General features: G+C 63.3%; 51 protein-coding genes (2 of these 51 running past the window's edge). 35 read left to right on the top strand and 16 right to left on the bottom strand.

Going from position 1 to position 56646, the window contains the following annotated elements; all coding sequences use genetic code 11:
- Positions 1–1065, bottom strand: the 5' portion of a protein-coding gene (locus tag IFT98_RS09620; protein ID WP_122714707.1) for an aspartate aminotransferase family protein. It extends 282 nt beyond the left edge of the window; only the first 1065 of its 1347 coding nucleotides appear in the window; its start codon is at positions 1063–1065; the stop codon falls past the left edge of the window.
- A 121-nt stretch (positions 1066–1186) separates the two neighbouring features.
- Here IFT98_RS09620 and IFT98_RS09615 point away from each other — a divergent pair, with 121 nt between their 5' ends.
- From IFT98_RS09615 to IFT98_RS09600, 4 genes are all read left to right on the top strand, one after another.
- The gene (locus IFT98_RS09615; RefSeq protein ID WP_192048239.1) at positions 1187–2104 is read left to right on the top strand and encodes a LysR family transcriptional regulator; all 918 of its coding nucleotides are present in this window, start codon (positions 1187–1189) and stop codon (positions 2102–2104) included.
- A 97-nt stretch (positions 2105–2201) separates the two neighbouring features.
- Positions 2202–2864 carry a TetR/AcrR family transcriptional regulator gene (locus tag IFT98_RS09610; RefSeq protein ID WP_192048237.1) on the top strand — a complete coding sequence of 221 codons (663 nt, stop codon included), beginning with the start codon at positions 2202–2204 and terminating at the stop codon, positions 2862–2864.
- A gap of 25 nt (positions 2865–2889) precedes the next feature.
- Positions 2890–3480: an IMPACT family protein gene (locus IFT98_RS09605; RefSeq protein ID WP_192048235.1), complete on the top strand. Its 591-nt coding sequence runs from the start codon at positions 2890–2892 to the stop codon at positions 3478–3480.
- A 57-nt stretch (positions 3481–3537) separates the two neighbouring features.
- Positions 3538–4221 (top strand): SDR family oxidoreductase, encoded by a 684-nt coding sequence (locus IFT98_RS09600; RefSeq protein ID WP_192048233.1) that lies wholly within the window; start codon positions 3538–3540, stop codon positions 4219–4221.
- Between the two features lie 90 nt (positions 4222–4311).
- Here the strand turns inward: IFT98_RS09600 and IFT98_RS09595 are convergent, their stop codons facing one another.
- Both IFT98_RS09595 and IFT98_RS09590 read right to left on the bottom strand, forming a co-directional pair.
- Positions 4312–5403, bottom strand: coding sequence for a calcium:proton antiporter (locus IFT98_RS09595; RefSeq protein ID WP_122714702.1), 1092 nt, complete (start codon positions 5401–5403; stop codon positions 4312–4314).
- A gap of 94 nt (positions 5404–5497) precedes the next feature.
- Positions 5498–6415 (bottom strand): LysR substrate-binding domain-containing protein, encoded by a 918-nt coding sequence (locus tag IFT98_RS09590; protein WP_122796449.1) that lies wholly within the window; start codon positions 6413–6415, stop codon positions 5498–5500.
- 102 nt (positions 6416–6517) lie between these two features.
- Here IFT98_RS09590 and IFT98_RS09585 point away from each other — a divergent pair, with 102 nt between their 5' ends.
- The 6 genes from IFT98_RS09585 (at position 6518) to IFT98_RS09560 (ending at position 12801) form a co-directional block, all read left to right on the top strand.
- A complete protein-coding gene (locus IFT98_RS09585; RefSeq protein ID WP_192048231.1) occupies positions 6518–7891 on the top strand; it encodes an L-serine ammonia-lyase in 1374 nt (457 codons plus the stop codon).
- Between the two features lie 174 nt (positions 7892–8065).
- Complete coding sequence (locus IFT98_RS09580; RefSeq protein WP_446730827.1) at positions 8066–8962, top strand: Fe(3+) dicitrate ABC transporter substrate-binding protein; 897 nt, start codon at positions 8066–8068, stop codon at positions 8960–8962.
- Positions 8963–9952, top strand: coding sequence for an iron-dicitrate ABC transporter permease FecC (fecC, locus tag IFT98_RS09575; RefSeq protein WP_192048228.1), 990 nt, complete (start codon positions 8963–8965; stop codon positions 9950–9952).
- Positions 9949–10917, top strand: a complete 969-nt coding sequence (locus tag IFT98_RS09570; protein WP_192048226.1) for an iron chelate uptake ABC transporter family permease subunit — start codon at positions 9949–9951, stop codon at positions 10915–10917. Before fecC ends, IFT98_RS09570 begins: the two co-directional genes overlap by 4 nt.
- A 4-nt stretch (positions 10918–10921) precedes the next feature.
- A complete protein-coding gene (gene fecE / locus IFT98_RS09565) occupies positions 10922–11713 on the top strand; it encodes a Fe(3+) dicitrate ABC transporter ATP-binding protein FecE (RefSeq protein ID WP_192048224.1) in 792 nt (263 codons plus the stop codon).
- 134 nt (positions 11714–11847) lie between these two features.
- Positions 11848–12801 (top strand): adenosine deaminase, encoded by a 954-nt coding sequence (locus IFT98_RS09560; RefSeq protein ID WP_192048222.1) that lies wholly within the window; start codon positions 11848–11850, stop codon positions 12799–12801.
- A 36-nt stretch (positions 12802–12837) separates the two neighbouring features.
- On the opposite strand, the gene IFT98_RS09555 is transcribed toward IFT98_RS09560, so the two are convergent.
- Positions 12838–13533, bottom strand: a complete 696-nt coding sequence (locus tag IFT98_RS09555) for an ArsR/SmtB family transcription factor (protein ID WP_192048220.1) — start codon at positions 13531–13533, stop codon at positions 12838–12840.
- A 414-nt stretch (positions 13534–13947) separates the two neighbouring features.
- Between IFT98_RS09555 and IFT98_RS09550 the strand changes: the two genes are divergently transcribed.
- Entirely contained in the window at positions 13948–14127 is a 180-nt protein-coding gene (locus tag IFT98_RS09550; protein WP_122796457.1) for a hypothetical protein, read from the top strand.
- On the opposite strand, the gene IFT98_RS09545 is transcribed toward IFT98_RS09550, so the two are convergent.
- Both IFT98_RS09545 and IFT98_RS09540 read right to left on the bottom strand, forming a co-directional pair.
- Positions 14124–15317: a multidrug effflux MFS transporter gene (locus tag IFT98_RS09545; RefSeq protein ID WP_192048218.1), complete on the bottom strand. Its 1194-nt coding sequence runs from the start codon at positions 15315–15317 to the stop codon at positions 14124–14126. The two genes, IFT98_RS09550 and IFT98_RS09545, sit on opposite strands and share 4 nt — an antisense overlap.
- Before the next feature lie 48 nt (positions 15318–15365).
- Complete coding sequence (locus IFT98_RS09540) at positions 15366–15563, bottom strand: heavy-metal-associated domain-containing protein (RefSeq protein WP_192048216.1); 198 nt, start codon at positions 15561–15563, stop codon at positions 15366–15368.
- A 155-nt stretch (positions 15564–15718) separates the two neighbouring features.
- On the opposite strand from IFT98_RS09540, the gene IFT98_RS09535 reads away from it, so the two are divergent.
- Together IFT98_RS09535 and cueR are read left to right on the top strand one after the other, a co-directional pair.
- Positions 15719–16105, top strand: a complete 387-nt coding sequence (locus IFT98_RS09535) for a hypothetical protein (protein WP_122714690.1) — start codon at positions 15719–15721, stop codon at positions 16103–16105.
- Between the two features lie 57 nt (positions 16106–16162).
- Positions 16163–16564 carry a Cu(I)-responsive transcriptional regulator gene (gene cueR, locus IFT98_RS09530; protein WP_192048214.1) on the top strand — a complete coding sequence of 134 codons (402 nt, stop codon included), beginning with the start codon at positions 16163–16165 and terminating at the stop codon, positions 16562–16564.
- Positions 16565–16600: 36 nt separating this feature from the next.
- Here the strand turns inward: cueR and IFT98_RS09525 are convergent, their stop codons facing one another.
- Entirely contained in the window at positions 16601–17494 is an 894-nt protein-coding gene (locus IFT98_RS09525; RefSeq protein ID WP_192048212.1) for a PA4780 family RIO1-like protein kinase, read from the bottom strand.
- A gap of 165 nt (positions 17495–17659) precedes the next feature.
- Positions 17660–18442 carry an AraC family transcriptional regulator gene (locus IFT98_RS09520; protein ID WP_192048210.1) on the bottom strand — a complete coding sequence of 261 codons (783 nt, stop codon included), beginning with the start codon at positions 18440–18442 and terminating at the stop codon, positions 17660–17662.
- Between the two features lie 87 nt (positions 18443–18529).
- Here IFT98_RS09520 and IFT98_RS09515 point away from each other — a divergent pair, with 87 nt between their 5' ends.
- Positions 18530–19561 carry a bile acid:sodium symporter family protein gene (locus tag IFT98_RS09515; protein WP_192048208.1) on the top strand — a complete coding sequence of 344 codons (1032 nt, stop codon included), beginning with the start codon at positions 18530–18532 and terminating at the stop codon, positions 19559–19561.
- On the opposite strand, the gene IFT98_RS09510 is transcribed toward IFT98_RS09515, so the two are convergent.
- Positions 19548–20837, bottom strand: a complete 1290-nt coding sequence (locus IFT98_RS09510) for an acetyl-CoA C-acetyltransferase (protein WP_192048206.1) — start codon at positions 20835–20837, stop codon at positions 19548–19550. The two genes, IFT98_RS09515 and IFT98_RS09510, sit on opposite strands and share 14 nt — an antisense overlap.
- A gap of 131 nt (positions 20838–20968) precedes the next feature.
- Between IFT98_RS09510 and IFT98_RS09505 the strand changes: the two genes are divergently transcribed.
- The 7 genes from IFT98_RS09505 to IFT98_RS09475 all read left to right on the top strand — a co-directional run bounded on the left by IFT98_RS09505 (position 20969) and on the right by IFT98_RS09475 (position 26096).
- Positions 20969–22309: a 3-oxoacyl-ACP reductase gene (locus IFT98_RS09505; protein ID WP_192048204.1), complete on the top strand. Its 1341-nt coding sequence runs from the start codon at positions 20969–20971 to the stop codon at positions 22307–22309.
- Between the two features lies 1 nt (position 22310).
- A complete protein-coding gene (locus IFT98_RS09500) occupies positions 22311–23177 on the top strand; it encodes a MaoC family dehydratase (protein WP_192048202.1) in 867 nt (288 codons plus the stop codon).
- A gap of 54 nt (positions 23178–23231) precedes the next feature.
- Positions 23232–23537, top strand: coding sequence for a MazG-like family protein (locus IFT98_RS09495; protein WP_192048200.1), 306 nt, complete (start codon positions 23232–23234; stop codon positions 23535–23537).
- Positions 23534–24283: a methyltransferase gene (locus tag IFT98_RS09490; RefSeq protein WP_192048198.1), complete on the top strand. Its 750-nt coding sequence runs from the start codon at positions 23534–23536 to the stop codon at positions 24281–24283. The genes IFT98_RS09495 and IFT98_RS09490 overlap by 4 nt, the downstream gene beginning before the upstream one ends.
- Positions 24284–24303: 20 nt before the next feature.
- Entirely contained in the window at positions 24304–24921 is a 618-nt protein-coding gene (locus IFT98_RS09485; protein WP_192048196.1) for a DUF4136 domain-containing protein, read from the top strand.
- A gap of 18 nt (positions 24922–24939) precedes the next feature.
- Positions 24940–25503, top strand: coding sequence for a DUF4136 domain-containing protein (locus IFT98_RS09480; protein WP_122714681.1), 564 nt, complete (start codon positions 24940–24942; stop codon positions 25501–25503).
- 122 nt (positions 25504–25625) lie between these two features.
- Positions 25626–26096 (top strand): prepilin peptidase, encoded by a 471-nt coding sequence (locus IFT98_RS09475; RefSeq protein WP_192048194.1) that lies wholly within the window; start codon positions 25626–25628, stop codon positions 26094–26096.
- Between the two features lie 25 nt (positions 26097–26121).
- Here IFT98_RS09475 and pbpC read toward each other — a convergent pair whose 3' ends face one another.
- A complete protein-coding gene (gene pbpC / locus IFT98_RS09470; protein WP_192048192.1) occupies positions 26122–28530 on the bottom strand; it encodes a peptidoglycan glycosyltransferase PbpC in 2409 nt (802 codons plus the stop codon).
- A gap of 53 nt (positions 28531–28583) precedes the next feature.
- Between pbpC and IFT98_RS09465 the strand changes: the two genes are divergently transcribed.
- Positions 28584–28877 carry a hypothetical protein gene (locus IFT98_RS09465; protein ID WP_122480298.1) on the top strand — a complete coding sequence of 98 codons (294 nt, stop codon included), beginning with the start codon at positions 28584–28586 and terminating at the stop codon, positions 28875–28877.
- A 48-nt stretch (positions 28878–28925) separates the two neighbouring features.
- On the opposite strand, the gene IFT98_RS09460 is transcribed toward IFT98_RS09465, so the two are convergent.
- Positions 28926–33827: an alpha-2-macroglobulin family protein gene (locus IFT98_RS09460; protein ID WP_192048190.1), complete on the bottom strand. Its 4902-nt coding sequence runs from the start codon at positions 33825–33827 to the stop codon at positions 28926–28928.
- Between the two features lie 398 nt (positions 33828–34225).
- Between IFT98_RS09460 and IFT98_RS09455 the strand changes: the two genes are divergently transcribed.
- Positions 34226–35563 (top strand): MATE family efflux transporter, encoded by a 1338-nt coding sequence (locus tag IFT98_RS09455; RefSeq protein ID WP_192048188.1) that lies wholly within the window; start codon positions 34226–34228, stop codon positions 35561–35563.
- A 370-nt stretch (positions 35564–35933) separates the two neighbouring features.
- Positions 35934–36356 carry a hypothetical protein gene (locus tag IFT98_RS09450; protein ID WP_192048186.1) on the top strand — a complete coding sequence of 141 codons (423 nt, stop codon included), beginning with the start codon at positions 35934–35936 and terminating at the stop codon, positions 36354–36356.
- Between the two features lie 230 nt (positions 36357–36586).
- Here IFT98_RS09450 and IFT98_RS09445 read toward each other — a convergent pair whose 3' ends face one another.
- The 5 genes from IFT98_RS09445 to IFT98_RS09425 all read right to left on the bottom strand — a co-directional run bounded on the left by IFT98_RS09445 (position 36587) and on the right by IFT98_RS09425 (position 41901).
- The gene (locus IFT98_RS09445) at positions 36587–37471 is read right to left on the bottom strand and encodes an alpha/beta hydrolase (RefSeq protein WP_446730820.1); all 885 of its coding nucleotides are present in this window, start codon (positions 37469–37471) and stop codon (positions 36587–36589) included.
- 3 nt (positions 37472–37474) lie between these two features.
- On the bottom strand, positions 37475–39388 hold the full coding sequence (gene speA, locus IFT98_RS09440) for an arginine decarboxylase (RefSeq protein ID WP_122480302.1): 1914 nt from the start codon (positions 39386–39388) through the stop codon (positions 37475–37477).
- A gap of 132 nt (positions 39389–39520) precedes the next feature.
- Entirely contained in the window at positions 39521–39892 is a 372-nt protein-coding gene (locus tag IFT98_RS09435) for a translation initiation factor Sui1 (protein WP_122796597.1), read from the bottom strand.
- Positions 39893–40283: 391 nt separating this feature from the next.
- Positions 40284–40826: an NUDIX hydrolase gene (locus IFT98_RS09430; protein WP_192048184.1), complete on the bottom strand. Its 543-nt coding sequence runs from the start codon at positions 40824–40826 to the stop codon at positions 40284–40286.
- A gap of 4 nt (positions 40827–40830) precedes the next feature.
- Complete coding sequence (locus tag IFT98_RS09425; RefSeq protein WP_192048182.1) at positions 40831–41901, bottom strand: DUF2333 family protein; 1071 nt, start codon at positions 41899–41901, stop codon at positions 40831–40833.
- A 285-nt stretch (positions 41902–42186) separates the two neighbouring features.
- On the opposite strand from IFT98_RS09425, the gene IFT98_RS09420 reads away from it, so the two are divergent.
- From IFT98_RS09420 to IFT98_RS09370, 11 genes are all read left to right on the top strand, one after another.
- Positions 42187–44133 carry a methyl-accepting chemotaxis protein gene (locus IFT98_RS09420; protein ID WP_192048180.1) on the top strand — a complete coding sequence of 649 codons (1947 nt, stop codon included), beginning with the start codon at positions 42187–42189 and terminating at the stop codon, positions 44131–44133.
- A 141-nt stretch (positions 44134–44274) separates the two neighbouring features.
- Positions 44275–46056, top strand: a complete 1782-nt coding sequence (locus IFT98_RS09415; RefSeq protein WP_192048179.1) for a protein-disulfide reductase DsbD — start codon at positions 44275–44277, stop codon at positions 46054–46056.
- A gap of 385 nt (positions 46057–46441) precedes the next feature.
- Positions 46442–46894 carry an acetyl-CoA carboxylase biotin carboxyl carrier protein gene (gene accB, locus IFT98_RS09410; protein ID WP_122480307.1) on the top strand — a complete coding sequence of 151 codons (453 nt, stop codon included), beginning with the start codon at positions 46442–46444 and terminating at the stop codon, positions 46892–46894.
- 17 nt (positions 46895–46911) lie between these two features.
- Positions 46912–48258, top strand: coding sequence for an acetyl-CoA carboxylase biotin carboxylase subunit (accC, locus tag IFT98_RS09405; protein WP_192048177.1), 1347 nt, complete (start codon positions 46912–46914; stop codon positions 48256–48258).
- Positions 48259–48406: 148 nt separating this feature from the next.
- Positions 48407–49285, top strand: coding sequence for a 50S ribosomal protein L11 methyltransferase (prmA, locus tag IFT98_RS09400; RefSeq protein WP_192048175.1), 879 nt, complete (start codon positions 48407–48409; stop codon positions 49283–49285).
- 41 nt (positions 49286–49326) lie between these two features.
- Positions 49327–50433: a DUF3426 domain-containing protein gene (locus IFT98_RS09395; RefSeq protein ID WP_192048173.1), complete on the top strand. Its 1107-nt coding sequence runs from the start codon at positions 49327–49329 to the stop codon at positions 50431–50433.
- A 167-nt stretch (positions 50434–50600) separates the two neighbouring features.
- A complete protein-coding gene (gene dusB / locus IFT98_RS09390; RefSeq protein ID WP_192048171.1) occupies positions 50601–51614 on the top strand; it encodes a tRNA dihydrouridine synthase DusB in 1014 nt (337 codons plus the stop codon).
- The gene (fis, locus tag IFT98_RS09385) at positions 51611–51931 is read left to right on the top strand and encodes a DNA-binding transcriptional regulator Fis (RefSeq protein ID WP_049861977.1); all 321 of its coding nucleotides are present in this window, start codon (positions 51611–51613) and stop codon (positions 51929–51931) included. Before dusB ends, fis begins: the two co-directional genes overlap by 4 nt.
- An 80-nt stretch (positions 51932–52011) precedes the next feature.
- Entirely contained in the window at positions 52012–53619 is a 1608-nt protein-coding gene (purH, locus tag IFT98_RS09380; RefSeq protein ID WP_122480312.1) for a bifunctional phosphoribosylaminoimidazolecarboxamide formyltransferase/IMP cyclohydrolase, read from the top strand.
- A 148-nt stretch (positions 53620–53767) separates the two neighbouring features.
- Positions 53768–55054, top strand: coding sequence for a phosphoribosylamine--glycine ligase (purD, locus tag IFT98_RS09375; RefSeq protein ID WP_192048169.1), 1287 nt, complete (start codon positions 53768–53770; stop codon positions 55052–55054).
- Between the two features lie 92 nt (positions 55055–55146).
- A protein-coding gene (locus IFT98_RS09370) for a hybrid sensor histidine kinase/response regulator (RefSeq protein WP_192048166.1) crosses the window boundary here: on the top strand, positions 55147–56646 show its 5' portion. 1266 nt of this gene lie beyond the right edge of the window; the window shows 1500 of its 2766 coding nt (coding positions 1–1500); it begins with the start codon at positions 55147–55149; the stop codon falls past the right edge of the window.

The following is a 56646-nucleotide window of genomic DNA, read 5'->3' as shown; positions in this document are numbered from 1 at the left end:
GGCGACGTTTTGTACCAGGTTTTCGCGCTGCAGCAGGTCCAGCGCGGCAAGGCCAGCGGCGCAGGCAACCGGGTGCGCCGAGTAGGTATAGCCGTGGGGGAATTCCACGGCGTACTCAGGCGTGGCCTGGTTCATGAAGGTCTGGTAGATCTCGGTGCTGGCGATGACGGCGCCCATCGGAATGGCGCCGTTGGTGATCTGCTTGGCGATGCACATCAGGTCCGGCGTCACACCGAAGGTGTCGGCGCCGAACATGGCGCCGGTGCGACCGAAGCCGGTGATGACCTCATCGAAGATCAGCAGGATATTGTGCTGGTCGCAGATTTCACGCAGACGCTTGAGGTAGCCCTTGGGCGGTGGCAGTACACCTGCCGAACCGGCCATGGGCTCGACGATCAGGGCGGCGATGTTGGAAGCATCGTGCAGCTCGATGACCTTGAGCATCTCGTCGGCCAAGGCAATGCCACCCTCCTCCGGCGAACCCTTGGAGTAGGTATTGCCCGGCAGCAGGGTGTGAGGGATGTGGTCCACGTCCATCAACTGGCCGAACATCTTGCGGTTGCCGTTGACGCCGCCCAGGCTGGTACCGGCAACGTTGACGCCGTGATAGCCACGGGCCCGGCCAATCATCTTGGTCTTGGTGGCCTGGCCTTTCAGGCGCCAATAGGCACGGACCATTTTCACGGCGGTGTCGCAGCACTCGGAGCCGGAGTTTGTATAGAAGACGTGGTTGAGGTTGCCGGGGGTCAGGTCGGTGATTTTTTCCGCCAGCTGAAAGGACAGCGGATGGCCGTACTGGAACGCGGGTGAGTAGTCGAGCACACCGAGCTGACGCGACACCGCTTCCTGGATTTCCTTGCGCGTGTGGCCCGCACCGCAGGTCCACAGGCCGGAGAGGCTGTCGTAGATCTGCCGGCCCTTGTCATCGGTCAGCCAACTACCCTGGGCCGCGACGATGATCCGCGGGTCACGCTGGAAGCTGCGGTTGGCGGTGTACGGCATCCAGTGAGCATCCAGCTTGAGCTGGCTGGTGATGCCGACAGGGGCATTCTCGGGCATGTTCATGTGCACAAACCTCATTGAGCGATTGAAGACGCGATGACAAGCGTGTTGCCTCTACGGTGTCACGACGATAAAGTCTGGAAAACCCAACTTTTGCGATCTTCAGTCAGGCAGCTACTAAACTATGAGCCGTCGCCCCGATCCGCTCGCGCAGGTCAGTGATTTCGATATTCGCCTGCTGCGCATCTTTCGCAGCGTGGTGGAGTGCGGCGGCTTTTCTGCAGCCGAGAATGTCCTTGGCATCGGGCGCTCGGCGATCAGCCAGCAGATGAGCGACCTCGAGCAGCGTTTGGGCCTGCGCCTGTGTCAGCGTGGCCGCGCAGGGTTTTCCCTGACCGAGGAAGGCCGCGAGGTCTATCAATCGGCGCTGCAGTTGCTGGCGGCGCTGGAAAGCTTCCGCACCGGTGTCAACGGCCTGCATCAGCACCTGCGTGGCGAGCTGAACATCGGTTTGACCGATAATCTGGTGACGCTGCCGCACATGCGCATTACCCATGCATTGGCACAACTCAAGGACCGCGGTCCCGATGTGCGCATCCAGATTCGCATGATCGCGCCCAGCCAGGTCGAGCAGGGCGTACTCGATGGCAGCTTGCATGTTGGCGTGGTGCCGCAGTCGAGTCCGCTGTCGGGGCTCGAGTACCAGCCGCTGTACAGTGAGCGTTCGTTGTTGTACTGCGCGGTCGGCCACCCGCTGTTCTACGCCAGTGACGAGGCGCTCGATGGCGACCGGCTCAACGCACAGGAAGCCATCGCGCCGACATTTCGTCTGCCGGCCGATATCCAGGCCCGTTACCAGGTGCTCAAGTGCACCGCGAGCGCCTCGGATCGCGAGGGCATGGCGTTTCTGATTCTGACGGGACGCTACATCGGCTATCTTCCCGACCACTACGCTACCTTCTGGGTACAGCAGGGGCGTCTGCGCGCGCTGAAACCAAGCGAGCGGTTCTATGACCTGACGCTGTCCTGGGTCACGCGCAAGGGCAGAAGGCGCCATCTGGTGCTGGAAAGCTTTCTGGAAAGCCTGGCGCAGACACGCTGAAGGATCGTCGTGGTTTATCCATCAAGGCTTGTCGGATCAGGGCGGGTACGCTATCAACGCATCTGCAGTATTCAAACGATCGGTTCGGAAGTCGCCCATGAGTCTTGAAGTCCCCGCGCACAGCGCCTCGGCCAGTGGCAAACCTGCCAGCCGCATCCGCCAGAAGAATGAAGAAGCGATTCTCAAGGCGGCCGAAGACGAGTTCGCCCGGCACGGTTTCAAGGGCACCAGCATGAACACCATTGCCCTGAATGCGGGCCTGCCCAAGGCCAACCTGCATTATTACTTCACCAACAAGCTGGGCCTGTACATTGCGGTATTGAGCAACATCATCGAGTTGTGGGACAGCACCTTCAATACGCTGCGCGCCGAGGATGATCCGGCGCAGGCGCTGACCTGCTACATCCGCGCCAAGATGGAGTTCTCCCGCCGCCAGCCACTGGCGTCACGGATCTTCGCCATGGAGATCATCAGCGGCGGCGAGTGCCTGAGCGAATACTTCAGCCAGGACTATCGCAGTTGGTTCGCGGGGCGTGCCGGGGTGTTCCAGGCCTGGATCGACGCCGGCAAGATGGATCCCGTCGACCCCGTGCACCTGATCTTCCTGCTGTGGGGCAGTACCCAGCATTACGCCGACTTTGCCACGCAGATCTGTCGGGTCACCGGACAGGCGCGTCTGACGCGGCAAGACTTCGAACACGCCAGTGACAACCTGATCCGCATCATTCTGAAAGGATGCGGATTGACCCCCGCGGTGTAATCACTGCCACAGCCAAGAGATAGCGATGCCTTCCACCCTGCTGGGACCCTGCGAGTACCGCGAGGAGATTCGCAAGAGTCGTTTCATTACCCTCGCCGCGCCGATTGCCAGCGTGCAGGACGCCCAGGCGTTCATCGAACAGACCAGTGACCTGGCCGCGACCCACAACTGCTGGGCGTGGAAGCTGGGCGATCAGTACCGCAGCAACGACGACGGCGAGCCGGGCGGTACCGCCGGCAGACCGATCCTGGCGGCGATAGAAGCCCAGGATTGCGATCAAGTGGTGGTGCTGGTGATTCGCTGGTACGGCGGCATTCAGTTGGGTACAGGAGGGTTGGCCCGAGCCTATGGCGGAGGGGCGAACAAATGCCTGCAGCAAGCGCCCAAGCGCCTGGTGATCGCGCGGGTGGCGGTGAGCTGTTCCTGCACATTCAGTGAGCTGGCCCTGGTCAAGCTTCGGGTGGCCGAGGCTCAGGGGTTGGTCACTGCAGAAGATTTCACCAGTAACGGCGTCGACCTGCGGCTGGCGGTGGCCAGTGAGGCCATCCCACTCCTGGCGCAGCAGCTTGCCGACCTTTCCCGGGGGCGGATCATCCTGGAAGCCGACGCGTTATGAGCGCGTCGCTTGCTCACTGCGAGTGCTAGTCTGTTTCCTTTGTCCAGGAGAGTGGCAATGACAACTGCAAAGAAAGCGCTGGTGATTGGTGCATCCCGTGGCCTGGGCCTCGGCCTGGTGGAACGCTTGAGCGAGGATGGCTGGGAGGTGACGGCCACGGTTCGCGATCTGGGCAAGGTGCCGCCGGCGCTGACGGCCACCGGCGCGAAGGTGGAGGCGCTGGAGATGACTCGCCTGGAGTCCATGGATGCCCTGAGCCTGCGGCTGCAGCAGCAAACGTTCGATCTGCTCTTCATCAATGCCGGGGTGTCCGGGCCGGCGGGCTACAACACTGACCAGGCCAGTGATGCAGACATCGGTGAACTGTTCGTCATCAATGCCGTGGCGCCGATCCGTCTGGCCCAGCGACTGGCGGGCAATGTCGCCGACGGCGGTGCGATCGCCTTCATGAGTTCGGTGCTGGGCAGCGTGGCGATGCCTGAAGGCTCGCCCATGGCGTTGTACAAGGCGAGCAAGGCGGCCTTGAACTCGATGACCAATACCTTCGTGACGGAGTTGGCGCGGCCGCAGTTGACGGTACTGTCGATGCATCCGGGCTGGGTGAAGACCGACATGGGCGGTGACGGTGCCAGTCTGGACGTTGCCACCAGTACCCGGGGATTGGTGGATGTCATCACCGGGCAACTGGGCAAGGGCGGGCTGCAGTTTCTCGATTACAAGGGCGAGAAGATCGACTGGTGAGGTCCGCGGGAAGCGGTGGTGTCAGCGGGGGCCTCTTCGCGGGCACTGCCCGCTCCTACAGGATGCGGGCGTTGCCAGGTAGACGGTGGTTTATAGGCCCAGGATCGATAGCATGATGAAGGTCGCGAACAACACGAAGTGGGTCATGCCCTCGATGGCATTGGTTTCGCCGTCGTTGAGGTTGATCGCGCAGACCAGCAGGGTGATGAAGATCATCACTGTCTGCACCGGCGTCATCGCCATCTGGAACGGCTGGCCGCTGTACAGGGCCAGGCCTTCCATGACCGGCACGGTAAGAATCACCGTTGACAGCGAGGCACCCAAGGCAATGTTGACCACCGATTGCATGCGGTTGGCCAATGCTGCACGCAGTGCAGTCAGGATTTCCGGCGCAGCGGAAATGGCTGCCACCAGAATAGCCGTCATTACCGGTGGTGCGCCGGTGCCCTCGAGACCCAGGTCGATGGTCTTGGACATGACTTCGGCCAGAGCGCCGATGACGACGATACCGAACACCAGGGTACCCACCGACCAACCCAGGTGAACCGGCTTCTCGGGTTCGGTGGTCACGCCCTTGCGCTTCTTCTTTTCCGGATAGTTGTAGCTGAAGAAGTAACTGTGCGGCCCGACCTGCATGCGCAGGAACAAGGCGTAGAGCACCAGCATGGCGCCGATGGTGAAGCCTGAGTAGACCTTCCAGTTGCCCTCGGGGATGAACTCCGGCACCACCATGGACACACCCATGGCGGTGAGGATCATGACGCTGTAGCTGCGCGCCGAATCGTCGTTGTAGGACTGTTCGCCATGCTTGAGCCCGCCCATCAGTGCCGCGAGCCCGAGAATGCCGTTGATGTCGAGCATGACCGCCGAATAGATGGTGTCGCGCACCAGAGTCGGTGATGGCTCGTTGCTCATCATGATGCCCAGTACCACTACTTCGACCAGCACCGCCGACAGGGTGAGGATCATGGTGCCGTAGGGGTCACCGAATTTTTCGGCGAGCAACTCGGCGTGCCCGGCAACTCGCACCGAGGCGAAGATAATCGCCACGACCAGGGCGATACCCGCGCCCAGTGCCACGCCTTGACCATGGCTGAGCAGGTAGTGCTCGGCCGGGAAGGCAATGCAGGCGGCGATCACCGCCAGAAGTAGAAATTTTTCCTGCTTGAGTAACGCGATCATGGCCTGCCTTTACTGATTGCTGCGACCTGTGCCGCTGAAAGTAACTGGATGTAACAAGAATCAGCGGATCAGAGTACGAGACAGGGGCAAAGGTTCAGGGGCAGACCTGTGCCTGGGCCACCAGCCAGTCATGGACAGCGCGTCGGGTGGGGGTGTTGAGTGCGCCTTCGCGGTAGGCCAGCACGTATTTCTTGCGAGCCTGGATGGGCCATCCGAACGGCACGATCAGCGAGCCTTGCTCCAGCTCGTCGGTGATCAGCGCGCGACGGGCGATGGCGACACCCATGCCCATGCGCGCCGCATCGATGGTCAGGTGATTGCGATTGAAGGTGTGGCCGCGGCGCACATCGATGCCTTCGGCGCCGATGGCCGAGAGGTAGAACTCCCACTCCGCATATTCATAGCTGCCGCGCCAGGCGGTGATGTCGTGCAGCAATGGGAAGTGCACCAGCTGGCCAGGGCTGTCCAATGGCGGACGACCTTCCAGCAGCATTGGCGAGCACACCGGGAACAGTTCCTCTTCGAGCAATGGTGTAGTGACCAGGCCCGGGTAGCTGCCATCGTTGAGGTCGATGGCCAGGTCGAAATCGTCGTCACGCAGTGAGCCGCTGCTGTCTTCGGCGATCACCCGCAGCTGGAGCTCGGGGAAAGCCCGCTCGAGGCTGGGCAAGCGTGGCATCAGCCACTTGCTCAAAAAGGAAGGGATGCTGCGCAGTTTGAATACGCCGCCAATGGTGCCGGAATGCAACAGCCGCAGTTCTTCGTCGATGCGGCTGTGCACTTCGTTGGCGACCACCGCGAGGCGCTGCCCCTGCGCAGTCAATTGCAGGCCGCGGCCCACCCGATGAAACAGCGCAAAGCCCAGGCGATCTTCCAACTGCTTCATCTGCTGACTGATGGCGCCGGGGGTGACATGCAATTCATCGGCGCAGCGGGTGAAGGACAGATGCCGTGCGGCGCAGGCAAACACCTGCAGCCAGGCGTGCATTTGGGCATTGAGGATCTTGCTCATCGGTGAGCCCCGCTAAACAATGACTTAGTAAGTATCGTTTGTCTGAAATGTCTGTCAGGCCAAAGATAAGGCACGAGTGTATAGAGAGAGAATGAGGCAGACATGGCTATCAGCGTATTCGACATGTTCAAGATCGGCATCGGCCCCTCCAGTTCGCATACGGTGGGCCCGATGCGCGCCGCTGCCTTGTTTGCCAAAAATCTCACCGAACAGGGCATTGCACCGCTGGTGGAGCGGATCGAAGCCCGCTTGTATGGCTCGCTGTCCGCAACCGGCATAGGCCATGGCAGTGACCGCGCGACACTGATGGGCTTGATGGGCGAATGGCCCGACCGGGTCGACCCGGATACCGTCGGGCCTCGGGTCGACGAAGTGATCCAGCGGCAATGCCTGCACTTGGGCGATCACATGATCCATTTCGACTGGCAGCGCGACATGCTTCTGCTCGATGAGAGCCTGCCCTACCACCCCAATGGCATGACCTTGGTGGCGCACTTGCAGAATGGCGAGGTGCATGAGCAGACCTACTATTCGGTCGGTGGCGGTTTCGTGGTCGATGCCGAGCAGGCTGCCAGCGGTGTGCTGGACAACGACACCACGGCCCTGCCCTACGACTTTTCCTCGGCGGCGCAGTTGCTGAGCCTGTGCAAGCGCACCGGCCTGAGCATTGCGGCACTGATGATGGAAAACGAAAAGGCCTGGCGCTCCGAAGCGCAGATTCGTGAGCAATTGGCGGTGATCTGGCAGGCGATGCAGGCCTGCGTGGACAAGGGTCTGACCGGGCAAGGCATTCTGCCGGGCGGGCTGAACGTGCGCCGCCGCGCCTATCGTCTGCACCAGAACCTGCAGGAGATCGGCAAGCCCAACGTCATCGGTTCCACCCTCAGCGCCATGGAGTGGGTGAACGTCTTTGCCCTCGCGGTCAACGAGGAAAATGCCGCTGGCGGGCGCATGGTGACCGCTCCCACCAACGGCGCGGCCGGGATCATTCCGGCGGTGTTGCACTACTACATGAAGTTTTGCCCGGAAGCCTCGGCCGACGACGTGGTCCGGTTCTTCCTGGCAGCGGCGGCGGTAGGCATCCTGTGCAAGAAGAACGCATCGATTTCCGGCGCCGAGGTGGGTTGCCAGGGTGAGGTCGGTTCGGCTTGCGCCATGGCGGCTGCCGGCTTGGCCGAGGTTCTGGGTGCCACGCCCGAGCAGGTCGAGAACGCAGCGGAAATCGGCCTGGAGCACAACCTGGGACTGACCTGCGATCCGGTCGGTGGCCTGGTGCAGGTGCCGTGCATCGAGCGCAACGCAATTGCCGCGGTCAAGGCGATCAATGCCGCGCAAATGGCACTGCGCGGTGATGGCGAGCACTTCATCTCGCTGGATCACGCCATTCGGACCATGCGTGACACCGGTGCCGACATGCACGACAAATACAAGGAAACCTCGCGCGGCGGATTGGCGGTCAACCTGGTGGAATGTTGAGCTGTACCCATCGTTTCGAAGGTAATTTCAGAAGCGCGAAACACTCGTAAAAGAGAATGTTTTTTGATCAGGACAGCCTGATATGGAATAGTACCCGCCGTTTTTGCGCGCCCGCCCAGCGCGCAGGTTCCACAGCGAAGGTATTTGTCCATGCGCAGTTCCCGCCTCACCTCGATGATCGTCGCCAGTGTCCTGGCCTTGTGCACACGACTGGTCGTCGCAGCGCCCATCGATATAAATGATGGCCAACACACCGTCCATCTGCCTCAGGCACCACAACGTGTGGTGGTGCTGGAGTTCTCCTTTCTCGATAGCCTGGCGGCGGTGGGCGTCACCCCGGTAGGCGCCGCCGACGATGGCGATGCCAATCGCGTATTGCCCAGGGTACGTCAGGCCATTGGCCAATGGAGTTCGGTGGGCCTGCGTGCCCAGCCCAGCATCGAACAGATCGCACGCCTCAAGCCTGACCTGATCATTGCCGATCTCAATCGCCACCAGGCGCTGTACAGCGACCTGGCGAGCCTGGCGCCGACCTTGCTGCTGCCTTCGCGCGGGGAAGACTATGAAGGCAGTTTGAAGTCCGCCGAGTTGATTGGTCGGGCGTTGGGCAAGAGCGAGGCGATGCAGGCGCGGATCGCGCAGAACCGTCGCAGCCTCGCCGACATCGCCGGGCAGGTGCCCGCCGGGACCAAAGTGCTGTTCGGTGTGGCTCGGGAAGACAGCTTCTCCGTACATGGACCCCGCTCCTATGCGGGCAGCGTACTGGCGGCCATCGGTTTGCAGGTCCCGCCGGTACGCAGCAACGCGGCACCGACCGAGTTCGTCAGCCTGGAACAACTGCTGGCACTGGACCCTGCCTGGCTGATGGTGGGGCACTACCGGCATCCGAGCCTGGTCGACAGCTGGAGCCAGCAGCCCCTGTGGCAAGTACTGGGCGCAGTGCGCAATCATCAGGTTGCAGAGGTCGACGGTGATACGTGGGCACGCAACCGCGGGGTGATGGCGTCCGAGCAGATTGCCGAAGACGCACTGGCCATTCTCAAGGGCGGCAAAGCCGCCATGACGCCCTGAATGAGGCGTTGGTGGGCGATGGGGCTTGGCACGGTAGCCGTCGCCGGGCTGTTCTGGATGTCGCTGTACGCCTGGTCGCCGTTCACGATCAGTCAGGCGGATGCGTTCAACGGGCTGTTCAGCCAGGGCCGTGAGGGCGGCAACATGGCCTATATCGTCGCTCAGCTGCGGGTGCCGCGGGCGCTCTGCGCGGCGTTGGTCGGTGCCTGTCTGGGACTGGCCGGTGCATTGATGCAGGGCATTACCCGCAACCGCTTGGCGTCGCCGTCCCTGTTCGGGGTCACGGCAGGCGCCGCGCTGGGCCTGGCGTTGTTCTCCACGGGCCTGGTGGCCCTGCCGTTCGCAGGCGGCGCGTTGCTGATGACGTGTGTGGGGGGTGCCCTGGCCTGGGTGATCGTTTTCAGCCTGGGTGGTGCCTGGTCCCCGGCGGCGGCGCAAGGCCGACTGGTGCTGGCCGGGGTCACCGTGGCGGCACTGTGTGCGGCGTTGACGCGGCTGACCGTGATACTGGTCGAGGCGCAGGCGCAGAGCGTGCTCAACTGGCTGGCCGGATCGCTGGCCAACGTCGGTGCCGCGCAACTGCAACTGCTGTGGCCCTGCACCCTGATCGGTGCTCTGTGGGCACTCTTCTGCGCACCACGCCTGAATCTGGTGAATCTGGGCGAGGATGCGGCTCGCTCGCTGGGGGTCGGTATCGCCGGCCTGCGCCTGCAGGTGTTTTTCGCCAGCCTGCTGCTGGTGGGTGCCAGCGTCTGCGCGGTCGGCCCCATCGGCTTCGTGGGCCTGATCGCACCGAACATTGCCAGGCAATACCTGGGCAACGATTACCGCTGGCTGATTCCGGCAAGCGCTTTGCTGGGTGCGGCGATCGTGCTGGCGGCCGACCTTGTGAGCCGCGCCGTAGCCTTCCCGGCGGAAACGCCGGCTGGGGTGGTGACCGCGCTGATCGGTGCACCGTTCTTCCTCTACCTAGCCAGGCGTACGCAATGACCCGGCCCTACCCTCGCCTGCTGATCCTGCTGGCGCTGTTGCTCGCTGCCTTGTGGCTGAGCCTGAGCGCAGGCACCTCCTGGCTGGCGCCAAGTGCAGTGTTCGAGCGTTTGCTGGCGCATGACCCGCTGGACTTCGAAGTGTGGAATCATCGCTTGCCGCGCGGATTGATCGCGATCCTGACCGGCAGCGCCCTGGGCCTGGCCGGTGCCCTGGTGCAGGGGGTGATCCGCAACCCGCTGGCGTCTCCGGAGATTCTGGGGGTGACCCAGGGCGCGGGGCTGGCCCTGACCATCGCCATCATCGCGGTGCCGCAATTGCCCTTCACCTGGCTGCCGCTGGTGGCCGGTGTGGGCGGCGCTGGCGGCGCGCTGCTGTTGGCGCTGTACAACAGCGGTGTGAGTTTTTCCGGCGTGCGCTTTGCATTGTCCGGGGTGGCGATCGCCGTGACCCTGTCGAGCATCACCGAGTTTCTGATCCTTTCGCACCCGCTGGACATCAACACCGCGCTGCTGGCCTTGACGGGCAGCCTGTGGAGTCGCAGTTGGCATCATCTCGCGTTGGCCCTGCCGTTCCTGGTACTGATGCCATTGGCGCTGGGCCTGGCGAAACCGCTGAACCTGATCGGCCTTGGCGACGAAGCGGCGCACAGCCTGGGTACCGCGCTCAAGCGCATACGCTGGCTGGCGATGGGCGCGGCGGTGCTGTTGAGCAGCCTGGGCGTGGGCATCATCGGCCCGGTGGGCTTTCTCGGGTTGGTCGCGCCGCACATGGCACGCCGGCTGGTAGGCGGGCATCATCAGCACCTGCTGCCGGCCTCGATGTTGATCGGCGCCCTCTTGCTGGTGCTGGCCGACACGCTGGGCCGCACACTGATCGCGCCCAGCGAGATTCCGGCTGGCGTTCTGACCGCGGTCATCGGCGCACCCTACTTTCTCTGGCTGCTGGCACGCTTCAAGGGCTGACATCATGAGCATCATCAAGGCCGACGGCGTGGATATCGGCTACGGCGCCACGCCTATCGTACGCAATCTCTCGTTCACCCCACCTGCCGGGCAAGTCACCGCGCTGATCGGGCCCAATGGCTGTGGCAAGTCGACGCTGCTCAAGGCGCTGGCACGCATCATTACGCCGCAATGCGGCACGGTGAGCCTCGACGGCCAGGCGTACGCGCAACTGTCGTCGCGCACGTTGGCGCAGCATGTAGCGTTCCTGCCGCAGGTGCTGCCCATTCCGGAGGGGGTCAGCGTTGCCCAGCTGGTGGCTTACGGGCGCAGCCCGCACAACAGCTTCTGGGGACGCCTGAGTGGCACGGACCGCAATGCCGTGGACCAGGCCCTGCAGCGCATGGGCCTGGAATCGCTGGCCGACACCGCGCTGGCGGACCTCTCTGGCGGCCAGCGGCAAAGGGCCTGGCTGGCCATGGTGCTGGCGCAGAACACGCCAGTGGTGTTGCTCGACGAGCCCACGACCTATCTGGATATCAGCCATCAGGTCGAGCTGCTCGACCTGATGCGCCAGCTTGCCGCCGAAGGCAAGACCGTGGTCACCGTGTTGCACGATATCAACCAGGCCTGCCGCTACGCCGATCATTTGGCGGTGATGCATCAAGGACGGCTGGTAGCCGATGGCCCGCCCGGGCAGGTCGTCGATGCGCAATTGATGCAGTGGGTATTCGAGGTGCAGGTGCAGATCGTCCGCGAGCCGGTGGCAGGCACGCCGATGTGCGTGGTGGAAAAGAGCACGCGCGCTTCGACCTGAATGGCGTGGCAGCCGGCCGAGACTGGCACCCGGATGTCGGCGCGAACCTGCCGGTCAAGCCCCTGCGGCTGCGAGGCAGGGGCAATACCTGTAGAATCGGACACGATTGCACCTGATGAGAGAACGAAAACACCATGTACGACTGGCTCAATGCCTTGCCCAAGGCCGAACTGCACATGCACCTGGAAGGCTCGCTGGAACCCGAGCTGCTGTTCGCCCTGGCCGAGCGCAACAAGATCGCGTTGCCCTGGAATGATGTAGAGGCGCTGCGTGGAGCCTATGCGTTCAACAATCTGCAGGAGTTTCTCGACCTCTACTACCGCGGTGCCGACGTGTTGCGCACCGAGCAGGATTTCTACGACCTGACCTGGGCCTATCTGTTGCGCTGCCAGGCCCAGAACGTGGTGCACACCGAACCGTTCTTCGATCCGCAGACCCACACCGACCGTGGCATTGCCTTTGAAACCGTGCTGGGCGGCATCACCGCCGCACTCAATGACGGCCGCACTCGGCTGGGCGTCGACAGTGGGCTGATCCTCAGCTTTCTGCGCCACCTGAGCGAAGACGAGGCGCAGAAGACCCTGGATCAGGCCTTGCCTTTCCGCGATGCATTCGTTGCCGTGGGGCTGGACAGCTCCGAGATGGGCCATCCGCCGAGCAAGTTCAAGCGCGTGTTCGACCGCGCCCGCGACGAGGGCTTCCTGACGGTCGCCCATGCCGGTGAGGAAGGTCCGCCCGAGTACATCTGGGAAGCTCTGGACTTGCTCAAGATCGAACGCATCGACCACGGCGTGCGTGCCATCGAGGATGAGCGCCTGATGCAGCGCATCATCGACGAGCAGATTCCACTGACCGTGTGCCCGCTCTCCAACACCAAGCTGTGTGTGTTCGATCACATGAGCCAGCACAACATTCTCGACATGCTCGAACGTGGGGTGAAGGTCACGGTCAATTCCGATGACCCGGCCTATTTCGGCGGCTACGTCACCGAGAACTACCACGCGCTGCACACCCATCTGGGCATGACCGAGGATCAGGCTCGACGCCTGGCGCAGAACAGCCTGGATGCTCGCCTGATCAAGCAGTGAGGCCGGCGGCGGCGAAGCGCCGCCTCGCGCGCCCCATCACGTACCCAGGCGACCGATCTCGCTCATGCCCAATCGGGTTACCTGCAGCGCGCGGCTGTCTTCGTTGAGCTTGAGCCAGCCCGACTGCAGGAACAAGGTCAGCAGCCCTGCACCGAGTGCGCCACCCACGTGCGGGCGCTGGGTGCTCCAGTCGCAACAGCTGTGCAGCGGCTGGCGGCCGCGATTGACCAGCGCCTGGGTGTAGATGCCTTGGCTGGCCAGACGGCTGCTGCCCAACGCCGTCACTTCGAGCCGCTGTTCATAGTGTTCGAGCCAGCCGTTCTGGACCATGCGCTGGAACAGGTCGGCCGCCAGCACGCCGCCCAGATGATCACCGCACAGGCGTACCTGATGCAGGGCCTTGGGCGAGCGCGGCTTGGGCACGCTGATGCGCGCCGCCACTCCCGCATTGGCCTGCACCAACGAGACGCTGGCCAATGCCTCCACCGCTGCCCCCACTTCCGGCTTGGCCAGGCGGAAGAAACGCTTGCGCCCACGCGCTTCGAGCGTCAGCAGACCACCTGCCGACAACCGCGCCAGATGCGCGCCGGCCGACGAGGGCGAGACACCTGCCAGCGATGCCAGCTCGTCGGCGCCTCGCGTGGTGCCGTCGATGAGCGCCCAGAGCATGGCGCTGCGCTTGGGGTCGGCCAGCAATGTGGCGATCCGGCTGATGCAAGGTGTTGGTTGCATGTGTTCACTCCCTGTGGAAACGTTCGTCAATCTGGCAATGGTTGCCGGGGTGATTATATGCACCCTGCCGTTGTACGGAATTGGACGAAATCGTCGGGGATGAACATCGAATGCGAGGGGTGTGCAATACCCTGTACTTGTATGAGACGCCCTTACCGATGGCAATTTCCGGGACGCTTGCTCAAGCGCCCGCAACGCGTCGCTCTCTTGCCAACAGGTCTGTTGGATACATGATTCATTACAGGTTTGACCTCACAGCCGGGACGGACTTTTCCCGCAATGTCCGTCCTCGCAGACCTACATGATTGTTTGCTTCGCGGTGCCACGCCGTCAGTCCGACGGGCATCCGATGACGCTCGCACGGCCGAAATGAGGACTACACTGGGTCCTCATCTCGAGCCCGAGGACATCGCAATGAAAGTTCTTCTTTCTGAGTTGAAGCAACCACGTGGCAGCTGCTGGCAAGTGCGCATGGACCAGCATGCGGTGTCATTCCGCAGCGAAGCCGAGGCGCGGGCCTTCATCGCCACGCTGGAAGCCCGCTTGCAGGCGCCCCACGGCTTGCCGCAGGCGCGGGTGAGCAACGCTGGCTAAGTGCCTATGGGCAGGTCGCGACGCTGCTGGCAGCGGCGTGTCAGTACCGCCGCGCAGACGGCGAGGATGCCGCAGCCGGCGATCACCCAGGCCATCGGCATTGCCGTGCCGTCGTGCAGTAACCCGACCAACGATGCGGCAGCGGCGGCGAGGCTGAATTGCAGGCACCCCAGCAGCGCCGATGCGCTGCCGGCACGCGAGCCCTGCCCGCTCATTGCACACGCGGAAGCGTTGGGGATGATCCCGCCCAGGCTCGCCAGACAGACGAACAACGGAATCAGCAATGGCCACAATACCGCTGGTTGCAGCGCACTGAGCGCAAGCAGCACAGCGCCCGCTGCCATGTATACCCATACGGTGCGCGACAGCAGCAACGCCGGACCGCGACGCGACAACAGGCGCGCGTTGACCTGCGCCATCAGAATGAACCCTGCGGCATTGCTGCCGAACAGCCAGCCATAGTGTTCGGCGGGTACGCCGTAGAGTTTGATGAACACGAACGGTGACCCGGCGATATAGGCGAACATGCCGGCCATGGCGATTCCGCCGGTCAGCGCATGCCCCATGAACACAGGGTCCAGCAACAAGCCGGCGTACAGCCTGGGTGCGCCTGCAAGGGGGCGTCTGGGCCTGTCGGCGGGCATGCTTTCCGGCAGGCCCAGGGCGACGGCCAAGGTGCAGGCGGCGCTGAACAGGGTGAGCAGGATGAAGATCCACTGCCAGCCCCAACTGTTGACCAGTACGCCGCCGAGCATGGGTGCGAGGATCGGCGCCAGGCCCATGACCAGCATCAGCTGCGAGAACACCTTGGCCGAGCCGACCGCATCGCATTTGTCACTGACGATGGCGCGAGCCAGCACCATGCCGGCGCAACCGCCCAGGGCCTGGACGAAGCGGGCAACGATGAGCCATTCCAGCGTGGGTGCGAACGCACAGGCCAGCGAAGCCACGGTGAACAGCGAAACACCCACGAGCAGGGGCACCCGGCGACCGAAGCGATCGGCCACCGGGCCGTAGATCAGTTGGCCGATCGACAGACCGAGGAAGTAGGCAGCCAGGGTAGTCTGGATGTGCTTTTCGTCGGTGCCGAAGGCGAGCGCCATGGCCGGGAAGCCCGGCAGGTAGAAGTCGATCGCCAGGGGGCCGAACGCGCTGAGCGCCCCCAGGATCAGAATGGTCTTGAAGTTCATCGGGTATTCACTACGTCCTGACAGTACAGACGACGCAGTTTAACCGGGTTATGCGGCGGTCGCGCTGTAGCCTTCTTCGCTGATCAGCTGGATGATTCGCTCGGGCGGCAGGTTGCCGTCGGTTTCGACTTTGCCCGATGCCAGATCGATCTGGACCTGGGCAGCCGGATCTTGAGCGGTAATGGCCTGAGTCACGGCGCGTACGCAATGGCCACAGGTCATGCCTTGCACGTTGAACAGTTGCATGGGAGATACCTCGCTGGACGGGACTGCGATCATTCTCAACCTTCCCATCGAGGCAAGGTCAAGGTAAAGATCAAGTTCTGCTCGGATCGGCCGGGCTGGAATTCCTTCAGCGGCTCGTCCAAGCTGGACGCTGCCCCCCTGCCAGGAGAAATTCGATGCGCCCCACCACTGCATGGCTTTTCGGAATGTGTGCCCTGGCAGCGCAGAGCTGCTGGGCCGGTGCCAGTACCGGTCAGCCCTACGGCATTCTGATCGTTTCCCGAGAGCGGCTGGAAGTCGCCACGTCCTGCGAGATCGGGGTGTACCTGCAGGACCAACTGGTCGGGCGGCTGTTTCAGGAGCAGGCCACGTCGTTCAACCTGCCGCCAGGCCCCGTGTCGGTCGGTTTGCGTCAGCTTCCTGGGCAAACGCCCGGGTGTGCGCCGGGCATGACCGAATACAAGCCGGTGATCGTGACCCTGCAGGCCGGGCAGATTCAGAAATTCCGTATCGCTGCAGGCAGCGCCGGCTTGTACTTGAAGCCCGAGCCACTGGAGTATTGACCTTGCCAGAGGGGCAAGGTTGATACTGGCGCAAACGCATCCGAGGACATTTCGCGCATGAACATTGGCCAGGCCGCTCGCGAAAGCGGCCTCAGTGCAAAGATGATCCGTTACTACGAGTCCATCGGACTGCTCGCGCCAGCCGTGCGCAGCGACAGCGGCTACCGCCTGTATCAGGCAGCAGACGTGCACACGCTCGGTTTCATCAAGCGCTCGCGCGACCTTGGGTTCTCACTGGAAGAAGTGGCCAGGCTGCTCACGCTGTGGCAGGACCGCAGGCGTGCCAGCGCCGACGTGAAACAGCTGGCGCGCCGACATATCGACGAGCTCGACCGTCGAATCGGCGAGCTGAGCAGCCTGCGCGACACCCTGGAACACTTGGTGGAGCACTGTCACGGCGATGACCGCCCGGACTGCCCGATCCTTCAGGAGCTGGCATCCGGGGGTTGTTGCAGCTGACGCAGGGAATACGGCATCGGCTTCAAGCGCGGCCGCTTACTGCAACCAAGGCGGAGGCGGTTCTTCCGTTGTCTTGGTTGGCTGTTCATCGGCCTCGCGCGCGGCACGTCGGCGAATGTCGTCCAGGCGCGCGGCCTCGATTTCACGCATGACCCCGCCTACATCGGCTTCCACTTCTTCCTCTGCGAACTCGCCGGTCAACACGCTGGCCGGGTGCAGTTTGCCTTCTTCGTACAACGCCCACATTTCCTTGGCGTAGCGCGTCTGGCGAAGCTCGGGAGCGAACCGGCCGAAATAGCTGGCCATGTTGCCGACGTCACGCTCGAGCATGCTGAAGGCATGGTTGTTGCCCGCCGCATCCACGGCCTGCGGCAGATCGATGATCACCGGACCATCGGGCGTCAGCAGCACGTTGAACTCGGAGAGGTCGCCGTGCACCAGGCCTGTGCACAGCATCAGCACGATCTGGTGGATGAGGAACGCGTGGTACTCGCGCGCCTGGTCCGGTTCCAGCTCGACGTCGTTGAGACGTGGGGCGGCGTCGCCGTCCTCGTCGCAGATCATCTCCATGAGCAGCACGCCCTCGAGAAAATCGTACGGCTTGGGCACACGCACACCGGCGCTGGCCAGCCGGAACAACGCCGCAACCTCGGCGTTCTGCCAAGCGTCCTCGGTTTCCTTGCGGCCGAACTTGGAGCCCTTGGCCATTGCCCGGGCCTGTCGGCTGTTGCGCACCTTGCGGCCTTCCTGATATTCGGCCGCCTGGCGAAAGCTTCGTTTGTTCGCCTCCTTGTAGACCTTGGCGCAGCGCAATTCCTTGCCACAGCGCACCACATAGACAGCTGCTTCTTTACCGCTCATCAGCGGTCGCAGCACCTCGTCCACCAGACCGTCCTCGATCAGCGGTTCAATGCGTTTTGGAGTCTTCATCAGCTTTTATTCTGGGTCCTTCGTAGCCAAACACGCGAATTCTGGCGGCATCGTCTCACAGCGAGCGCGGCTTGCCGACCCGAGCCTGTAAAAGGATGCAAACAACTCGCCAAGCGGTGGACGATCATAGCGCTTTCGCGGCGCATGGACAGTGGCGCTCATGCATTAAAGCTCGCCCGGGGTGAAACCGAACAGCGCCTTGAAGGCAGCGATGAAGGCCGATGTGGATTCGTAACCGTTGTTCAACGCGGCCGTGGTCACACTGTCACCGTTTTCCAGCGCCTGCAGCGACGACAGTAGCCGCATGCGCTGCCGCCAGGCGCGAAAGCTCATGCCGGTTTCGCGCTGGAACAGGCGCATCAGGGTCTTTTCCGACGTCCCCAGGCGATGCGCCCACTGGGTCAGCGTGGTGGCCTGATCAGGGGCGGCAATCAGCTGGTTGCACAACGCCAACAGACGATGCTCCCTAGGCAGGGGCAACGAAAACGCTACCTCGGGCAGCCCTGCCAACTGATCCAACAATACCTGCACCAGACGTGCCTGAGCGGTGTCACCGGCCGGGTAGTCATGGGGCAACTCGCAGAAACCCTTGATCAGCTCGCGTGCCAGCGGGGTGACCTCGAGCACCTTGCAGTGCTCCGCGAGCCAGGGCGACTCTTCTTTGCGCACGTACAGACTGCGCATCTCGGCGCGCATCGAGGTGACGACCTTGTGTTCGACACCCGCCGGAATCCAGATGCCCCACTGCGGAGGGGCGAAGAAACTGCCTTCATCGGTGTGCACGCCGAGGACGCCGCTGATGGCGTAGGAAAACTGCGCCCAATCATGTCGGTGGGCAGGCGTCCACGACCCTGCACCCAGGCTTTCGGCACGCGCATACAACGGCCGAGGCAGGCTTGCCAAGGCTGGGATGGGGCGTGGTGGCGATGCATGTCCGTTTGGCGGCATTGATTGGCCCTCTGTCGCAAGACGGCAATAGAGTGCCTGAGTTAGCCTGCAGTTCTCAATGTCCATCGACGCACAGGCGATTCATTCATGCACATTCTCAAACACCTCAAGCGCGTGGTGACCGATTGGTTTCTCTGCGGCATGGTGCTGGCAGTCCTGCTGGCGTGGATTTTTCCAGGATTCGGCGCCACCGGCGGCGCCATGCACGCAGGTCTGGTGACCAATATCGGCGTGTTCGTGGTGTTCTTCCTGCATGGCATGAACCTGTCCAGCGAGCAGATCCGCCACGGATTGAAGAACTGGCGCCTGCATGTGATGGTTCAGGCCTTCACCTTCGTGGTGTTCCCGCTGCTGTGGCTGGCCTGCGACAAGACTCTTGGGGCATTCATTCCCGGCACCTTGATGGTGGGCTTTCTGTACCTCGCAGCCCTGCCCTCGACCATATCGTCGTCGGTGGCATTGACAGGCAGTGCGGGCGGCAACGTGCCAGCAGCGATCCTCAACGCCAGCCTGTCGAGCGTGCTGGGTATCTTCATCACGCCGTTTCTCTGCGCGCTGGTGGTCGGTGGCGGTTCGGGGGGCATCGACCTGGGGGAAACCCTGCTCGACCTGTGCGCCATGCTGCTGTTGCCGCTGGTGCTGGGGCAACTGCTGCGGCCGTTGTTCGGCAAATTCTTCGGACGGCACAAGCGTTACACCAACCTGATCGACAAGGCGGTGATCCTGCTGCTGGTGTATGCCGCCTTCTGCAACTCGATGGTATCGGGGCTGTGGCAGCAGCAGGGCGCATCGGTATTGGCCATGGCCGTGGGCGGCAGCGCCTTGCTGTTGGCGCTGATCCTGCTGCTGACCACGCGCACCGCCAAAATGCTGGGCTTCAGTCACGCCGACAAGGTGGCCGCCGTATTCTGCGCCAGCAAGAAGTCATTGGCGGCAGGCGCACCGATGGCGGCGTTGATCTTCGGCAGCAACCCCGGCCTGGGCTTGATTCTGCTGCCGATCATGATCTATCACCCGCTGCAGTTGATCGTGTGTTCGATCATGGCGGAAAACTATGCCAACCAACTACGCGTGGAAACTGCAAGCGTACCCGTGGGCGCAACCGTCAGCGCTCGATGATTGCAGTGACGCCTTGGCCACCGGCTGCGCAAATTGAAATCAGGCCGCGGCCACGGCCGGCTTTGTCCAGAAGCTTGCTCAGGTTGCCGAGGATGCGCCCACCGGTGGCCGCGAACGGGTGCCCTGCCGCCAGTGAACTGCCCTTGACGTTGAGGCGGCTGCGATCGATCGAGCCTAGCGGCGCATCCAGCCCCAGGCGCGTGAGGCAGTAGTCTGCATCCTCCCAGGCCTTGAGGGTGCAGAGCACTTGTGCGGCGAAGGCCTCATGTATTTCGTAGTAATCGAAATCCTGCAGGCTCAAGCCGTTGCGCGCCAACAGCCGCGGAACCGCGTAGACCGGCGCCATCAGCAGCCCTTCCCGCCCTCCCACGAAGTCCACTGCAGCGGTCTCCCCATCGCGCCAGTACGCCAGCACCGGCAGCCCGCGCTCCCTGGCCCAGGCTTCGCTGGCCAACAGCACCACCGACGCGCCGTCGGTCAAGGGCGTGGAGTTGCCTGCGGTGAGCGTGCCCTGCTGGCTTTTCTCGAACACTGGCTTGAGCGCCGAGAGCTTCTCCAGGGTCAGGTCGGGACGCAGATTATGGTCGCGGACCAGCCCGCCGAATGGCGTGGTGAGATCGTCCTGCCAGCCTTGCGCATAGGCGGCGGCCAGGTTCTGGTGACTGCGCAGCGCCAGTTCATCCTGCTCGTCGCGGGGGATGTTCCAGTGCTGCGCCATCAGCTCGCAATGCTGCCCCATCGACAGACCGGTGCGCGGCTCGCCGTTGCGCGGCAGCTCGGGGCGCAAATGCTGTGGCCGCAGTTGCAGCAATGCCTTGGCTCGTTCGCCCAGCGATTTGGCCCGATGCGTCTGCAAGAGGATCTGGCGCAAGCCTTCATCGACCGCGATGGGCGCATCGGACGCACTGTCGACACCGCCGGCAATGCCGCATTCGATCTGGCCCAGCGCGATCTTGTTGGCCACAAGCAGCGCGCTTTCCAGACCCGTGCCACACGCTTGCTGCACATCGTAGGCCGGCGTCTGTGCGGACAGCCGCGAGCCCAGTACGCTCTCCCGGGTCAAGTTGAAATCGCGGGAATGCTTGAGCACCGCACCGGCGGCAACTTCACCCAGGCGCAGGCCGTGCAGACCATAACGTTCGATCAGGCCTTCGAGCGCGGCCGTGAGCATGGCCTGATTGCCGACTCGGGCGTAGGGCCCGTTGGCGCGAGCGAACGGGATACGATTGCTGCCAACGATGGCAACCCGGCGCACCGTATGCGTGTCTAGGTTCATGTCGAACATCCTGGATTGAAAGGCTGAAGCGAGATTCCGGGTCGAGCATGATGCATGGCACGGGGCCCGGGCGAACGACGCGCGCCTTGCCGTGGTCCACACTTTGAACCCTTTGAACCGGAGCACGTTCCATGTCCGATCGATATATCGACTTCGCCAACTCCGACCTTGGCCGTCGCCTGGTAGGGGCCGTTGGCCTGCCTGCGCCGGCGCGCCTGGAGCGCTGGCAGGGCGGACGGTTGCGACCGGTGGAAGGCACCCTGCTGCTGGGCGGCGGTGGGCTCGCCGACAAGGTGGCCAGCTTCGCTTCACGCTTGACCGACACCGCGTACGGCGCCGCCGACCTGCCGAGCTGGACCGCCGGCCTGGGACCCAAGCTCAAAGCCGTGGTGTTCGACGCCAGCGAGCTCGTCGACAGTACCCAGCTGGCACGCTTGCGCGAATTCTTCCAGCCGGTGATCAAGAGCCTGGACCATAACGCGCACATCGTCATTCTGGGACGCGACCCCCGCGACCTCGAAGCCCCTGAGGCACACATCGCCCAGCGTGCCGTGGAAGGTTTCAGCCGGTCGCTGGCCAAGGAGTTGCGCAACGGTGGCACCTTGCAGCTGCTGTATGTCGCGCCTGACGCCGACGAACAGCTGGAAGGTGCGTTGCGCTTCTTTCTTTCGCCCAAGAGTGCGTTCGTGTCGGGCCAGGTGCTGTCGCTGCAGGCCAGCGCCCGCCAAGTCACTGACTGGACCCGCCCGTTGGCAGGCCGCAAGGCGCTGGTCACCGGCGCCGCACGCGGCATCGGTGCGTCGATCGCGGAAACCCTGGCGCGCGACGGCGCCGAAGTGATCCTGCTCGATGTGCCCCAGGCACGCCATGATCTGCAAGCGTTGGCGGCACGGCTGGGCGGGCGCACGATTGACCTCGACATCTGCGCCGACGACGCCGCCAGCCAGCTGATCGCAGCGCTGCCGGAGGGGATCGACATCGTGGTGCACAACGCCGGCATCACCCGCGACAAGACCCTGGTCAACATGACGCCCGATTATTGGGATTCGGTGCTGGCGGTCAACCTGCTCGCCCCGCAACGGCTGACCCAGGCGCTGTTCGACAGTGGCACGCTGCGCGATGACGGCCGGGTGGTATTGCTCTCGTCGACTTCGGGGATTGCCGGCAACCGTGGGCAGAGCAACTATGCCGCGAGCAAGGCCGGACTGATCGGCCTGGCGGAAGCGTTCGCCGCCAGGCTGGCCACACGCGGTGCGACCATCAACGCCGTGGCACCTGGCTTCATCGAAACCGGCATGACCGCACAGATGCCTTTTGCCCTGCGCGAAGCCGGGAGGCGCATGAGCTCACTGGGCCAGGGCGGCCAACCGCAGGACGTTGCCGAGGCCGTTGCCTGGCTGGCGCAGCCCGGCAGTGGTGCCGTCAATGGCCAAGTGCTGCGCGTGTGTGGCCAAAGCATTCTGGGGGCCTGACATGGCAATCCACTGGCAGACTTTGGCACGCAATCCCGACCTGCCCAGCGCCTATCTGAAAGCGGCGCTCAACCGCAAGATCACTGGCGAGCGTCTGCCTGAGCTGGGCCTGCGTTGCAGTCTTTCGGCAGACCCGCGACACCTGGCGGCCTACCGCGAACTGTGCGGGTTCGGCGAAGGCGGCATGCTGCCGGCCACTTATCCGCATGTGCTGGCGTTTGCCTTGCAGATGCGCCTGATGACCGACAAAAGCTTTCCGTTTCCCCTGCTGGGCCTGGTCCATCTACGCAATCGCATCGAGGTGTTGCGCCCTTTGGGCGGGGTCGCCGGTGTACGGGTCAGCGTGCATGCGCAGAACCTGCAGCGCCATGAGAAAGGGGTGACGTTCGACCTGGTGACCCAAGTCGACGATCCCTTGGGGCCGCTGTGGCAGGAACACAGTACCTTTTTGTGTCGCCACGCCAAGGTCGAGGGCCTGCCGGAGTCCGTGCTCGCGCCCGTCTCGCATCCGCAGCAGGCCTTGGTAGCGGTACATCGCTGGTATGCGGCGGCGGACACCGGACGACGCTACGCGCGAGTCTCGGGCGATTACAACCCGATTCATCTGAGCGCCCTGAGCGCGCGTCTGTTCGGCTTTCCCACGGCCATTGCCCATGGCATGTGGAGCCTGGCGCAAAGTGTGGCGGCCCTGCGCGAGCGCCTGCCGTTGAGCAATTACCAGCTGGCGGTGGAATTCCACAAACCGGTACGCCTGCCCAGCGAGTTGATCTTGAGCGCCACCGCTGCAGGGCTCGGCGGGCAGTTGGCCTTGCATGGGCGCGATGAGCTGTTGCACATGAGCGGCACCTGGGGGCCTGTGGTTCTGTAGCTATTGCGTTCGGCAAAGTTCGGCTTGAAGCTATGCGCCTTCAGGAGCTTTGCAATGAACCTAGACGCACTTACCCAACGCCTTCATCAGATCCGCGAAAACAACGATTGGCGGCGCTTTCACAGCCCGAAGAACCTGGCCATGGCCGCCAGCGTGGAGATGTCCGAGCTGCTGGAAATCTTCCAGTGGCTGACCGAAGACCAGTCGCGACAACTGTCGGCCGAGCAGCTCGAACATGCCGGCCAAGAAGTCGGTGACGTGGTGCTGTACCTGTTGCTGCTGTGCAGCGAGCTGGGCCTGGACATGGACCAGGTGGTACGCGCCAAACTCGCCGATAGCGAGCGGCGGTTCGTTCGATGAACGATCGCCATTTCGATCAACTGGCGACCCGCTTTGCCGAGAAGATCTATGGCGGCGCGAAAGGCGCGATCCGCCTTGCCGTGCTCCAGGCCGACCTGCGCGAAGCCCTGCCTCAGCGCTCCCTGCGCGTGCTGGATATTGGCGGCGGGCTGGGTCACATGGCCTTGTGGCTGGCCGAGCAAGGTCACCAGGTTACCTTCAGCGAACCGGCTGAACCGATGCTTGAGGGCGCGCGCGCGCGCTTCGCAGCAGCGGGCCAGAACGCCACGTTCATCCAGGCGTCCTGGCAGCAGCTGCCCGCGCTCGGATTGCCCGCCTTCGATCTGGTGATCTGCCACGCCGTGCTGGAATGGCTGGCCGAGCCCCATGCCATTCTGCCCGTCCTGCATTCGCTGACTGCCGCCAACGGCTGGCTGTCATTGGCGTTCTACAATCGCGATGCGCTGGTCTACCGCAATCTGCTCAAGGGGCATTTCCGCAAACTGAACAGCAATGAGCTGGCAGGCGAAAAGCAGAGCCTTACGCCCCAGCAGCCATTGGACCCGCGCGAACTGGCCGCGCAACTTGACGGCGCCTGGCGTGTCGAATCCAAAAGCGGTGTGCGTGTGTTCCACGACTACATGCCCGTCGATTTCCAGAAGCGCGCCGACCTTGCGCAACTGGTCGAAATGGAGCTCGCCCATCGGCGCCATCCGGCATTTGCCGGCCTGGGTCGCTACCTGCACTGGATCTGCCGCCCTGCTTGATCGGTATCTTGGAGACTGCCATGCGTCGCCTGTCCCTTTGCGCTTTCTGCCTGACCCTGGCGGCCTGCCAAAGCCCCAATCCCTATGTTGCCAGCTCCAGGCCCCTGCCGCCGGCCCCCGCGCAGGCAGCGCAGACGTTCGATGCCAGTGCCTACCCCGCTCCCCCGCGCGACTATGCCCGGTATCGCAATTGGGCCTGGGCCAACGGGCAGCTACCGGCCGGGACCAGTTGGGCGGACTCTGCGCAGATCGCCGAAGCGGTCAGCAATGCCCTCGACCAGCGCGGCTTGCGACCCCAGCGCAGTGGCGACAATGCCGACTTGCGAGTCGGCACCAGCCTGCGCATGGAAACCCGCCTGCAACAAACCCGCGACGATGTCGGCTACGGGGCCGGCTACGGACGTGGTTATGGCGGCTATGATCGCTACGACCGTTATGGCGCCTATGGCAGCTATCCGGTGGTACGCACTTACCAGATCCAGGTGATGATGGTGCGCATCGACCTGTTCGACGGCAAGAGCGGCCAGCCCGTCTGGAGCGCGAGTGCTGAAACCAGCAGCCAAGGCAGCCTGAGCGATCGTAACGAGGCGTTACGCAACGCTGTGCAAAAGGCGCTCACGGCTTATCCTCCTTCCTGACCCACAGGAGATTTCACCATGTTGCGTCGTCTTGCCGTTCTACCGCTGGCCCTGCTGCTGAGCGCCTGCCAAACCCCTCGAGTCAATCATGATTTCGATGCCAGCCGCGACTTCGCGGCCTATCGCAGCTGGGCCTGGAAAGAGCCGGCGGTGCAATATCGGCCAGACGATCCGCGGGTTCGCAGCGACCTCACCGAGCAGCGCATTCGCCAGGCCGTCAGCAGTCAGCTCGACCAGCGTGGCTTGCGCCCTGCCGCTGCCGGTGGCCGTGCCGACGTCACGTTGCAGGCCTACTTGATCGTCGACAATCGTCAGCAGCAGGTCACGACCAATTATGGCGGTGGCTGGGGCGGTGGCTACTGGGGTCCGTATTGGGCCTCGCCCGCCATGAATGAAACACGCAGCGTCGATTACAAGGTAGCGACCCTGCAGCTGGACATGCTCGATGCGCGGGACGGCAAACTGGTGTGGCGTGGCAGCACCGAACAACTGGTCAACGACAATGCCGTTTCGCCAAGCGAGCGCAGCACTGTCATCCAGAAAGCGGTGAGCGACATCCTGTCCACCTACCCGCCTCGCTGAGCCTGCCGCCAGCGATGAAAAAAAGTGTCGCAGCAACCCCATCGTCACGCGGCAGACGTCTAATCTGAAACAGAAGGCCTGTTTCAGAAGTGAGTGACTGTCGTCGTCAAGCGGGTGCTGCCATGCCAAGTCTCGTTCTTCTCCTGTGGTTTACCTTGTGCGCCGAGCAGGACATCCGGCAGCGGCGCATCGCCGACAAACTGACCGTCGGCGCCGGGGTGCTGGCGCTGGTGTGCCTGTTTGCCACCGGGCACACCTGGATCGGCTCGAGCATGGTCGAGGCGGCCGCAGCGCTGGTGTTGAGCATGGCCCTGACCTTGCCTGGCTACCTCAATGGCCGTCTGAGCTGTGGCGAGGTCAAGCTGCTCTGGGCACTGGCGCTGGCCTCGGACAGCAGTCACCTGGTTGGCACGCTGATCGGAGGTATCGTGGCCTTGGTGCTGTGGGTCTTCGTGTCACCGATGATCTGGTACCGGTTGAGCATTCGCTATAGGCGCAAGGTGGAGTACCTGAACCCCGAGTCGGCAGCCGTGCTGCCGCTCACGCCGTTTCTGTTGGCAGGGTTCGTGCTGACACTGTTCTGGCTGAGCTGATCAGCCGGGTTGGCGCCCGCCATGCTCAGTCCACCACGGTCAGCTCGGCCCTGGCGGTCTGCCCCGCCTCGTCCAGCACTGTGACTTGATAGCGCCCCGTGCGCTCGAACACTGCGTTCAGACCAGCGTCCTGCGCACTGCTTTGCTGGGGCACACCATTGATGAACCACCAACGCTGCCCCTGCCCGCCGAGTGTTTCGAGGTGTATCCGCAATGGGCCGGCGTCGGCGGCCGGATGGCGCAGCCGATCACCGCTGCGCACGCCGACGATCGACAAGGGAGCCATGGCCGGCAACGGTGGCGCGGGGCATTGCGGATCCGAGTCCGGCACACGCATCTGGCGATGTTCGGCCTTGGCCAGCCAAGGCTCGAGTGCGGCCGGCCACAGGGCGATGGACCTTGCCTGGGCGCCGGGGCAGGAGGCGCTGGTGCGCAGCCCATTGGACGAGAGCCAGACCTGCTCCTGCAGCCCGGTACCCAGCGGTTGGTCGAGCGCCTGCAGGGTGGGCGGGATGGTCTTGTCCAGTGTCCAGGCAAAGCGTTGACGTCGGCAGTTGGGGTCGCGCCGATCCAGCGCTTGTCCCAGAGGCCAACAGATCGCGGCCACGCCGACGCTGGACGGTACGCGCTGGACAGGCGCCGCAATGGCCCGCTGCGTGTCGCGATTGCTCAGGACATCGTGCACCTGCAGCATCAACGGCGCGGCCGAAGCCAGGCCGAACTGTCCGGGTACCGGGGTGCCATCCGGGCGACCGATCCATACCCCGATCAGATAACGCGGGCCGATGCCGATCGACCAGGCGTCACGAAAACCGTAACTGGTGCCGGTCTTCCAGGCCAGCGTCGGACGCCGGACGAGTTCGGCGCGCAGATCTTGATCCGGCCGAGCCTGACCGCTGAGGATGCGCCGTACGATCCACGCCGCGCCTGCCGACATCATCGGCCGCTCGCGCAGTACATCCTGCGGCTGCCAGCGCAGCGCAGCACTGTTGCCGCCGCGGGCAAAGGCACTGTAGGCGGCGACCAGATCGTCGAGGCGACTGCCCATCCCACCCAGGATCATCGCCAGGTTGGGCTCGGCGGCCACGGGCCAGCTCAGGTGCAGGCCGCCGTTGCGCAACTGCGCGGCAAAGCGCTTGGGGCCCAGCGCCTCGAGCACCTGCACGGCGGGCAGATTGAGCGACAGGGCCAGCGCCGAACTGGCCGCGACCGGACCGCTGAATCCTGCGGAAAAATTGCCTGGGCGGTAATCACCGTAGCGTCGCGGGACATCCTGCAACAGAGACTCGGAGTGAATCAGACCGGCGTCCATGGCCATGCCGTAAAGAAACGGCTTGAGCGTGGAGCCCGGCGACCTGACGGCACTGACCATGTCGACATGGCCGAAGCGCCGGTCATCGGCCAGGTCCACCGAGCCCAGGTAGGCGCGCACGGCCATGGTCTGCGCATCCACCACCAGGATGGCCGCCGAGGTTCGCTCGGGCAGGCGCGCTCGCCAGCCCAGCAGCAAGTCTTCCAGGCGCCGTTGCAGACTGGCGTCGATCAAGGTGTGGATCAGCGGCGGACTGTCACTGCGGTTCAGGCGCCTGGCCAGCAATGGCGCCGACGCCGGCTCCTGCCGCGGGGCCAGCATCAGAGGCTCCTGTTGCGCGTCGCGTACCTGTGCAATGGGCCATACGCCGTGCTCGGCCATGCGCTGCAGGACTTTGTTGCGAGCGCTTTGGGCCTGCTGCGGATGGCGGTCGGGACGCAGCCGGCTGGGCGCCTGGGGCAACACTGCCAACAAAGCGGCTTCGCTGCGAGTGAGCTGCGCCGGCGACTTTCCCAGATACGCCCAACTGGCCGCCGCCACGCCCTGCAAGGTGCCACCGAACGGCGCACGGTCCAGGTACAGCGTGAGGATCTGCGCCTTGCTCAGGTGCCACTCCAGCTGCGCGGTTCGCCATAGCTGATGCAGTTTGCCGGCGAAGGTCCGTGAATGCGGATCGAGCAACCGGGCCACCTGCATCGATAGCGTACTGCCTCCTGACAGCACGCGACCACCGCTGAGGTTGAGCCAGGCCGCGCGGACCAGTGCCAGTGGGTTGATCCCTGGATGCTGGTAGAACCAGCGGTCCTCGTAGGTCAGCAAAGCTTCGAGATAATAGGGTGAAACCTGGTCCACGCTGACCGGATATCGCCATACCCCTTCGGCATCGGCGAAACGCCACAGCGGTGTGCCGTCCTCGGCAAGTACCACGCGCGCCAGATCATCCCGGGGCAACGGCAGTGGCCAGAGTCGATCGGCCAGCCACAGAAGAAAGACCGGCACACAAATCGCCAACAGCGCACAGCGAATGAATCTGCCTCGACGCGGTTTCGAAAAAACCAGAAAGCTGCGGATCAAGTGCGTCGACCTTGCAGGCGCTGTCGGGAACTTGGCTCGCTGGCGCATGGCCAAAGGGGGCACAATGGCATGAATGCCACTAACCGAGTCAGGACGCAACTATGCATGTAGAAGGCTTTTTCGAGTGGCTGGGACAGGCGCTGGGCGCAATCATTCGCTGGGTGGTAGACAGCCTGAGCTGGTTGTTCAGCCTGCTCGGCAACGCAGGAGGCAACTTCGTCGACGGCCTGTCGCGGACCCTGGGCATGGACACCAATGTCGTCACCATCGCCGCGTTGATCGTCGGCTTGCTGTTCCTGTACTCCGCTGTCCGAGCGTTCATGCGTGCATCGATCATCATGGGCGTCATCTGGGCCGTACTGGGCCTGTGGTTGCTGAGCTGGATCATTCAGTGAGCCATGGGTCGAATGGCAAGGGCAGCCGTTCGCTGCCCTTGCCCAGCCTCACCTCGGGCGTACCGTCAGGTCCGCTGGCGTAATGCCGACGGCCTGCCAGTTGGGCCGGTACATCGACTCCACCTGCGGTGGCGGTACCTTGTAGATACCCGGCGTCACTGCACGGGCGAGATACAGCAAGTGTGTGCTGCCGTAGCCATCCAGCTTGAGCGCTGCCACGTAGCGGTCATCGCGAAACTCCTGATGCTGCAGATTGGCGTTTTGCATCGATTCGCGCCACTGCCGGACACTGCTGCTGGCGTTATCCAGGCTGGCGGCACTTAGCGCCAGGTTCTGGTTTTCGATTTCCAGCCCAGCGGGCAGCAGATCCACCACCAGCGCGTCCGGTACACGCTGCTTGGCACCCACTACCAGATGCACCAGCACCAGCTCGCCACTCTTGAGGGTATCGAGCTTGAGCGGCTCGCCGTCCAGACCCAGGTATTGGCGACGGATCGACAGGTTGTCTGCGTGCGGCGCCGGCGGCCATGCCGGATAGCCCGACAGCGTCACCTGCTGGTACAGCGGCTGCTGTGCCTGGGTGGTAACGGTGAGCGACTCGGACAGCGCGCCGTCCGCAAGTTTCAGCGCTGGCTGGGCGTCACTCAATAGGTGACTGACGCCGGCACTTTGTAGTTGGGCAGTCCAGGGTTGCTCGGGCAAGGCCAGCGCATTGCGACCGGCCAGATACAGGGCATTGCGCTCCTGGGTCGATAGCCAACTGCTGCTGGCCAGCAGATCCGAGAGGGTGAACAGGCGTTCTTCGAGTGTGGATTTGCTCAGATCGTTCTCCTGCAGCAAGGCCAGGATCAGTGCCTGGTCACGCAGCGGGGTGCCATAGTCGCCGAGCCAGTCGCTGTCGTTGCGTCCTGCCGCCAGACCGGCTTGCAGTGCCTGGTCGGCACGGGGCTGATCACCCATTTTCTGCAGCGCGATCGCCAATTGCACCAGTGGCAGGCCCGAGCGCGCATCGCTGCGCCGTTCGAACAGGCTGCGCAGCGCGCCCAGCGGTGCCTGTTGGCTGCGCGCCAGCACCAGGCCGGCATAAGCCTGGACCGCAAAGCGGGTGTGGTCGAGATTGTCGCTGTAGTCGGCCTCGATCAGGTCGCGCTCCTGCAGATAGCGCAACAGTCGCTCGCTGGCTTTCTTCAGCGGCTCGGGCGGTACGGCGTAGCCCTGATCGCGGGCACGCAGGAGGAAATCGGTGACGTACGCGGTCAGCCAGTACTCTTCCTCGCCATCCGCACCCCACAGGCCGAAGCTGCCGTTGTAACGCTGCATGCCCAGCAGCCGCTCGATACCGATGTCCATCTTGCGCGTGCGCTCGGCGTCGGTGTCGCTTTCCACACCCAGCCTTTTCAGGCTGGCGGCATCGGAATACAGCGACGGGTAGAGGCCACTGACGGTCTGCTCGAGGCAGCCGTAGGGATACGCCTTGAGAGCCTTGATCTGCTCGCCGATGTTCAGAGGCGGCCGGTTCGACAGGCTGAGCAGGGCTTCGCGCCCAGCGGGCTCGAAGGGCGACAGGGCACCGGCGGGAAGCGTCCAGGGCTGATCCTTGAGCACGTTGCGCAGATGCCTGACCAACGCCGGATAGGCGGGACGCACGCCCAGGGTCCAATCCTGGGTAATGGCAGGCAAGGTTTCGCCGGGCAGGTTCAGCCCGTCGATCTGTGCCTTGATGTGACCTTGACCCAATCCGCCCGTGGCTTGTACCTGTAGATGCAGGGTCTGACGTTGCCCCTTGGCCAGTTGCAGCGGTTGCCGGGGGGCGTCCAGCAGGGTCAACGGCCCGTCTGCGTTCACCTGCACGGTCAGGGTTTGCGCTTGTTCGGTGAGGTTGGTGATGTCGAGCGCAATGCGGGCCTGGTCGCCACCGGCCAGGAAGCGCGGCGCGGACAGTTCTGCAACCAGCGGCGCGGCGACCACCGTGCGCGCCTCGGCCATGCCGAAGCGATCATCGGTCCAGGCCTGGGCCATCACGCGCAACTCGCCGTTGAAGTCAGGAATATCGAGGGTCATTTGCCCTTCGCCCTGCTCGTTCAACATTACCGGAGCGCTTTGCAGCGCAACGATGGTGACGCTGGTCTGCGGGCGCTTGCCGCCCTTGGCCAGATCGGCCGCGTCACCACCGAACGCCAGGCTGGCCAGTCGGCCCTGCCCCGCTTCGATCAACTGTCCATAGATGTCCAGTTGGTCGGCGCCATAGCCCTTGCGGCCGAACAGCGCGGCGAAAGGATCGGGTGTGGCGTACTGGGTGATATTGAGAATACCGACGTCCACCGCTGCCAGCAGTACGTGGGCCTGACGGGGGATGCTGCCATCGCTGTTGCGGGCAGTGACCTTGACCGTGAGCGGCTGCTGCGGGCGCATGGTCGCAGGCGCCTCGAGGGTCAGCGCCAGCTTGCGCGTGGCACGTTCGAGCGGCAGGTGCAGCAGGCCGACCGCACGCTTGGGGGTGACGTTGGCCTTGCGCTCGCCGGGACGGATCACCAGCGCGCTGATGTAGAGGTCGTGGCGGGCCCATTTCGGATCGACCTTGATGTCGAAGGTCTTGCCCTCGGCAGGTACGTCGATCTCCTGCCACCACAAGGGGCCCTCGGCGGACTCCACCAGCAGATAGCCATTGCCGGCCGCGGGCGGTGTCACTGTCACCCTGGCTGTATCGCCATCTGCGTAGTGGGGCTTGTCCAAGGCGAGCTTGACCTGATCGGGGCGTACCGCGCCGCCTTCGGTGTTGTCCTGCCAGCTGTAGCCGGCCCAGAAGCGCAGGCTGCTGACCAAGCCGGTTTGCGGATCTTCGACCTCGACGCGGTACGGCCCCCATTCAACGGGGAAGCTGACCTTGGCGGTGCCACCCTCCGCAACTGCAACGGTTTCCTCGCTCAGGTTCAGGTATTTCTCGTTGTAGTTGTAGCTCCAGCCGTCGCTCTCGGAGTAGTTCCAGTAGTAATCGCGGCGTTCGCGCACCAGGCGTACCTTGAGGGCATCGGCAGCGAGCTTGCGACCCTGGGCGTCGGCCACGAGCAACTCGAACTCGGCCGGTCCATCGCCGTCGACGTTCTCGCCCTCGAACGTTCCTCGCACACCGGGCAGCCGATCTGCAGGCCACACCGGTTGCACCAGACGACGGGTAATGGGCCGGCCGCCGGATTCCTGCAGGCTGGCTTGCAGCACCACCTGCAATGGGGACTTGGCTTCGCTCCAGCGGCTATCGATGGCCAGAGTCGCCCTGCCCTGCGCGTCGAGAGTGGTCTCGTCCAGCTCCAGGTCCTGACTGAGTTCGCCTTCGGTCAGCGAGCCGAACTGGAACCCGGGCAGCGTCGACACAGCCTCGCGCAGCGGACGCACGTAAACCTGACCGCTCAAACGATTGCCCGCAGCCGGCGCGCCGTACAGATAGCGGCCGGTCACGTCGACAGCCAGCGCATCGCCGGGCGCGATGGGCGTGTCCGCGCCCTTGAGGTCCAGCGCCATGCGCTCGGGGAGAAAATCTTCCACCTGGAATTCGTGAACCTGAGGCTTGCCGTCGCCCAGATCGAGCAGCAGTTGCCAGCGCCCGGTCGGCGCTTCGCCAGCCAGTGGCAACTGGTACTGATACAGGCCTGAGGCGTCCGGCTGCCAGACGAACTTGCGACTGAGCTGGTCGTCCGGGCGGCGCACCTCGACGCTGACCGGTTGCGGCTTGACCGGGTGCCCGTCGTTGTCGCGCAACAAGGCATTGAGCAACACGGTTTCCCCGGGACGGTAGAGGTCTCGCGAACCGAACACGAAAAACTGCAACGGGTGCGCCTTGGGTCCGGCGATGTCGAACTCGGCCAGATCCAGTGCCGCGGTGTTCAAGCGCAGCAGGCTGGTCTGGTCGCCCTGGCGCGCCAGCAATACTTCGGCTTTCACCGGCGAGGCGAGTTGGGCATGGCCGGCGGCGTCGGTCTTGCCTTCGCCGATGACCCGGCCCTGGGCGTCGAGCAACTGCAGGCTGACGTCGGCCAAGGCCTTGCCGCCCTCCAGGGCCTGGGTGAATACATCCATGCGCTCGGCATAGCGGTGCACGGACAGGCCGATATCGCTGAGGGTGAACAGCGTCGCCGGCTGCGCATAGTCGTAGCTGCCCGAGGCGCGCATCACCGCCAGATAGACGCCTGGTTGCTGCAATGGCTTGATGCCGCCGAGGGGCAACAGCAGGGTCTCGCGGGTATTGCGTGCGGGATCGAGATCGAAGCGGCCGCCGTAGACCAGTTCGGCCATGGGCAACAGCTCGCGGGATTCGTAGCTTTGCAGGCTGCTGTTGCGGCCCCAGCGGCTGAGAAAGGCTGGCAGTTGCTCGGGTCGGACGCGGAAGAATTCGACATCGACCTTGTCGACATTCAGGGCAATGACCGGCAAGCCTTCGGCGAGCCGGGTGGGCAACAGCGAGCCGCGGCTGGCGAAGCCTACGGTAGGCTGCAGGTCTCGGGTTTCGAGGCGAACGGTGTGTGCGGCTGCCAGGGTGTTCTGGTTCACGGAAAGCAGACCGGTATCGACCGTGAGTAGCAGTTTGCGCTTGGGTTCCAGATGGCGAAAGCGCAGCTCCATGAGGTTGTCGGACAGTTCCCAGGCGCCGTCCAGCTTGCCACGGGTGCTGTCAACCAGATGAACCTTGTCGGCGAAATTCTGCTTGGGGTCCAGCGGTGCAGTGAAGGTCACGGCGAGGGCACTGGCGCCGTCGAGCTGGACTTCGGAGACGTCGGCAACGGCCAGTTCACGGCCTTTGTAACGTTGCGCCAGGGCCGCCAGATCGACGCTCGCCGCAGGCTTGGGCAGAGCATTCACGGTGGCCGGTGGCGAGGGCTCGACAGGTTTCTCCGATGTCGATGAATCGCACCCGCCGAGCAGGGCCAGGGCGCAGGCCAGAAACAGTCCTTTGTTCAATTCGAGGTACCAAGGCAGTGAAAAGCAAGGCTGAGAATATATATCAATATTGATGGTTTCGTGGCCGGGGTTACCGGCTGAGACAAGTGTACTGGGGTATGTCAGGTGGACCGCGCCGATTCCTTCGCGGCCACGGACCGCTCCCACAAGGATTGCGATCCTCCTGTGGGAGCGGTCATCGGCCGCGAAAGGCGCGCTGCGGTGTGTCAGGGGTATCGCAGCGTATTCTTCGCGGCCACGGACCGCTCCCACAAGGATTGCGATCCTCCTGTGGGAGCGGTCATCGGCCGCGAAAGGCGCGCTGCGGTGTGTCAGGGGTATCGCAGCGCATTCTTCGCGGCCACGGACCGCTCCTACAGTGGGCTGGGCTACAATCCCGGCCCCGACTTGGAGCCTACATGTCCATCCTACTGACCGATTGGCGCCACCGCCCTACTCACACCAGGGTCTGGGCCCTGGCTGCGCCGATGATCCTGTCCAACCTGTCGGTGCCCTTGGTGACGCTGGTGGACAGCGCGGTGATCGGCCATCTGCCCCATGCCCACCAGTTGGGCGCAGTGGCCGTGGGGGGCAGCCTGTTCACCTTCATGGTGTCGCTGATGAGTTTTCTGCGCATGGGCACCACGGGGTTCGCCGCACAGGCTGCCGGACGCCATGATGGTCGTGCACTGCGCCAGATTCTGGTGCAGAGTCTTGCCCTGGGCCTACTGTTCTCCTTGCTGCTATGCGTGCTGGCGCTGCCCTTCAGCCATCTGGCCCTGAGCTTCATGGCACCGTCTGCAGCACTGGAACAAGCCACCCACGATTTCTTCCAGACACGTCTGCTGGGGCTGCCTGCCGCCCTGGCCAGCTACGCCTTGATCGGCTGGTTCCTTGGTACCCAGAATGCCCGCGCGCCGTTGCAACTGCTGCTGACCACCAACCTGGTCAACATCGCCCTTAACCTGTGGTTCGTGCTCGGCCTGGACTGGGGCGTGATCGGCTCGGCGCGCGCCTCGGTGATAGCCGAATGGGTAGGCGCCCTGCTCGGCCTGGCACTCACTCGCCCCTCCCTGCGAGCGTATCCGGGCGCCATGGCCTGGGCGGCGCTGAGGTCATGGCGCAACTGGCGCCCGCTGCTGGGGGTCAACCGCGATATTTTCCTGCGCAGTCTGGCGCTGTCCGGGGTCTTTCTGCTGATCACCATCCAGGGCGCCCGCTTCGGCGATGCCACTGTGGCCGCCAATGCGCTGTTGCTCAATGGCCTGTTGATAACTGCCTATGCGCTGGACGGCCTGGCCCATGCGGTCGAAGCCCTGTGCGGCCACGCCATCGGTGCGCGCGATCGGCAGACGCTGCGCCGCTCGATGGTGGTGTCCCTGGGGTGGTCGCTGATTGCCAGCAGCGGGTTTGCCGTGCTGTTTCTGCTGGGCGGGCATGTATTCATCAACCTGCAGACCGATATTGCCAGTGTCCGCGAGGCGGCCTACCCGTTCCTGCCATACCTGGCGGTGCTGCCGTTGATTGCGGTAGGCAGCTATCTGCTGGACGGCCTGTTCATCGGCGCTACCCGCGCCCGGGAGATGCGCAATGCCATGCTGGTCAGCGTAGCGGTGATGTTGCCGATCGGCTGGTTGAGCAGCGGATGGGGAAATCACGGCCTGTGGATAAGCTTCCTGCTGTTCATGGCGCTGCGTGCGGCGACGCTGGGGTGGGTGGCGTGGCGGTTGCAGCGCAGGGATGAGTGGGTATCGTAGCGGATGGATATAAACGACGGTCCACACTCCGTTCACAGCTTCTATACCTCGAACAGCGCCCATACATCCCTATGGCAAGAACTTCAATACGATAAACTGACAATCAATCAGCTAAACGCTGTTGGTCAATGCCGGCACTTTCTTATGACAGAAAGAGTCAACATCCAATCCATATAGAATACAGCAAAACTTCGCGAGATCATTACTAGAAGTAACAAAGCCTTCTCTACACTATCACGACTCCGCCTCCAGCCAAATGTAACCATTAGTTAAAATCACGCTAACAAGCGATACATATTCATATCCTGCCTATAGACTACGCCGCCTTCCACTTCACTATCGATTGGAAATCCGTAAATAAGGAATAGGGATGCCTACACTTCGCAGTTTGTTTGCCGCCACGCTCATCGTATTGACCACTGGCTGCGCGAGCGGACTCAACTCCGCCCAGCAATCCGAACTTGCCATGCTCCGCGCCAAAAACCTCGCCGTGGAAGTCAAACAACCCGTCCTCGGCGCCGGCCTTGGCCTATTGCCTGGCGGTGGGTCGTTCTATGGCCGCGCCTATGGTTGGGGCGTCGTCAACCTGCTTCTGTGGCCAGCGTCCATTCTATGGGACCCGGTCAGCGGCTACGACGCTGCCGAAACTTTGAACTATCATGCCAGCAAAGAGCATGTCGCCAGTTTGAGAAAAAGTGACATGAACGAGCTTGACTCCAAACTCACCACCGATGAGATCGATCTGAAAGCCTACACACTAGAAAAGCGCAAGATCGAAGATAAATACCAGTGAGCCTTTGACCTCATAGAAAAAGCCTGCCATAGAGCGGGCTTTTTCCCATATGGACTTTTGATAATAGCAGAATGCTTGAATGCTGCTTCCAAGGCTCTTGCAACTGTAAAATTCCATCCTCACCCTGAAACGCGCCAGGCTCTGGCTCAATGACCTCTGCACGCCGCACTTTCAGCATCTACCATAATAAAATCTGACAATAACGTCTGCGACGAACCGGCAAGATTCATCTATTCGCGCAAACGGACTTCCGCTGTTTCAGGCTTGGCCTTGACGAACCGCTCGACGTCATCCAGCACGGGTGCCAGCCAGCGCAGGGGCCAGGCGAATGAGGCGACCAGGGTGCGATGGTTCGGTCGGCGGTAATAGCGCTCCTGCACCGGGACGCCGGCGAGGCGCAGTCGGTGTGCGAGGTTTTCGCTGTTGCGTACCGGGTCCACGGTCGAGTCATGGGTCGCGGCGATGAGCAGCGCCGGGGGCGAGCCTGCCAGAGGCTGGTTGATGGGTTGCGATTGGGGCGGTGAATCGGGGAAGAAGAATACCGGCTTGGCTTCGGGATTCTCGATCGGCAAGAAATCATAGGGGCCGGCCAGGCCGATCCAGCCGCGCAGCGCATTGGCGGGGAGCCCGGCTTTACCCAGCCACTGCGGATCGAGGGCAAGCATGGCCGCGTTATAGCCGCCGGAGCTGTGGCCCATCACGAACAGACGGCGAACGTCGCCACCGTACCGAGCAATGTTTCGATAGGTCCAGGCAACGGCATCGGCGCCGTCTTCGAGAAAGCTGGGATAGCGCACCTGTGGATAGAGACGGTAGTCGGCGACCACCACCAGCAATCCACGGGCGGCCAACGCCTGGGCGACGAAACGATAGTCGCCTCGCTCGCCGCTGTTCCAGGTACCCCCATAGAAAAAAACTACCACCGGAGTATCCGGCAGTGGTCGATTGGGGCGGTACACGTCCAGCTTCTGCCGCGGGTCGGCGCCGTAGGCTACGCCCTGCGTGAGCTGATAGCCGCCGGACGCCGTCAAGGCATCCAGGGTGTGCAGCCCGGAACAAGCGCTTAGCAGCCCCAGCAGGGCGGCGAGCGCTAGGAGCCGGGCAACCAGACCCACTCGTTACGACGACAGGTACGAAGAACGCGTCAGGCCCAGGCGCAGGGCGTCCAGGTACTGGGTACGTTCGCGCGCGGTGATCTTGGCGCTGGCAACCTTGTCGCGGTAATGGGTCATCAACTCCTCGGGAGACAGATGCACATAGCGCAGCATGTCTTCGATGGTGTCGTGGGTTTCGATACCGGCGCTGTAGACGCTGCCGTCCTGACGCTGATAGATGTTCACCGAGTCGGTGTCACCGAACAGGTTGTGCATGTCGCCCAGAATTTCCTGGTACGCGCCGACCAGGAAGATACCCAGCAGGTAATCTTCACCCTGATTGACGGCGTGCACCGGCAGGCTGGTCTCGATGCTTTGCTCATCCACGTACTGCTTGATCTTGCCGTCGGAATCGCAGGTCAGGTCTTGCAGTACGGCGCGGCGCAGCGGCTCTTCGTCGAGACGGTGCAGCGGCAGGATCGGCAATACCTGGCCGATGGCCCAGGTATCGGGCAGGCTCTGGAACACCGAGAAGTTGCAGATGTACTTGTCGGCGAGCTTGTCGTTGAGCTCGTCCAGCACCTGGCGATGCGAGCGCTGACGGGCCTTGAGCGAATTGTGCAGGCGGCGGCAGACGGCGAAGTAGCACTGTTCGGCCAGGGCCTTCTGCGCCAGGGTGACCTTGCCGTCGGCGTACTGCGCTGCGATGTCACTGATGTAGTGGGTCGCACGCCAGTAGTTTTCGGTGACCATCTCGATGTCGGTCGGACCCAGCAGATCGACCAGCCACTGCAGGGTTTCGGGCAGGCTCTGCTTGTCGACGATCTCGGGCACTTCGTCGTTGTGACGCTCGACGTCGGTGACCTGCACCACCAGCATGGCGTGGTGCGCGGTCAGCGAGCGGCCACTCTCCGAGAAGATGTGCGGATGCGGCATGCCCTGGGCATCGCAGAATTCCTTGAGCATGCCCACTACCACACCGGCGTAGTCGTCCATGTCGTAGTTGATCGAGCTGGCATTGCGCGAGTGAGTGCCGTCGTAGTCGACACCCAGGCCGCCGCCCACATCGATGTGATCGACCGGCAGGCCCAGCGAACGCAGCTCGCCGTAATAGCGAATGGCTTCCTTGAAACCGTGCTGGTAGTCCGCCAGGTTGGCGATCTGCGAGCCCATATGGAAGTGCAGCAGGCGAATGCCCTGGTCCACGCCGGCTTCACGGAAACGCTCGACGACCGACAGCAACTGAGCGGCAGACAAGCCGAACTTGGATTTTTCACCACCGGTGTCGGCCCACTTGCTCGATGCCAGGGACGACAGGCGCACGCGCAGACCGATCTGCGGCTTGACCTTGAGCTCGGCCGCCTCTTCGATCACCAGCGCCACTTCGGACTCTTTCTCGATGACGATGAAGACGTTGTGACCCAGCTTCTGGCCGATCAGGGCCAGACGGATGAATTCGCGGTCCTTGTAGCCGTTGCAGACGATGGTCCCGCCCTTGGGCGCCAGTGCCAGCACGGCCAGCAGCTCCGGCTTGGAGCCGGCTTCCAGGCCGATCGACACGCCTTCGGTGGCGATGATGTTTTCCACCACCGCTTCCTGCTGGTTCACCTTGATCGGGTACAGCGCGGTATAGCGACTCTGGTAGTCCAGGCGAGCGATGTTGGCATCGAAGGCACCGGTCAACTGGCGTACACGGTCTTGCAGGATGTCGGGGAAGCGCACCAGCAGCGGCAGCGACAGGCCGCTCTTGCGCAGTTGGTCGACCTGCTCGTAAAGATCGATCGGCGAGCTGTCAGGGCCGTTCGGACGAACCTCGACACGGCCGGCCTCGTTGATGGCGAAATAGCCCGCGCCCCAGTGGCGGATGCCATAAACGCTGCGGCTGTCGGCCACTGTCCATTGGCTGCCATCGTCTTTACGTGTGCGTCGTACGGACATCGAGGTCCCCTATGAAAAAAGTCGGTTGTCGCGGGCCGTCGGGCCCTGCGCAGTGTAGAAGGTAAAGATGACGATTGCTGCGCCTGCAGGGGTAGACCCCGGCGAGTACTTCAAGTTTACAAGGTGTGCGGCTCAACCACCGGACTTGCGGGCCTTGAAGCCCTGCTTGACCAGCTCGGCGAGCAGCAGCTCGACATGGTCGCCCTGGATTTCGATGACGCCGTCTTTCAACGCACCGCCTGTGCCGCAACGGCGCTTGAGGGTGGTTGCCAGCTCCTTGAGCGCATCGGCCGGGAGTGGGACACCGGTGATGGTGGTCACGGTCTTGCCGCCGCGACCTTTGCTTTCGCGCCGCACGCGGGCGATGCCGTCGCCCTCTGGCACGGCCGTTTGCTTGCAGGTGCAGGCGTCGATGGGCTGACGGCAGTCCGGACAATGCCGACCGCTGTCGGTGGAGAACACCAAGCCGCCGAGGGCGGCGAAGGATGCGGCTTTTTTGGCCACCGGCATGCCTCATGTGAAGTGGATCAGGCCGAGCAGTTTAGCGGGAAACCTTGTGTGTGCTAAGTGCCTGATGGGGGCATTTGCCGAGGTTCGGATGATTTCATCAAGTGCGGTGCTGTACAGGGAATACCGCAGTGCCCGTTTCGCGGCCGATGACCGCTCCTGCAGGTGTCCGCAATCCCCTGTGGGAGCGGTCCGTGGCCGCGAAGGGCGCGCTGCGGTGTGTCAGATGTATCGCAGCGTCTTTTTCGCGGCCGATGACCGCTCCCACAGGTGTCCGCAATTCCCTGTGGGAGCGGTCCGTGGCCGCGAAAAGCACAGCGCGGTGTATCAGGCGAACCGCGTAGCCTGTTTCGGGGCCGAAGACCGCTCCTGCAAAGCGCGCGCGGGGTCAGGCGTTGTCCCGGCAGGTCAGGAATCGCAGCAATGCAGCCAGCGAATCGGGACAGTAAGGCTCGGTGGTGCTTTCATCCAGAGCCTGTTGGACCGGGACAAACCGGGCCTCGAGCACTTCCTCCGGTTGCAGTTGCAGCTCGCCATCCCAGACAGCCGAGAACACTGCACACCAGACCCGGTTGCCTGGCTGGTCGAATAGAAAATGCTCGTGAGCGGTCAATTCGACGCCGCTTACGCCCAACTCTTCTTCAAGCTCGCGCGCAGCCGACTCCGCATAGGTCTCGTTGCCCTGGACCATGCCGCCCGCCGCCACGTCCCAATAGCCAGGGTAGATCGCCTTGCTCAAGGTACGCCGGTGCACGCACAGCTCACCCTGGCTGTTGAACAGGAGAATGTAGGTGCCGCGACCGATCAGCCCACGTTCGCGCAGTTCGGACCTGGGCAAGGTCCCCAGCACCTGATCGGACTCGTCGACCCAGGCGATCGACTCGGCGTCGGACGCTGCACGATGTTCGACCTCCTGGGTCGAGATCGGCATGTCCTCAGCCCTGCGACAGCAGCTGACGCAAGTCGATCACCGCGGCATTGGCCCGCGAGATGTAGTTGGCCATCACCAACGAGTGGTTCGCCCACATGCCGAAACCACTGCCATTGAGAATCATCGGGCTCCACACCGGTGCCTGCGACGCTTCCAGCTCACGGATGATCTGGCGCACGCTGACGGTTGCATTCTTCTTGGCCAATACATCGGCGAAGTCGACTTCGATAGCGCGCAGCAGATGCGACAGCGCCCAGGCCTGACCGCGTGCCTCGTAGAACACGTTGTCGATCTGCATCCACGGTGTCTCGACGATTTCCTCGTCGACCTGCGGCGCCTGACCAGCAATGACGCTTTCGGTCTTGAGCGTGGTGTTCAACTTGACGCGACCGACACTGGCAGACAAACGCTGCGACAACGAGCCCAGACGCGTACCGACGTCGCCCAGCCAGTTGTTCAGGTTGTCGGCACGGGTGTAGAACAACGCATTGGTCTGGCTTGGGTCGGACAGGCGATTCTGGTAACGAGTGAGCAGGTTGATGCCTTCCTGGAACTCCGACTCGCTGGAAGGCAGCACCCAGCTCTTGTTGTCGAAGTTGAAGCGCGGCTCGGCGCGGGCCAGGTCACTGTCTTCGGCAGACTGCGACTGCGAACGAGCGAAGTCCTTGCGCAGCGCACGGCTCAGGTCGCGAACCTGTACCAGCACGCCGTATTCCCAGCTGGGCATGTTGTCCATCCACAGGCCAGGCGGAAAGCGGTCGTTGGAAATGTAGCCACCAGGCTTGTTCAGCAGGGTCGACGCTACTGTCTTGAGGGTCTCCACCGTGGTGTAGCCTACTACCATCTGACGCCCGTCACGCTGGGCAGCCGACTGTGCAGTCTGCTGCACCGGGAACAGCTCGGGCTCTTCGCTCCAGTACCAGCCCAGCAACAGGGTCACCACCAGATAGACAGCCAGCGCACCCAGCACAGCCTTGCTCAGCAGCAGGCTCTTGACATGGCTGCGTGGCCCGCCACTGGTGTCGGCACGCTCGCGCGCTCCGCCGTTGCCCGCACGATTCTTCCAGTCCAGCATGGCTTATGTCCTTTCTATCGCGGAATTCATGGGTTCTGACCTCGCCACCCGGCTAACGTGCCTCCCATGGGCAAAGTTTTCCAGGCAAGGCAGTATCGCCACTATAAAGGATGCATCGGCATGTCGCAGTCGCGGTAAAGACATCCGGATGTGTCTGAGCGTCGAATTCATTGGCCAAGCGAAAATACAGGCCATGTGCCATCTTTTTCACGTTGAAGTCACGCGCCTGTAACAGACCGCCCCTACCTTCACGCACTGACCATTTCGCTGTTGGTAGTGCCCCCCATGCGCCTGAAACTGCTCACCAATCTGAACACCCTGCTGCTGGTCGCCGTGTGTACCGCCCTGGCGGCAACGCTGTGGTGGTCGCAACGGGCGCTGGAAAAGCCCTATCTGTTGATGGAGCGCTACCTGCAACTGTCCCGCCAGTTTCAGGATGACGTCGTGCGCAACGTCCAGGATTACCTGAACAGCGGCGATGCGCTGCGCCATGCCGAAGCGACTCAGGGCCTGATGCGGCTGCGTGAAGGGATCGCCACCCTGCCCAGTGAACTGAGCGGCCCATTGCGCAGCGACGTCGATGCGCTGAGCACATTCACTGCCGAGCAGTTGCTGGCTGCCGGCAAGCTGGCGGGCGATCCACAGGCGCTGCTGGTGCAGGCCGAACGTGAACTGGGTGGTACGTTGGAACAACTGGCTCGATATGCCACGAGCAACGGGCCCTATCAGGCCGCACTGCTGCCCGCCGGCCAGCACTTGGCCAAACTGTCCCTGGCACGCGAGAAAATGATCAGCAGCGGACGCAGCGAACTGGCCGCGGACGTCGAGCGCGAACTCGCCGGCATCAGGGCCCAGGCAGACACGCTGCAGAGCCTGCCGCTGCTGGGGGTGGCCAGTTCCACTGCGTCGGGGGCCGATGACTTTGCGGCGCTGATGGGTTTGCAGAACGAAAACACCGGCGAGGCTCAGGATGATGGCGTGGACCTCAAGCGCGAGCTGGCCAGCTTGCTGACGCGCTATCCGGCGGAACTGGGCCGTACCCGTGAGCTGATCCAGCGGCGTACCGAACTGGCCGATGCCGCACAGCAACGCATCGGCGCGGTTCAGCATGGCCTTGGCGAGCTGGAACCGGCGGTGCGTGGGGAGCACGCCAGAATCCAGGGCGAAGTGCGTCTGCTGCAAGGGGCCATGATCGGCCTGATCCTGTTGATCGCACTGCTCATCGACCGCATGCAACGCCGCCTGGCCGGTGCGCTGACCCGCCTGGATCCGGCCTTGTCGACCTGGGCCGAGGGGGATTTCGCCGAGCCGATCGCCCTGGGCCGTACCAACCATGAATTGCAGGCCATCGAAGCGTCGCTGAATCGCCTGCGCCTGTATCTGGTCGCGTTGGTCGGCACCATTCGCCAGAACGCCGAGCAAGTGGCCGGCAGCAGTCACCAACTGGCCGAACTCAGCGGTGGCCTGCACCAGGGGGCGCTGCGTCAGGCCGGCGATACCGCACAGATTCGCGACGCGCTGGGCGAGCTGGAGGCAACCATCGGCCAGGTAGCGGACGATGCCAGTCAGGCAGCTGCGGCCAGTCGATTGGCAGGTGAAGCGGTGGAGCATGGCCAGCATGTCATTGGGCAGAGCCTCAAAGGGCTGCATGCGTTGGTGGGTGAAGTACAAAGCAACGCGCAGATGATCGAGCAGCTTGCCGAGGAGTCGGCCACCATCGGTGGGGTGCTGACCGTCATCCGCTCGATCGCCGACCAGACCAATTTGCTGGCACTCAATGCCGCCATCGAAGCGGCGCGTGCCGGAGAAATGGGTCGCGGCTTCGCGGTGGTTGCCGAAGAGGTCCGTTCGCTGGCGTCGCGCACGACCGGGGCGACCCATCAGATCCAGCGCTTGATCGGCAACCTGCAGACGGCAGCGCGCGAGTCCGTGCACGGCATGCGCGCCCAGGTGGTTCATGCGCAGGCGACGGCCAGCCAGGCCCAGGCAGCGGACGGTGCGCTGGTGCAGATCGTCGCGGCCATCCAGACCATCTCCGGCACCGCCGTGCGCATCGCTCATTCAACCGCGCAGCAGAGCGGTGCCGTGGGCGAGATTCGCGAGCACGGCGAGCGCATTCATGGCTTGGGTGAAGACAACCTGTTGCGCATCGGGCAGGGGCGCGCGCAGGGCGAGCATCTGTTGCGCCTGGGTGGCGAGTTGCGCACGGCGGTGGAGGCGTTCAGGGTCTAGAGCTTTTAGCTGACTGGGCGACCCCATCCAGGCGACCCTATCCGGGCGACCCATCCTGTTACATGAAATCGGGCCCTGGCGATTCGGCAGTACCGCATCGCTCCAGTATGATGCGCGCTCAATTGCTGTTCGAGAACTGTCATGCGCCGCCTGCTTTGCCTCCTGTTGTTGGTTTTCGCACTGCCCGTCGCGGCTTCCGGCCTGCTCGACGCTCGGCCCAGCGCCACGCTGGGCGGTGCTTCGCTGAACAACGGCGCCGACTTCCTGCCGGTCGGCCAGGCGTTCCAACTCGAACAGGTAGAGGCTTCTGCACAGGACATCACCCTGCGCTTCGTGATTGCCGAAGGCTACTATCTCTACCGTCATCGCTTCGAATTCAAGGCCGAGCCTGCCGACATCGCGCTGGGGGCCGCGCAACTGCCAACGGGCGAGCAGAAACACGACGAGTATTTCGGCGATGTCGAGGTCTACCACGGCATTCTCGACGTGCATATCCCTCGCCCCGCCGGTGACCAGCGCGCCTTCACCCTGGCGGTCACCTTCCAGGGCTGTGCCGACAAAGGCCTGTGCTATCCGCCGGAAATCCAACGCCTTTCCGTGCCCGGCATTGGCCAGGCCGCTCCAGTGGCGAGCGATGCGGCATCCCCAGGGGGGTGGCAATGGCATGAACTGGCGTTGTTCTTTCTGGCCGGTATCGGCCTGACCTTCACGCCCTGCGTGCTGCCGATGCTGCCGATCCTGTCCGGCGTGGTGCTGCGCGGGCAGGTGGGCGGGCTGCGCGGCTTCAGCCTGTCACTGGCCTATGTGCTACCAATGGCCGTTTGTTTTGCCCTGCTGGGTGCGCTGATGGGCAAGTTCGGCGCCGAACTCAACCTGCAGGCACGACTGCAGTCGGTGTGGGTGCTGGTGCCGTTCGCCCTGTTCTTCGTGGTATTCGCGCTGGCCATGTTCGGCCTGTTCGAGCTCAAACTGCCGGCTGCCGTGAGCCAGCGCCTAGACCGCGTGGCAGGCAATGCCAAGGGCGGCTCGCTGTGGGGAGCCGCCGTGCTCGGGGTGGTGTCGAGCCTGCTGGTGTCGCCGTGCGTGTCGGCGCCGTTGGCCGGCGCGCTGCTTTATATCAGCGCCAGCGGCGATGCCCTGGGGGGCGGACTGAAACTGTTTGCACTGGGTCTGGGCATGGGCGCGCCGTTGCTGCTGGTGGCCACCGGTGGTGCGGCCTGGCTGCCCAAAAGTGGCCCGTGGCTGGTCACCGTGAAAAATGCCATTGGCGTCTTGCTGCTGGGCCTGGCCATCGCCCTGCTCGCTCGCGTGCTGCCAGGCAGCATCACCCTGCTGCTGATCGGTCTGCTGGCAGCCGGCATCGGTGTGTTCATGGGGGCTCTGGAGTGGGTCGCCAAACCTGCGCGCCAGCGCCTGCAACAGGTGCTTGGGCTGGCCTTGGTGTTTTATGCCCTGGCGTGCTGGCACGGCGCTTTGAGCGGCCAATCCGATCCGTTCCAGCCGCTGGCACGCCAGGCCACGACCGGTGCGCCAGCGACTGCCCCGACCGCCGCGCAGGACGCCTGGCAGACGGTTACCACCACCGACGGCTTCGAACAGGCCCTGCGCCAGGCGACTGCCGCCGGACAACCGCTGGTACTGGACTGGTATGCCGACTGGTGCATCAGCTGCAAGGTCATCGAGCATGAAGTGCTGACCGATGCGCAGGTGATCGCAGGGTTGCAGGGCTACCGCAAGGTTCGCCTGGACATTACCCAGAGCAACGCGGAACAACGCGCCCTGCTCGATCGCTTCAAGCTGTTCGGGCCCCCTGCATTGCTGTTCTTCGACGGCAACGGCAACGAACAGGCAGCCTCGCGTGTGGTGGGCGAAGTCGACGCGGCAACGTTCCTCGGGAAAATACCGTCTTCAGGCAATCGGTGACATCGTCGGTGACCGAAACCGACAAGCCAGTCACAAATTTTGCGCAAACATCGGACAACGTGCGGGCTATTGCGCTTAACTGGACATACGCCTGATGTTTCCGGCATAGTTCGCCCGCTTTGCCCGTGAAGCCGATGGCAAGACACCACTTGAAATGGACATGACTCGACAGCTTTTCATGACCGATGTCACCCCTGACGTGACGCGCCGCTGTCGATGAGCATCCCACTGTTCGACGTGCGTATTTTTCACCGGCACGTTCGAGAATTTTCGCCGTCACTCGGCCCTTTTCAACGGCACATGAGTGTTTGCAGCCTTCTTCGAAAGGCGCTTGGCAAGAACACCTACTGAACGCCCCTGACCGACCCTTGGGAGTTGATGATTGATGGATATTCGTAAAGTCAAGAAACTGATCGAGCTGCTGGAAGAGTCCGGCATCGACGAGCTGGAAATCAAGGAAGGCGAAGAATCCGTACGGATCAGCCGTCACAGCAAGACTCCGGCGCAGCAGTACTACGCACCGGCGCCGATGGCCGCGCCTGCCGCAGCGCCCGTCGCCGCTGCACCTGCCGCCCCGGCCGAGCCTGTGGCTGCCAAGCTCAACGGCACCGTGGCCCGCTCGCCGATGGTCGGCACCTTCTACCGCAAGGCGTCGCCAGCATCGCCGGCCTTTGCCGAGGTCGGTCAGACCGTCAAGAAAGGCGATACCCTGTGCATCGTCGAAGCAATGAAAATGATGAACCACATCGAAGCTGAAACCAGCGGTGTGATCGAATCGATCCTGGTAGAAGACGGTCAGCCGGTTGAGTACGACCAGCCGCTGTTCACCATCGTTTGACCAGCGGAGAGCCTGCGATGTTGGAAAAAGTTCTGATCGCCAACCGCGGCGAAATCGCCTTGCGGATCCTGCGTGCCTGCAAAGAGCTGGGCATCAAGACCGTTGCCGTCTACTCCAAGGCCGACAAGGAGCTCATGCACCTTGGCCTGGCTGACGAGTCGGTGTGCATCGGTCCGGGGCCTGCCAACCTGTCCTATCTGCATATCCCGGCAATCATTGCCGCGGCCGAAGTGACTGGCGCCACGGCCATTCACCCAGGCTATGGCTTTCTCGCCGAGAACGCGGACTTCGCCGAGCAGGTCGAGAAATCCGGTTTTGCCTTCATTGGCCCGACTGCAGAAACCATTCGCCTGATGGGCGACAAGGTGTCGGCCAAGCACGCGATGATCGCAACGGGCGTACCGACGGTGCCCGGCTCCGATGGTCCGCTGCCGGAAGACGAGGAAGAGGCCCTGCGCATCGGCCGTGAAGTCGGCTATCCAGTGATCATCAAGGCCGCTGGCGGCGGCGGTGGTCGCGGCATGCGCGTAGTGCACAAGGAAGAAGACCTGATCGCCTCGGCCAAGCTGACCCGCACCGAAGCCGGTGCCGCGTTCGGCAACCCGATGGTGTATCTGGAAAAATTCCTGACCAACCCACGTCACGTGGAAGTCCAGGTGTTGTCCGACGGTCAGGGCCAGGCGATTCACCTGGGCGACCGTGACTGCTCGCTGCAGCGCCGGCACCAGAAGGTGCTGGAAGAAGCGCCGGCACCGGGCATCGACGAAGCCGCGCGCGAGGAAGTCCTGGCGCGTTGCGTGAAAGCCTGTATCGAGATCGGCTACCGCGGTGCCGGTACGTTCGAGTTTCTCTACGAGAATGGCCGGTTCTACTTCATCGAGATGAACACTCGCGTGCAGGTAGAGCATCCGGTATCGGAGATGGTCACGGGTATCGACATCGTCAAGGAGATGCTCAGCATTGCCGCCGGCAACAAGCTCTCGTTCACTCAGGACGACGTGGTCATTCGCGGTCACTCGCTCGAGTGCCGGATCAACGCCGAAGACCCGAAGAGCTTCATTCCGAGCCCTGGCACCGTAAAGCATTTCCACGCACCGGGCGGCAACGGCGTTCGCGTCGATTCGCACCTGTACAGTGGCTATGCGGTACCGCCGAACTACGACTCGCTGATCGGCAAACTGATCACCTGGGGCAAGGACCGCGACGAGGCCATGGCCCGTATGCGCAACGCCCTGGACGAGATCATCGTGGACGGCATCAAGACCAACATCGCTTTGCACCGCGATCTGGTCCGTGATGAGGGTTTCTGCAAAGGCGGCGTCAACATCCACTACCTGGAACACAAACTGGCCAGCGAGAAGTGATTCGGTTGTAGACATAAAGGTATGGATGTAAAAAAGACCCGGCTCTCGAGCCGGGTTTTTTTTGGTCCTCGCGCGTCTCCTCGCGTAAACTGGCGCGCTTGTCGCAGCGACCGTGCTGCGCCCCCCGTTTAGATCGAAGGTGCCTGCCATGCCTTGGCTGCAAGTCCGTCTGGCCATCAGCCCAGAACAAGCCGAAACCTATGAAGATGCCCTGCTGGAAGTCGGTGCCGTGTCCGTGACGTTCATGGATGCCGAAGACCAGCCGATCTTCGAGCCCGAGCTCAACACCACGCCGCTCTGGTCGCACACCCATCTACTGGCGCTGTTCGAAGCCGATACCGACGCCGGGGCTGTGTTCGCCCACTTGCAGTTGTTGACCGACGCCGCCCTGCCCGAGCATCACGCGGAAGTGATCGAGGACCAGGACTGGGAGCGCAGCTGGATGGATAATTTCCAGCCCATGCGCTTCGGCCGCCGCTTGTGGATCGTGCCCAGCTGGCACGAAGCTCCCGAGCCTGAAGCGGTCAATCTGCTGCTGGACCCAGGCCTGGCGTTTGGCACCGGCACCCATCCCACCACGGCACTGTGCCTGGAATGGCTGGACGGGCAACAACTGCAGGACACGCAGGTGCTGGATTTCGGCTGCGGCTCGGGCATTCTGGCCATCGCTGCGTTGCTGCTGGGCGCGCGTCAGGCGGTTGGCACCGACATCGATGTGCAGGCGCTGGAGGCTTCACGCGACAACGCCCAGCGCAATGGCATTGCCGATGAGCGCTTCCCGGTGTACCTGCCTGCCGACCTCCCCGTTCAGCAGGCCGATGTGCTGGTCGCCAACATTCTTGCGGGACCGTTGGTCAGCCTCGCTCCCCAGCTCAGCGGATTGGTCCGGCCTGGCGGCCTGCTGGCGCTGTCGGGCATCCTGGCAGAACAGGGCGAAGAAGTCGCGGCGGCCTACGCCCGCGACTTCGAGCTGGATCCGATTGCCAACCGTGACGGCTGGGTACGCATCAGCGGCCGTCGCCGCTGAGCCCCACCCAGAATGTCCCTCGGCCCTACCAGGACCTGCGCATGAGCGAGAGTTTCGTCACCCAGTGCCCGCATTGCCAAAGCAGCTTCCGTGTCAGCCACAACCAACTGAGTGTGGCGCGCGGTGTGGTTCGCTGCGGCTCCTGCCTGCAGGTCTTCAATGCGGCCCGGCAGTTGCTCGAACAGAGCGCAACCCTGACCCCGGCCAATTTGCCCAGACCGCCGGAACTGGCCCCGCGGCCGTGGACCAACAGTGACATCGACCTGGATCGACTCGAACTGGGTGATGCTCCCAGAATGGACAGCCTGAGCGCGCGCCGGGACGATGCCGATGCCGATGCCGATACGGCGGCCTTGCCACCGATCATCGAACGGCTGCCGGCACTGGATGAAGACCAGACCCCAGCACCTGCCAGGCGGACCGAGCCTTCGTTTTCCCACCCCGAGCCCCTCGACGAAACCCATGTCGATGACGAGCCGTCGGTGGATGGCCATGGTCGCTTGTCGGCGCTCGACGAGCATGACCGCGACGAGCCGCCCGCTGCCGCATCCACTACCACTCGCAAGGTGCAGGCAAGTCGTAACGAGCCAGCCTTGCGCGACGAAGACGATCTGGCCGACCTGCTCGACGAGCCGATGCAACTGGCCTGGGAGAAGCCCCGCTCGCATTGGGGCAAGCGTCTGTTGTGGCTGGGCCTGGCGATCGTGGCCGCACTGGGCCTGGGCGTGCAGTACCTGGTCTACCATTTCGCCGAACTGGCCCGTCAGGACCAGTACCGCCCGCTGTTCCAGCAACTGTGCCCCGTTATAGGCTGCAGTGTGCCGGCCAAGGTCGATATTGCCCTGGTAAAAAGCAGCAATCTGGTGGTGCGCAGCCATCCCGAGTTCGCCGGCGCGCTGGTGGTGGATGCGATCATCTACAACCGTGCTGCGTTCGCGCAGCCTTTCCCGTTGCTGGAGCTGCGCTTCGCCGATCTCAACGGGCAGTTGATCGCCAGCCGTCGCTTCAAGCCCAGCGAATACCTCGACGGCGAATTGGCCGGCAAGGCCGAGATGCCGCCGCAAACGCCCATCCACATTGCCCTGGACATCCTCGACCCAGGCCCTGCGGCGGTCAATTACAGCCTCAGTTTCCGCTCGCCCGAATAGCCGGATGCGCCAGGGTACGGGTGCCCTGCGCCCGTTCAAAGCTGTCCGTGCGGGCAGATAACTGTTCAGATTTTATCCAAATCTATCTTTAACCCGTCATCGAGAGCGGGTATTATGCCAACCCTTTTTCGAACTCTCATGATCCGGCCCCACAACAGGGAAGTCCTATGTCGGCGGTACGCATCGGCCCATACACCTTGAACAACTCGCTGATCCTGGCCCCCATGGCCGGGGTCACCGACCAGCCCTTTCGTCAGTTGTGCAAGCGCCTGGGCGCAGGCCTGGTGGTGTCGGAAATGGTCACCAGCGACATGAGCCTGTGGAACAGCCGCAAATCCCGTCTGCGCATGGTCCACGAGGGCGATCCCGAGCCACGCTCGGTGCAGATCGCCGGAGGGGACGCGCAGATGCTGGCGCAGGCGGCACGTGCAAACGTTGAGGCCGGGGCGCAGATCATTGATATCAACATGGGCTGCCCGGCGAAGAAGGTATGCAACAAGGCAGCGGGGTCTGCCTTGCTCAAGGATGAAGCGCTGGTGGCGCAGATTCTGGAAGCCGTGGTGGCCGCCGTGGATGTGCCGGTAACCTTGAAGATTCGCACGGGCTGGGACCGCTCCAACCGCAATGGCATCGCTGTTGCAAAGATTGCCGAGCAGTCGGGCATTGCCGCGTTGGCGGTGCACGGTCGCACACGCGCCGACCTTTACACCGGCGAAGCCGAATACGACACCATCGCTGCGATCAAGCAGGCGGTGTCCATCCCGGTCTTCGCCAACGGCGACATCGATTCACCGCACAAAGCCCGGCAGGTACTGCAGGCGACCGGTGCCGACGGCCTGTTGATAGGACGCGCGGCGCAGGGTCGGCCCTGGATCTTCCGGGAGATCGAGCATTACCTGCGCACCGGCGAGCTGCTGCCGGCACCGCAGTTGAATGAAGTGGAAAGCATCCTGCTGGAACATCTGCAGGCCCTGCACGCCTTTTACGGTGATGTGATGGGCGTGCGCATCGCCCGCAAGCATGTTGGCTGGTACCTGTGTACACAGCCTGGCGGACGTGAATTTCGCACCCATTTCAATGGGCTGCAAGAGACGCAAGAGCAATGCGCCAACGTTCGCGAGTTTTTCGGCGAGCGCTATAGAAGCCTTGGTGAAAGGGACGCGAAAGAGGTGGCCGCATGACGATGATGAGCGAGACTTTAGTGAGTGGAACAACGCCTGTGAGCGACAATGTAAACCTCAAGCAGCATCTGAACACGCCGAGCGAAGAGGGCCAGACCCTGCGCGGCAGTGTCGAGAAGGCGTTGCACAACTACTTTGCCCACCTCGAAGGCGCCTCCGTCACGGACGTGTACAACCTGGTGCTGTCCGAAGTCGAAGCTCCCCTGCTTGAAAGCGTCATGAACCACGTCAAGGGCAACCAGACCAAGGCCAGCGAGATGCTGGGCCTGAATCGAGGCACCCTGCGCAAGAAACTCAAGCAGTACGACCTGCTGTAACCGAAGCATTCAAACCAGAAAAGGCGACCCAGCGGTTCGCCTTTTTTGTTGACTTCTACGCTTTGAAGATGGAAATCGTGATGACCGACCAGACCACCCGCCTGCCGATCCGCCGCGCCTTGATCAGCGTTTCCGACAAGACCGGAATCGTTGAATTCGCCCGCGAACTGGAAGCCCTTGGCGTCGAGATCCTGTCCACCGGCGGTACCTTCAAGCTGCTGCGCGACAACGCCGTGGCTGCCGTGGAAGTGGCCGACTACACCGGCTTCGCCGAGATGATGGACGGCCGCGTGAAAACCCTGCATCCGAAGATCCATGGCGGCATCCTCGGCCGTCGCGGTACCGACGACGCGATCATGGCCGAGCACGGCATCCAGCCGATCGACCTGGTGGCGGTCAACCTCTACCCCTTCCAGGCGACGATTTCCAAGCCTGGCTGCGACCTGGCCACGGCCATCGAGAACATCGACATCGGCGGGCCGACCATGGTCCGTTCCGCGGCGAAGAACCACAAGGACGTGGCCATCGTGGTCAACGCCGGTGACTATGCCCAGGTGCTAGCCGGGCTCAAGGCCGGCGGCCTGACCTACGCGCAGCGCTTCGACCTGATGCTCAAGGCGTTCGAACATACCGCCGCGTACGACGGCATGATCGCCAACTACATGGGCACCATCGACCAGACCGGCGAGCGTCTGGGCACCGAAGGCCGCGGCGAGTTTCCGCGGACCTTCAACAGCCAGTTCGTCAAGGCGCAGGAGATGCGCTACGGCGAGAACCCGCATCAGAAGGCGGCATTCTATGTCGAGGCGCAGCCGGCCGAAGTGGGCATTGCCACGGCGACCCAGTTGCAGGGCAAGGAGCTGTCCTACAACAATGTGGCCGATACCGACGCCGCCCTGGAGTGCGTGAAGAGCTTCGTCAAGCCGGCCTGCGTCATCGTCAAGCATGCCAACCCCTGCGGCGTGGCCGTGTGCCCGGACGCCGAGGGCGGCATCCGTCAGGCGTACGAACTGGCCTACGCCACCGATACCGAATCGGCGTTCGGCGGCATCATTGCCTTCAACCGCGAGCTGGATGCGGCCACTGCCAAGGCCATCGTCGAGCGTCAGTTCGTCGAAGTGATCATTGCCCCGAGCGTCAGCGAGGAAGCCCGCGCCATCGTGGCGGCCAAGGCCAATGTGCGCCTGCTGGCCTGCGGGCAGTGGTCGGCCGAGCGTGCCGAGGCGTGGGACTACAAGCGCGTCAACGGTGGGCTGCTGGTGCAGAGCCGCGACATCGGCATGATCGGTGCCGATGACCTCAAAGTCGTGACGCGCCGGGCACCCAGCGAACAGGAAATCCATGACCTGATCTTCGCCTGGAAAGTCGCCAAGTACGTGAAGTCCAACGCCATCGTGTACGCCAGGAACCGACAGACCATCGGCGTCGGTGCCGGGCAGATGAGCCGGGTGAATTCGGCGCGCATCGCGGCGATCAAGGCTGAACATGCCGGCTTGCAGGTGCAGGGCTCGGTCATGGCGTCGGATGCGTTCTTCCCGTTCCGCGACGGCCTGGACAATGCCGCCAAGGTGGGCATCACCGCGGTGATCCAACCGGGCGGCTCGATGCGCGATGCCGAGGTGATTGCGGCCGCTGACGAAGCCGGCATCGCCATGGTATTTACCGGCATGCGCCATTTCCGCCACTGATCTGGCGACGGCCGCATTGAAGATGCGGCCTCCTACAGTGATGTTTCACGGGTACGCCGCCCCTGTAGCAGCGGCGCAAGCCGCGTCAGGTCGTTACGCGGCGTACCGCGAACACCCTTAGAATTCCGCTTTACCGAGGTTTTGAACCATGAACGTATTGATCATCGGCAGCGGCGGGCGCGAGCATGCGCTGGCCTGGAAAGTCGCCCAGGACCCACGGGTCCAGAAAGTTTTCGTGGCACCGGGCAATGCCGGTACCGCCACCGAGGCCAAGTGCGAGAACGTCGCTATCGACGTGCTGGCATTGGAGCAACTGGCGGACTTCGCCGAACAGAACGTTTCGCTGACCATCGTCGGCCCTGAAGTGCCGCTGGTGGCTGGCGTGGTCGACCTGTTCCGCTCGCGCAACCTGGATTGTTTCGGCCCGACCGCAGGCGCGGCCCAGCTCGAAGGTTCGAAAGCCTTCACCAAGGATTTCCTCGCGCGGCACAAGATTCCTACCGCCGATTACCAGAATTTCACCGAGATCGAGCCGGCACTGGCCTATCTGCGTGAAAAAGGTGCGCCGATCGTCATCAAGGCCGATGGCCTGGCTGCGGGCAAGGGCGTGATCGTTGCCATGACCCTGCAGGAAGCCGAAGACGCCGTACGCGACATGCTCGCCGGCAACGCCTTCGGTGACGCGGGTTCGCGGGTGGTCATCGAAGAATTCCTCGACGGCGAGGAAGCCAGCTTCATCGTCATGGTCGATGGCAAGAACGTGCTGCCCATGGCCACCAGCCAGGACCACAAGCGCGTGGGCGACGGCGATAGCGGCCCGAACACCGGCGGCATGGGTGCGTACTCCCCTGCCCCGGTGGTGACCGCCGAGGTTCACCAGCGGGTCATGGATCAGGTCATCTGGCCGACCGTGCGCGGCATGGCGGAAGAAGGCAATGTCTACACCGGTTTTCTTTATGCCGGGCTGATGATCGACAAGGCCGGCAACCCCAAGGTCATCGAGTTCAACTGCCGTTTCGGCGACCCCGAAACCCAACCGGTCATGCTGCGCCTGCAGTCGAGCCTGATCCTGCTGATCGAAGCGGCTTTCGCCCAGGCGCTGGACAAGGTCGAGGCTCAGTGGGACCCACGGCCGAGTGTCGGCATCGTGCTGGCGGCGGGTGGCTATCCGGGCGACTATGCCAAGGGTGATGCGATCGGCGGCCTGGACGCGGCGGCTGCCGAGACCGGCAAGGTATTCCATGCCGGCACCGCGCTCAAGGATGGCCAGGTCGTCACCGCCGGTGGTCGTGTGCTGTGCGCCACGGCACTGGGCGACAGCGTCAGCGCCGCGCAGCGCCAGGCCTATGCACTGGCTGCGAAGATCGATTGGCAGGGTTGTTTCTATCGCCATGACATCGGCTACCGGGCCATTGCCCGCGAAAGCGGCAAATAAGCGTGGTGACTGTCGGGGGCTTCAAGCCCCCGACACACGTTTCATGGCGCACGCGGCTATAATCAGGCATTCATCTACGAAGGGATTTCGCCTTGCGCTGGCTCAGGACTGCCATAGGATTCACCGCTGGCCTGCTGGCCCTGCTCTGTGTGCTCGGCGCCCAGGCAGAGTCGGCGGGCGGCTGGTCGATGTTGATGGACGAGGACGGTCGGCTGCAGTTGGGCGACGTGCGCTCCGAACGCTTCCAGAATCAGTTCGCCCCGGTGCAACTGCGCCAGGTCAACGCCGCCGGGCCCAACGGTGCGTTGTGGCTGCACTATCGTCTGCCAGCGACCGACCAGGAATTGTTGCTGCGTATTTTCTGTCCTGACCTGAAGGCCCTGGATTTCTATGTGCTCGATGCCGACACGCTGATCAGACGCGTGTCGTCGGACACCGATGTCAACACCGAGGCACCACTGGCCAGCAGCGACCATCTGCTGACCCTGCCGGTAAGCCAGAAGCCCCTCGACGTCTACCTGCGGATCGCCTCGGAACACCAGATCCGCCCCAGCATCGTTCTGCAATCTTCCTCCGCAGCGGCCGCCGATCAACGTGAGCCGTTGCTCTTCGGGCTGCTGCTGGGCTGCGTTGCGATGCTCATCCTGCACAACCTGATGTGCTTCGCCCATCGCCGTTCCAGCAGCAGCCTGTGGCTGGCCTGCTCCCAGGCCTGCCTGTTGGCCTCGGCCCTGATCCTGTTCAACTTCACCGGCCCCTGGGTTTCGCTGTGGCCGGCGGCGCGTACACCAGCGGCCTACAGCGCGCTGCTGCTGGCATCGATGACCGGGCTGATGTTCTGCCTGCGTTTCTTCGCCGTACGCGGCCATCAGCGCTCCAACCGCATCATCAAGGCCGAGGTTGCCCTGATCGCCCTGTGCGGGCTGTTGCTGCTGTTCATCGACGGCCTGCCGTTCAACTTCTTCGCCTACGGCCTGCTGGCCCTGACCAGCATGACCATGTTGATGATCGGCATCTGGCACTGGCTGCAGGGTTATCGCCCGGCACGTACCTTCTGCCTGGGGCTGCTGGTGTGCAACCTGGGGTGCCTGGTGGTACTGCCGGCGCTGTTGGGCCTGACCCGCACACCTTCGCAGTGGCTGATTTTCACCTTGCTCGGGTTCGCCATGGTCGGCGGGGTGATCCTCAATACCGCGCTGACCCAGCGCCTGCGCAGCATCAGCGAGGATCGCTTCAGCGCCAGCCGGCAGTTGGCGGCCAGCACTGCCGAGATCAACGCCAAGGCAGAGTTCCTGGCCAAGCTCAGCCACGAGATTCGCACCCCCATGAACGGCGTCCTGGGCATGACCGAGCTGTTGCTGGGCACACCGCTGTCGGTCAAGCAACGCGACTACGTGCAGACCATCCACAGTGCCGGCAACGAGCTGCTCGGTCTGATCAACGAGATCCTCGACATCTCGAAGATCGAATCCGGGCAGATCGAGCTCGACGACGTGCAGTTCGACCTGCACGCCCTGATCGAAGACTGCCTGAACATCTTTCGCGCCAAGGCCGAGCAGCAGAACATCGAGTTGATCAGTTTTACCCAGCCC

The sequence above is a fragment of the Pseudomonas sp. CFBP 8770 genome (assembly GCF_014841705.1).
Taxonomy (GTDB): domain Bacteria; phylum Pseudomonadota; class Gammaproteobacteria; order Pseudomonadales; family Pseudomonadaceae; genus Aquipseudomonas.
The sequence above is the reverse complement of the archived record's forward strand: the minus strand, read 5'-3'. Positions and strand labels throughout refer to the sequence as shown.

What these genes read in the sequence shown, in the direction of transcription:
- IFT98_RS09560 (WP_192048222.1), top strand. Translation starts at nt 11,848, where the DNA reads ATGTACGACTGGCTCAATGCCTTGCCCAAGGCCGAACTGCACATGCAC.
- IFT98_RS09395 (WP_192048173.1), top strand. Translation starts at nt 49,327, where the DNA reads ATGAGCGAGAGTTTCGTCACCCAGTGCCCGCATTGCCAAAGCAGCTTC.
- IFT98_RS09535 (WP_122714690.1), top strand. Translation starts at nt 15,719, where the DNA reads ATGCGCCCCACCACTGCATGGCTTTTCGGAATGTGTGCCCTGGCAGCG.
- IFT98_RS09465 (WP_122480298.1), top strand. Translation starts at nt 28,584, where the DNA reads ATGCATGTAGAAGGCTTTTTCGAGTGGCTGGGACAGGCGCTGGGCGCA.
- IFT98_RS09475 (WP_192048194.1), top strand. Translation starts at nt 25,626, where the DNA reads ATGCCAAGTCTCGTTCTTCTCCTGTGGTTTACCTTGTGCGCCGAGCAG.
- IFT98_RS09595 (WP_122714702.1), bottom strand. Translation starts at nt 5,403, where the DNA reads ATGATCGCGTTACTCAAGCAGGAAAAATTTCTACTTCTGGCGGTGATC.
- pbpC (WP_192048192.1), bottom strand. Translation starts at nt 28,530, where the DNA reads ATGCGCCAGCGAGCCAAGTTCCCGACAGCGCCTGCAAGGTCGACGCAC.
- IFT98_RS09500 (WP_192048202.1), top strand. Translation starts at nt 22,311, where the DNA reads ATGGCAATCCACTGGCAGACTTTGGCACGCAATCCCGACCTGCCCAGC.
- IFT98_RS09510 (WP_192048206.1), bottom strand. Translation starts at nt 20,837, where the DNA reads ATGAACCTAGACACGCATACGGTGCGCCGGGTTGCCATCGTTGGCAGC.
- IFT98_RS09420 (WP_192048180.1), top strand. Translation starts at nt 42,187, where the DNA reads ATGCGCCTGAAACTGCTCACCAATCTGAACACCCTGCTGCTGGTCGCC.
- fis (WP_049861977.1), top strand. Translation starts at nt 51,611, where the DNA reads ATGACGATGATGAGCGAGACTTTAGTGAGTGGAACAACGCCTGTGAGC.
- IFT98_RS09590 (WP_122796449.1), bottom strand. Translation starts at nt 6,415, where the DNA reads ATGAGCAAGATCCTCAATGCCCAAATGCACGCCTGGCTGCAGGTGTTT.
- IFT98_RS09580 (WP_446730827.1), top strand. Translation starts at nt 8,066, where the DNA reads ATGATCGTCGCCAGTGTCCTGGCCTTGTGCACACGACTGGTCGTCGCA.
- IFT98_RS09450 (WP_192048186.1), top strand. Translation starts at nt 35,934, where the DNA reads ATGCCTACACTTCGCAGTTTGTTTGCCGCCACGCTCATCGTATTGACC.
- IFT98_RS09415 (WP_192048179.1), top strand. Translation starts at nt 44,275, where the DNA reads ATGCGCCGCCTGCTTTGCCTCCTGTTGTTGGTTTTCGCACTGCCCGTC.
- IFT98_RS09550 (WP_122796457.1), top strand. Translation starts at nt 13,948, where the DNA reads ATGAAAGTTCTTCTTTCTGAGTTGAAGCAACCACGTGGCAGCTGCTGG.
- IFT98_RS09485 (WP_192048196.1), top strand. Translation starts at nt 24,304, where the DNA reads ATGCGTCGCCTGTCCCTTTGCGCTTTCTGCCTGACCCTGGCGGCCTGC.
- prmA (WP_192048175.1), top strand. Translation starts at nt 48,407, where the DNA reads ATGCCTTGGCTGCAAGTCCGTCTGGCCATCAGCCCAGAACAAGCCGAA.
- fecC (WP_192048228.1), top strand. Translation starts at nt 8,963, where the DNA reads ATGAGGCGTTGGTGGGCGATGGGGCTTGGCACGGTAGCCGTCGCCGGG.
- dusB (WP_192048171.1), top strand. Translation starts at nt 50,601, where the DNA reads ATGTCGGCGGTACGCATCGGCCCATACACCTTGAACAACTCGCTGATC.
- IFT98_RS09555 (WP_192048220.1), bottom strand. Translation starts at nt 13,533, where the DNA reads ATGCAACCAACACCTTGCATCAGCCGGATCGCCACATTGCTGGCCGAC.
- speA (WP_122480302.1), bottom strand. Translation starts at nt 39,388, where the DNA reads ATGTCCGTACGACGCACACGTAAAGACGATGGCAGCCAATGGACAGTG.
- IFT98_RS09495 (WP_192048200.1), top strand. Translation starts at nt 23,232, where the DNA reads ATGAACCTAGACGCACTTACCCAACGCCTTCATCAGATCCGCGAAAAC.
- IFT98_RS09540 (WP_192048216.1), bottom strand. Translation starts at nt 15,563, where the DNA reads ATGCAACTGTTCAACGTGCAAGGCATGACCTGTGGCCATTGCGTACGC.
- IFT98_RS09455 (WP_192048188.1), top strand. Translation starts at nt 34,226, where the DNA reads ATGTCCATCCTACTGACCGATTGGCGCCACCGCCCTACTCACACCAGG.
- purH (WP_122480312.1), top strand. Translation starts at nt 52,012, where the DNA reads ATGACCGACCAGACCACCCGCCTGCCGATCCGCCGCGCCTTGATCAGC.
- IFT98_RS09600 (WP_192048233.1), top strand. Translation starts at nt 3,538, where the DNA reads ATGACAACTGCAAAGAAAGCGCTGGTGATTGGTGCATCCCGTGGCCTG.
- cueR (WP_192048214.1), top strand. Translation starts at nt 16,163, where the DNA reads ATGAACATTGGCCAGGCCGCTCGCGAAAGCGGCCTCAGTGCAAAGATG.
- IFT98_RS09515 (WP_192048208.1), top strand. Translation starts at nt 18,530, where the DNA reads ATGCACATTCTCAAACACCTCAAGCGCGTGGTGACCGATTGGTTTCTC.
- IFT98_RS09605 (WP_192048235.1), top strand. Translation starts at nt 2,890, where the DNA reads ATGCCTTCCACCCTGCTGGGACCCTGCGAGTACCGCGAGGAGATTCGC.
- IFT98_RS09505 (WP_192048204.1), top strand. Translation starts at nt 20,969, where the DNA reads ATGTCCGATCGATATATCGACTTCGCCAACTCCGACCTTGGCCGTCGC.
- IFT98_RS09525 (WP_192048212.1), bottom strand. Translation starts at nt 17,494, where the DNA reads ATGAAGACTCCAAAACGCATTGAACCGCTGATCGAGGACGGTCTGGTG.
- IFT98_RS09610 (WP_192048237.1), top strand. Translation starts at nt 2,202, where the DNA reads ATGAGTCTTGAAGTCCCCGCGCACAGCGCCTCGGCCAGTGGCAAACCT.
- IFT98_RS09430 (WP_192048184.1), bottom strand. Translation starts at nt 40,826, where the DNA reads ATGCCGATCTCGACCCAGGAGGTCGAACATCGTGCAGCGTCCGACGCC.
- IFT98_RS09545 (WP_192048218.1), bottom strand. Translation starts at nt 15,317, where the DNA reads ATGAACTTCAAGACCATTCTGATCCTGGGGGCGCTCAGCGCGTTCGGC.
- IFT98_RS09520 (WP_192048210.1), bottom strand. Translation starts at nt 18,442, where the DNA reads ATGCCGCCAAACGGACATGCATCGCCACCACGCCCCATCCCAGCCTTG.
- accB (WP_122480307.1), top strand. Translation starts at nt 46,442, where the DNA reads ATGGATATTCGTAAAGTCAAGAAACTGATCGAGCTGCTGGAAGAGTCC.
- IFT98_RS09480 (WP_122714681.1), top strand. Translation starts at nt 24,940, where the DNA reads ATGTTGCGTCGTCTTGCCGTTCTACCGCTGGCCCTGCTGCTGAGCGCC.
- purD (WP_192048169.1), top strand. Translation starts at nt 53,768, where the DNA reads ATGAACGTATTGATCATCGGCAGCGGCGGGCGCGAGCATGCGCTGGCC.
- IFT98_RS09490 (WP_192048198.1), top strand. Translation starts at nt 23,534, where the DNA reads ATGAACGATCGCCATTTCGATCAACTGGCGACCCGCTTTGCCGAGAAG.
- IFT98_RS09585 (WP_192048231.1), top strand. Translation starts at nt 6,518, where the DNA reads ATGGCTATCAGCGTATTCGACATGTTCAAGATCGGCATCGGCCCCTCC.
- fecE (WP_192048224.1), top strand. Translation starts at nt 10,922, where the DNA reads ATGAGCATCATCAAGGCCGACGGCGTGGATATCGGCTACGGCGCCACG.
- accC (WP_192048177.1), top strand. Translation starts at nt 46,912, where the DNA reads ATGTTGGAAAAAGTTCTGATCGCCAACCGCGGCGAAATCGCCTTGCGG.
- IFT98_RS09615 (WP_192048239.1), top strand. Translation starts at nt 1,187, where the DNA reads ATGAGCCGTCGCCCCGATCCGCTCGCGCAGGTCAGTGATTTCGATATT.
- IFT98_RS09570 (WP_192048226.1), top strand. Translation starts at nt 9,949, where the DNA reads ATGACCCGGCCCTACCCTCGCCTGCTGATCCTGCTGGCGCTGTTGCTC.
- IFT98_RS09425 (WP_192048182.1), bottom strand. Translation starts at nt 41,901, where the DNA reads ATGCTGGACTGGAAGAATCGTGCGGGCAACGGCGGAGCGCGCGAGCGT.